This window comes from Streptosporangium sp. NPDC002607 (assembly GCF_053592655.1).
Genome location: NZ_JBSFWD010000031.1, coordinates 1 through 57,671 on the forward strand (window position 1 = coordinate 1; position 57,671 = coordinate 57,671).

Genomic DNA, 57,671 nt, shown 5'->3' on the forward strand with positions numbered 1-57,671 from the left:
TGGTTCACCGTCACACACCGTTCGTCATCCGTCTCAAGGACCGCGACGCGGCGACCTCGACCGTCGAAGGCGTGCACGTGGGCATCGACCCCGGCTCCAGGCACACCGGCCTGGGGGTGTTCACCGGCCAGGCCGGGAGCCGGGCCGGACGGTATGCGATCCGGCTCGACCACCGGGGCGTGCTGATCCGCGACAGGCTCGCCTCGCGGGCTGCGTACCGGCGAGGGAGGCGGTCGCGGAACCTGCGCTACCGTTCCCCCCGGTTCCTCAACCGCACCAAGCCGCAGGGGTGGCTCGCGCCGTCGCTGCGACACCACCATGTCGTGGGTGGCGCGGCTGACCCGGTGGGCGCCCGTGGCCGCCGTCCACGTGGAGAAGGTCTCCTTCGACACCCACGCCCTGTCGGCCGGGCGGCCGCTCGAAGGAGCGGATTACCAGCGGGGCACCCTCGCCGGGTACGAGGTCCGCGAATACCTGCTGGCCAAGTGGGGGCGCACCTGCGCCTACTGCGGCGCGAGCGGCGTACCGCTCAACCTCGACCACATCCACCCCCGCAGCCGGGGCGGCTCTGAGCGCGTCAGCAACCTCACCCTGGCCTGCATCGGCTGTAACCAGACCAAGAACGCCACCCCCGTGCAGGAGTTCCTCAAGGACAAGCCCACCCTCCTGACGAAGATCCTCAAGCAGGCGAAAGCACCGCTGCGCGACGCCGCCGCCGTCAACACCACCCGCTGGGCACTGTGGCAGGCGCTGAAGGCCACCGGCCTGCCCGTGGCAGGCGCCTCCGGCGGGCGCACCAAATGGAACCGCTCCCGCACCGGCGCTCCGAAGTCCCACACGTTGGACGCGTTGCACGTCGGCGAACTGGAGAGCGTGACTGCCTGGCCGTCCACGGTCCTGGTGGTCACGGCGACCGGGCGCGGCACCTACGCCCGCACCGTCCCCGACCGATACGGGTTCCCCCGTCTTGCCCGGCCACGGAGCAAACTGCACCACGGCTTCCAAACCGGCGACCTGGTCCGGGCAAACGTCCCGGCAGGCAAGAAGGCCGGGGTTCACACCGGCCGGGTCGCCGTCCGCACCACCGGAAGCTTCAACATCACCACCCGGCACGGCACCGTGCAGGGCATCGGCCACCGCCACGTTCGCATGCTCCAGAGAGCGGACGGCTACGGCTACGCAACCCATTCAGAAACGCGGCACCGTGCCGCGTTTCCTCCCCCGTCTGAAGGCGGGGGTCTCCACGCTGGAGGTAACCGATGAAATCGCGGGCCTGACCGCCGAGCAGCTCGGAGAAAAGACCGCACCCCCTCGGAGCCGTCCCTGCTCGGGCTGGTCCGGCACATGGGCGTGGTCGAGCGAAGCCGGTTCCGGAACGTGCTGAACGGAGAGAACCGCCGGAACCTCTGGCGGCCCCCGGAATCCGGCGAGCACCCCGAATCCGACGTCGATGGAGCCGGTGTCGATGAGGCGTTCAGGGCCTGGGATGAGGAGTGCGCACACTCTCGCGGCATCGTGGATGCCACCGGGGCGCTGGACGTCACCGCGAAAGGGGCACCACGGTGGGACGATCGATGCGAAGGAGTCGCGAAGGCGGCCGGGGGAACGCCGTCAGGGGCGCCGCTCGAGCGAGCGGCGCCCCTGGGCGAGTGCGGATCGGCCCGCGTTCACCGGCGGGGTGCCGGGTGCCCGCCCCATGGGGGATGGCGCGGGCGGCGGGTGTGGATCAGTTGGCGTAGACGGGGTAGCCGTAGCCGACGACCTGGGAGACAGGCCGGATGCGCTGCTCGACGTTGCCGTTGCCGGTGTTGCCCTCGATCGTGGTGATCGTGCCGTCTCCGTTGTCCTTCTTCACGAAGCCGACGTGGTCGATGCCGTCGAGGCTCTTGCCGCCGGCCCAGTCGAAGTAGACGACGGCGCCGGGAGTGGGGGTGGTGCCCCAGTGGTGGTTGTTCTTGAACCACTTGGCGTGGGTGACGGTGTAGGCGTCCCAGCCCATCGTGGGCCGGATGCCGGCCATCTCGCCGACCCAGGAGACGAACATCGCGCACCAGGGGGCGTTGGCGTAGCCCTGGATGGTGCCGCCGTCACGGGCGACGGTCTCCTTGGCGCGCGGGGAGGACATGTACCACGAGTGGAACTTGGTCCCGCCGCCCTGGGAGTTCTCGCGGACGCCGATCTGCTTGGAGGCGAGGTCCAGGACCTGCGCGGCGGAGACCTTGGGCAGCCTCTGGGCCGCGATCTCGAGCGGGGTGCTCGCGGGCTTGTGCTGCGAGACCTCGGAGATCTTCGCGTCGGCGGGCGGGTTAAGAGCGGTGTGGCTGTCGGCCAGGGCTGCGGAGCCCACGGAGCCGGTCGCCAGGACGACACAGGCGCCCAGGAGGGCGCTCGCCACGCGGGGGGCGCTGAAGGTGGGGGTGAGGCGGTGCTTGGTCATAGCGGGGTTCGACTCCTTGCTTCGCTTCCATGCCGCCTACCGGGTTAGCTGACGGGTTCGGGCTGGGAAGTGCCCTACGGCGCGAGAACGCGCTGATTCACCCCAGGAACGTGGTTCCCCGGTTCCGCAGACTTCGCGGATTCGGCGGCCGTGCTCACCGCGGGCGGAGGGGTTCCGCCCAGGTGGAACACGGTCGGGCAATGTGACGGCAATGCTTAGATCTATACAGACCCAGACATTTGCCATGAACAGGACGAACGTACGTCACTCGGACAGACGATTACAAGTAGGACACATTGCCCTGACTTGGTGATACGTCCAAGTCGCAGGGGTACGACGGGGGGTCGCTTGGCCTGGGAAGGAGGCGGGTCACCCTCGTCCTCCGGCCGGTCGCGGTGGACGGGGTCGCGGCCCCGTCGCGGGCGGGATCCCCTGTTTCCTCGGCGATCCAGCCGTGTGGTACCCGCCGGTGGATCGCCTGACCCGGGATGGTATGGCATGATCGGGAGGCTCGCCGGTAAGGGTGTCAGGCCTTAACTTTTTGCAACAAATATTCGATGGTAAAAAGTGCGGAGCGGATGCGTCCCGCTCCCCCGGAAGGCCCGAACGAGGTTCGGCGGCTCAGGGGCCCGCCGGCGGCAGGGCGGGCCTCAGCTCTCTTGGCCGGACCAGGATCGGAACAGCGGGAGCAGGAACCGGTCGACCGTGTCCTCGACGAACTCCCGATCCAGTGGCTTACCGGTGAAGAGCAGCCGGTACCACACCAGCGCCTCGGTGGCCTTCCTGAGTTCCGCGGGGTCCACCGGCCCTGGCAGCTCGCCGCGCTCCCTGGCGCGTTCCAGCAGCGGGACGGTGCCGGTGATGTCGGGGCGGGGCACGTTGTCGCGCAGGGCGGAGGCCAGCTCGGGGGAGGTGAGGAACGCCGGAAACAGGCCGAAGATCATCGCCTGTTTCCGTTCCAGTATCCGGCAGAACCCGTCCACGACCCCGATCAGGTCCCCGCGCATCGACCCGGTGTCGGGCGGCGGCACGACGTCGATCTCAAGGTGGTTGCAGATCAGATCCACGACCAGCGCCTCCTTGCCCGCCCAGCGACGGTAGATCGTGGCCTTGCTCGCGCTGGCCCGCCTGGCGATCTGGTCGATGGACATCCGGTCGTATCCGACCTCGGACAGCAGACCGGCCGTCGCGTCGAGGATCGCCCGCTCCCGAGTGGGGTCGAGACGCAAGGTGCCTCCGGTGGTTCGCTAGTGCTGGCGGATCTCCCCGAATCGTACGCCGGTCAGCGCCTCGGACCTCTCCCAGAGCCTCGCCGCCACCGCCTCGTCCAGTGCCTTCGGCGAGGGGCGCAGCACTTTCGGCCCCGGGCCGATGTACTGCCCGCCTCTCGCCTCGGGAGAGGTGGCCGCGTACAGGGACGGCCTGGCGCCCTTGGCGACCGGCTGTGCCACCAGGCGCATCAGCGCGTTGAAGGGGCGGGTGAGGGCGCCCGGCTTCAGAATGCCGGTGGCGGTCATGCCCGGGTGGGTCGCCAGGCTCAGCAGCGCCGCCCCCGAGGCGTCGGCGCGGCGCTGCAACTCCACGGCGAACAGCAGGTTGGCCAGCTTGGAACGGCTGTACGCGGAGAACATGCCGTACCCGCGTTCCAGCCCCAGGTTCTCGAAGTCGATCGCGCCGAGGGAGTGCGCGTCGCTGGAGACCGTGACCACCCGGGCCGCGGAGGCGGCCAGCAGGCGTGGCATCAGCAGGCCGGTCAGGGCGAAGTGCCCCAGGTGGTTGACGCCGAACTGGGTCTCGAAGCCGTCGGCGGTGGTCCGCCGGGACATCGGGCCCACCCCGGCGTTGTTGACCAGCAGCTCCAGCGGCCCGTCGACGGTGTCCGCGAAGGCGCGTACCGAGCGGAGGTCGGCCAGGTCGAGCGCTCTCACCTCGGCCGTCGCCCCCGGCGCCGCCGCCCTGACCGCCTCCAGCGCGGCCCGGCCCCTGTCCGGGTCGCGTGCCGTCATGACGACCCTGGCACCGTGCCTGGCCAGCTCCAGTGCCGTCGGTACGCCGATGCCGCCGCTCGCCCCGGTGACCACGGCGGTGGAGCCGGTCAGGTCGGGAATCTCATCGGCTGTCCACATGCTCACTCCTCCGTGGTGTACGAAACGGTTCCGTACACCACGATAAAGATCGAAAAGACCGCGCGCAAGCACGCGTGGGCGGCTGTTCATCCGTGGTTCCCCGGCGCTTAAGGCCACCGGGTTAGCTTGGGTCAGTCGTGAACGGGTCATCACCCGGCGTGGAGGACGGTCGAGACCACGCGCGGGATCAGGGTTCGGCCATCGCCTGGGTGGAATCCCCGCTGCAGATGCTCTGCGCCGTGGAGGCCCACCACGCGGGGCTGCTCGGTGCCCGCAGCCACCTCGTGCCCAGGGCGAGGCTCCGCCCCCTGGCCGCCACCGGGCGCGAGCTCGGGCGCCTCACCCTGCCGCCGGGCCTGGAGCTCACCGCCGCGCGGCCGGACATGCCCAGGCCGCACCGGGGCGTGACCTGGGCGGTGGGCGACGCCTTCTCCGGCAAGGTCCAGTTCCGCTGGCTCACCGGGCGCCCCGGCCGTATCGTGATCGTCGACGACGGGCTGGCCACCATCAGGCTCCTGGAGCTGCTCGTCGGCCACGCGGGTACGCCCCTGCTGAGGGCCCGGGGGAAGGCGGGACGGCTCAGAACCGCCCTCGGCGCGGCGGCCGGACTCAGGTTGCGCGCCGCGGCCCGCTCGGGGCGGCTGTCGATCTTCACAGCGCTGCCCGTTCCCGCGGACCTGGCGAAGGCCGTACGGGCGAGAGGGGCCGAGCTGATCACCCACGACTTCGCCTGGCTGCGGTCGCAGCCGCTGCGCGTGCCCCGTCCCAAGGAGCTCACGGTCGTTCTCGGCACCTCGCTGGTCCGCAACGGCCTGATCCACCGCGACCACTACCTCGGCTGGCTGGCCGCTCTCGGCTCGGCCGGGCCGGTGGCCTACTTCCCGCACCGCAGGGAGGACCCCCACGATCTCGCCAGGGTCGGGGAGCAGCCCGGGATCACCGTCTACGGCGGCGGGATCCCCGCCGAGATGACCCTGCGCGGGCTGGCCGCCGGGCAGCGGGTACTGAGCCTGCCGTCCACCGCGGTCACCTCCCTGCGGGTCCTGCTCTCGGCCAGGGGCGTCCCGGTCGAGACGGTGGACGTCCCGGACGAGTGGTGGACGGTGGAGGCGGCCCCCTCGCTCCGCTCCCACCTGTCGATGTTCGCCCATCACGACACGGGAGCCACCGGGGCATGACCTCGTGACCTCGTGACCCCGCGGCCGGAGGCCGGTGGCGTGCCGCCCCGGGATGCGAGCCGCGCCGGGTCCGCCCATGTGAAATCGGATATGAAGCGGGGGATCCCCGTTGGAGGTTCTCGTTGAAGGTCCTGGCCGTGGCCGACTCTGACTCCTACCTGAAGTGGGCGGCCTGCCTGCTGCGGGACCTGCCCTCGGGATGCACGAGGGAGCTGGCGGTCATCCGCACCCCCATCACCCCGTCCCCGGCGCAGATCAGTGCCGCGGTCGCGGGCTCGGCGGCGGATCCGCCGGTGCTCTCGGCCCGCGCGCTGCGCCGGGCCGCCGAGCGGCTCGGGCCCGACGTGGTGCTCGCCGCCTGCACGGGGCCCGTGGTGGACGTGCTGGTCGGCGAGGTGCTGGCCGGGTTGCGGCCACGGCCGGTGTTCGTCTCGGGCCTGCCTGGCATCTCCGTCCCCGCCACCGAGAAGGCCTGGCTGTTTCGCAGCGGATGCGAGCTGTTCGTGCTGCACAGCGGGCGGGAGGTCGAGGAGTTCTCGGCGATGGGCCGTGAGCTGGGCGGGGGCGGCCAGGTGGGGCTGGCCCGGCTGCCGTTTCTGCGAGGCCAGGAGGAGGTCGCCCGCATCGGGCCGCGGGACCGGGTGGTGTTCGCCACCCAGGCCAAGGTGCCCAAGCGGAGACAGGAGCGCGAGAGCATCCTGCTGGCCCTGGCCGAACTGGCCGGGCGACGGCCGGATCTGGACGTCGTCGTCAAGCTCCGTGCCCTGGACGGCGAGCGGCAGACCCACAATGAGCGCCACCACTACCAGCGCCTGTGGCAGTCGCTCGTGGAGGAGGGCAGGGTGCGCGCCGGGGCCGTGCGCTTCGCGGTGGGGCCCATGCACGAGCACCTGGCCCACGCGGCCGGGTTCGTCACCGTCAGCTCGACCGCCGCGCTGGAGGCGATCGCCCAGAAGGTGCCCCTGCTGGTGCTGTCGGACTTCGGGGTGGGCGCCGAGATGATCAACCTGGTCTTCGAGGACAGCGGCCTGCTCGGCACCCTCGACGATCTTTCCGCGGGGCGCTTCCTGGACCCGGACGACGGCTGGTGCAGGGACAACTACTTCCATCCCGGTGACGAGAGCGACTGGGTCTCGCGGATGGTCTCCCTGGTCGGGCAGGCACGCTCGGGACGCCTCGTCCCCGCCAAGTCCCTGCTCGACGGCCCCGAGTACGCCGCCGCCCGCCGTCGCGCCCGGATGCGCGTGGAGGTCCCGCCGAACGTGCTGCGCATCGGCTACCGCGCCAAGCGCCGGATGCGCCGCTACCTGAGCCGTCCGTAGTGCTCCGCCCCTCAGACCGGAGGGGAAACGGACTCTCCCGCGTGGCGGGGCAGGGAACGCTGATTCGCCGTTAACGGCGAATCAGCGCATGCCGGCGTGACCGCGTCAGGTACCGCTGGATGAGCGGGAACGGAACCGGAAGGGTTCGCAAGCCTGTGGAGACCCGACAAGGCCACCCCGGTGGCGCGGGTCGACGAGGCAGGAAGCCGCAGAGGTGCCGCACACGCGGTACTCATGCCCAAGAGCGCGTCGACTCAGGGCGCTGGGCCGGCGCTCGCGCCCCCCTCCGGACCGGAGGAGAGGGCGCGGCACGGGGGACGCGGGGCGATCCGCCGTTTCCCGCCCGTGCCGTGCCGCTGTGGCCGCGCGGCTCAGGGAAAGGTTCTCGACAGGCGGCTGCGGAGCCTGCCCAGGGGGCTCCGCTCCCGGGGGGCGGCGACCGGGGCGCCGGCCGATGCGGTGGTGGCCGGGGTGGCGATCAGGTCCAGGGCGGCGAGCCGCCGGTGCTTGAAGTAGCGGTCGGGGCCGCAGGCCTGGAGATAGGCCGCGGCCTGCTCGCGCAGCCCCGGATACGCCTCGCTCCGCATGCAGTAGCCGACCGCGCCCACCAGGGCGGAGACGTCCACCGGCGGGGGCTCCCACAGCGAACCGTCCGTCGACAGGCGGGGCAGCAGGGCGTCGGTGATGGTCGCCGGGATCCGGTTGCTGTTCTCGTACGGGGAGAGCCGCTCCAGGATCAGCTTGCCGCCCACCGTCGCCACCGGGAGCCCGAAGTACCGCCCGGCGGTGATCAGAGCGGTGGAGAAGCAGCCGACCACGAGCTCGGGCCCGAGGGTGGCGAAGCACGACTCCGCCGGGACGGTCTCCGCCACCACGTCCAGCTCGACGCCCAGCTCGGCGGCCGTCTCGCGCAGCCGCTGGGCATGCCGCCGCCCGGCGGCCGGGTGCGGTTTGAACAGCACGCGCGAAAACCCCCGGGCGACGAGGCCGCGCAGCATGTCGGCGTGGAGCTCCGCCTCCTCCTCGGAGGTGACGATGCCGAGGGCGGACAGGTACTGGCCGAGGATCATCGCCCGGCCCGAGGGTGGGTCAGCGGCCCGGTGGCCGACCACGTCAAGGAAGGCCCGGTCGGGAAGGGGCTCGGCGGGCACCCCGTACTCGGAGAGCAGCAGCGGCCGAAGACCGGGCACCAGGTCGAGGTGGAGCAGGCGGGTGATCCGCCCGTAGATCTCCTGCGGCAGCGGGTCGCGGGTCGGGCCGTAGCTCATCAGGCCGTCGGAGTAGACCGAGATCGGGCAGTCCCTGACCAGTCCGGCCAGCGTCCTGGCAGGGGGGACCGCGACGGATTCCAGAACCAGCTCGGCGGGCCCGGCTCCCAGGGACAGGCGCGAGCGGAGCAGGCGGCCCAGCATCGGCACCTCGACGACGCGTGCCTTCCAGTCCGATGGATGCAGCGGGGCCAGGATCTCGTTCCACGAGTGGATCTCGTCGAAGCGCGGGCGCAGCGTGGCGAAGCCCGGGGTCTCGTCCAGAGCCGGGGTGATCTCCGGGATGGCCGCGTTGTTGGAGACCAGCAGGATCCGGCGCCCCTGGCGGGGGCCGAAACGGCCGTCGTCGATCGCCGCCGCCAGCGTCATCGCGCCGAACAGGGTCGAGGCGTAGAACAGCTGCGTCATCGGCGCTCCAGGAGGTCGAGCAGGATCTGATCGCGTTCGGGGTCCAGGGCGGTCCCGGCGAGCAGGTCGGCGGGGAACCGCCTCAGTGTCGTGGCACCGCGCTCCTCGAAGCGGGCTCGAAGCTCGGGGGAGAGGCGCTCGCCCAGCTCCAGGTGATGGGCCAGCAACGCGCGGAAGGTGCGCACCGCCTTGGGCATGAACTCCTCCTCCAGGTCCGCGAAGACCAGGTCGAAGGCGTCGAAGAAGTGCAGTTGCCTGGCGTCGCCGGTCTGCGTCAGCGAGCCCGCCACCATCCGCCGGTAGAACAGCCCGGCCAGTGACACCACCGCGAACGAACCCGCGTCGCGGTGCAGCCGCCAGATCCACGGCCTGTCCTCGGCGGTGTGCAGGTGCCCCGGGAAGGTCAGCAGGTCGCCGAGGTCCCGGCGGTAGATCCCCGCCCAGGCGTACGGGTAGTCCACCATGGTCCTGGCGTGATCGGGCAGGATGTGGTCGCGCGGCTTCAGCACCACCTCGCGGGTGGCGAGCGGCGCCCGGTGGATCGTCCGCTTGCGGCCCTCCGCCTGTACGTGGTCGACCCGGACGAAGTCGCAGTCCAGCCGCTCGATCGCGCCGACCAGGTCCCCGAGATATCCCGGCGCGAGCCAGTCGTCGCCGTCCATGAACGTCAGGTAGCGGCCGGAGGCGAGGGAGATCCCGAGGTTACGCGCGTCGGCCAGTCCGACCGGCGCGTCGTTGCGGACCACCACCAGACCGGGCAGATCACGGCAGAAGTCCTCGACGATCTGCCCGGTCGCGTCCACCGACCCGTCGTCCACCACGATGAACTCGAAGTCCCGCCGCGCGTTCCTGGCCAGCGACGCCAAGGCGTCCCCGACGTAGCTCTCCGCGTCCCGCACCGGAACCACCACCGACAACTTGATCAACTTCGCCCTCCCATCCCCAGTTCAGACGACCCAACCAAGAACCCTCACGTCGACCACCCTCACCTTCCCCCCGATGGGACTACCCATGAGGCCGCGCCGGCGACTGGACCAAGAAGCGAAGGGTTCCCAACGCAGAAGCCCTGCGTCGCCCCCCTCACTTTCCCCTTGACGGGGACTACCCGTGAGGCCGCGCCGGCGACTGGACTGAGGAGAGCGGGGTCGTGAGGAACGAGCGACCCCGCTCGACGAGGGAAGGAGCCGGATAAGAGCAGCCTCACCGCGGCGCGCCGGCGTCGCCATCTACACAGTGATGCGGCGGAGGCGGGACTTGGGGGCCTGCTCGCCGGGGAAGACCCGCTTGACGCCGTCGCCCAGGGCGGTCTCGATGATGCGGATGTCGCGGACCAGGTGCTCAAGCCCGGAGGGCTCCAGCGAGGCGGCGTGGTCGGAGCCCCACATGGTGCGGTCGAGCGTGATGTGCCGTTCCACGGTCACCGCCCCCAGGGTCACCGCGGCGAGCGAGATCTGCAGGCCACGCTCGTGGCCCGAGTAGCCGACCGGTACGCCGTACCGCTCCTGGAGTGTGGTGATCGTGCGGAGGTTGGCCTCCTCGGGGGGGAGGGGGTAGGTGGAGGTGGCGTGCATCAGCACCAGCTTGGAGGTGCCGAGAAGCTCCACCGCCTGGTCGATCTCCTCCAGCGTGGACATGCCGGTGGACAGGATGATCGGCTTGCCGGTCGCGGCGAGCGCGCGGAGCAGTTCCAGGTCGGTCACGCTCGCCGAGGCGACCTTGTGGGTGACCACGCCCATGGACTCCAGGAACTCAACGGACGGCACGTCCCACGGCGAGGCGAACCAGTGCAGGCCCCGCTTCCGGCAGTGCTCGGCGATCTGGGAGTACTCCTCCAGGCCGAACTCGGTCCTGAGCTTGTACTCCATGTAGGTCATCTCGCCCCACGGCGTCTGCCGGATCTGGTCGCGCTGCTCCAGCGGCACGCAGATCTCCGGCGTGCGCTTCTGGAACTTGACGGCCTGACAGCCCGCCTCGGCCGCCACGTCGATGAGCCGGCGCGCGATGTCCAGGTCGCCGTTGTGGTTGATGCCGATCTCACCGATCACGTAGACCGGCTGTCCGGCGCCGATCAGCGCGTCGCCGATCTGGACGGGCCTGGCGACCGGGGCGAGCCTCAGCTCGGCGCGGGGCGCGGTCCCTCCGGCGACCTTCTCGTCCGCCGGGCGGGCCGCGAGGACCCGGTCGCACAGCTCCCGTACGGCCCCGGCCCCGCCGGGCCTGGTCAGCACGGTCCTGGCTGCGGCGCGGACCTTCGGGTGGGCGTCGGGGACGGTGACGGGCCAGCCGACGTCGCTCATCGGGCCCAGGTCGTTGACGTCGTTGCCGACGTAGGCGACGCGGGTCGGGTCGATTCCCTCGATGGCCAGCCAGTCGCGCAGCACGGTCCGCTTGTCGGTCAGGCCCTGCAGGACGGGCACGCCGAGCTTGCGGGCGCGGGCCGCGACCACCGGGTTGTGCTCGGTGGACATGATCATCAATTTGACGCCGGAGCGGCGCAGCAGTGAGATGCCCATGCCGTCGGAGCGGCTGACCGCGACCATCTCGCGGCCGTCCTGGTCGACGTAGGCGCGGTCGTCGGTGTGCACGCCGTCGAAGTCGGTGATCACCGCGTCCACGTCGATCGGCTCGGGCCGGTCCACGAACGGTGCCAGCGCCCGTACGATCTCCAGATCCTCGGGGGTGTCCACCTCGACGGCGTGGTGCGGGGAGACCCGCTGCACGGCGACGGCGCCGAAGAAGCGGTGGCCGTGCTCGCGCAGACCCTCGGCGCGCATCACGTAGAAGGCGCCGGTCTCGCGGAACTGCGGTTCGCGGTCCTGGCGGCGCGGCCGGTGGGAGGGGTCGTGGTTGACGCCCGCGCCGTTCACGCTCCACAGGAACTCGTGCGTCTCCAGCCCGGAGAACACCACGTCGGCGCTGCCGTCCAGGACCTTGGCAATGGCGCCGTCCAGATCGGCGGGGTCGATGAACGCGCTGGTGCACTGCACCAGGATGACCACGTCGGGGACGTCGGGGGTGTGGTCGAGCGCGTGGAGCACCGCGGACTCGCTGGAGGCGGTCCCGCCGCTCAGCTCTTCCGGCCGGTCGATCACGGTCGCGCCCGCGGCGCGGGCCACCTCGGCGATCCCGGCGTGGTCGGTGCTGACCACGACCTCGTCGACCAGCTTGGCCCGCACACAGGCCCGTACCGCGCGGGCGACCAGGGGACTGCCGCCCACCGGGGCCAGGTTCTTCAGGGGAACGCCCACCGAACCTCCGCGGGCGGGGACAACGGCCAGGACTCGCAAGGTGGCTCCTCGTGACATGCGACAAACGCCCCTGAACTGGGGTGTTTGACGAACGCTAGTCACGGGGGTGACCGGCGAGGGGTGCCTGAGTTGAACGCCCAGAGTCATCAGCCTTAACTTTCGGCGCCCCGACGCACGGGTGGGTACACCTTTCGAGGAGGTGTCCCAGGTCATCAGGGAGCGGCGTCGATGGAGTCCATGAGCATGGGGAGCGCGCGTTCGAGGCCGCGGCTCCAGTAGGGCCAGCTGTGGGTGCCGGGCCCGTAGAAGTCGACGGTCACGTCGACGCCGTTGGCCCTGGCCCGCTCGGCGAAGGTCACGGCTTGGCGGAGCAGGGCGGCCTCGCCCTCGTCCCGCGGCTCGGAGGTGCCGTCCAGCGGGCCGGGGGAGCCGTCGCCGCTGGAGACGAAGAGCCGTACCCCGCGCAGCGCGCCGGTGAGATCGGCCGGGTTGTGGGCGGCCCATTCGGGGTCTCGCGGGGGGCCCCAGAGCTTCGCGGAGTCCTCGCCGTTCCGGTTGAGCAGCCAGTCGACGCCGCCGTTGCCGTCGCGGGTGTGCAGCACCCCGGAGAAGGAGGCGGCCGCCTGGAACATGCCGGGATGGCGGGCCGCGTACGACATGGCCCCGAACCCGCCCATGGACAGTCCCGCCACCGCCCGCCGGTCCCCGGCGCCGTAGTCGCGCTCCAGGATCCGCCGTACCTCGGTGAGGTGGAAGGTCTCCCAGCCGGGGCCGTCGCGCCAGTCGGAGTAGAAGCCGACGGTGCCGCCCTCGGGGATGACCACGATCGCCCGGTAGCCGGAGGTGAGGCTCGCGGCCTCCCCCTTGGTGACCCAGGTGTCGTAGTCGGACTGGCAGCAGCCGTTCAGCAGGTACAGCACCGGCCACGGACCCGAGTCCGGCGTCCAGCCCTCGGGCAGCAGGACCCGGACCATGCCCTCGCGGCCGAGCGCGGTGGAGGTCACGGTGAGCTCGTGGTCGCGGCCGCCCAGCTTCTTCACCGCGACGGCGGGGGTTCGCGAGGCGCCACCGTCAAGCCTGCCGGGCGAGGACGGTGGCAGCAGTGCCATCAGTACCGCCACGACCGCCACGGCGGCCAGCAGGAACACTCCCAGACGTACAGCTGTGCGGTTCACGCCGCCAATACTCCCGCTTCCCGCCGATCGCGTGAAGCCTACTCGACGCGTCGAGGGCCGATGGGACGGACAAAGTGCCCCACGAACGGGGTCACAGCCGCTTTTGAGGCGGGTGCCGGAGGGTACGTCATGATCCACCGGGCCGCCCGGCGCCGGCTCAGAGAACCTGGTCCGGTGGAACGTTCCGGTCGTGGGAGGCCCATCGGGCCCGAGTGGACGCGCGGACCACGAGTTCGGGCTGGAAGAGATACTCGGCGGCCCTGGCGGGGCGCCCCTTGATCTCGTCGAGCAGGGCGCGTACGGCCGCGACCCCCATGGCCTGGACGGGCTGGCGGACCGTGGTGAGCGGCGGGTCGGTGAAGGACATGAGCGGGGAGTCGTCGGCGCCCACGACCGAGACGTCCTCGGGCACCCTCAGACCGTACCGCCGTACCGCACGTACCGCGCCCAGCGCCATCAGGTCGCTGCCGCAGACCAGAGCGGTGGCGCCCCGCTGCACCAGCAGGGACGCGGCGCTCTGGCCGCCCTCGACGTCAAAGGGCGACAGTTCGACCAGGTCGTCGGCGTCGTGCCCCAGGCCCAGTTCCCGCAGCGAGGCACGGAATCCGGCGAGCCGCCGCTGGACCGTGGAGTAGCGCAACGGGCCGCTGAGGAACCCGATGCGACGATGGCCCAGCTCGACGAGGTGGCGCGCGGCGATACGGCCCGCGGTGACGTCGTCGCAGGAGACACAGGGAACGCCGAGGCCCGGGACGTCACCGTTGACGAACACGATGGGCAGCCGCCGCCTGAGGCCGTGGTAGCGGGAGTGGTCGACGGTCGTGTCGGCGTGCAGCCCGGAGACGAAGAGAATGCCGGAGACGCCACGGTCCAGCAGCATCCCGACGTACTCGTCCTCACCTGCCCCCTCGGGGGTCTGCGTGCACAGAACCGCGGTGTATCCGTGGCGCGCCAGCCCCGTCTCGATCACCTGGGCGAAGAACGGGAAAACCGGATTCTGCAACTCGGCGGTGATCAGCCCGACCAGCCCCGAGCTTCGCGGGCGCAACCCGTTCGGACGCTCGTAACCGAGCACGTCCATGGCGGTGAGCACCGCGCTCCTGGCCCTCGGACTCACTCCGGGGCGCTCGTTGAGCACCCGGGAGACCGTCGCCTTGCTGACCCCGGCCTGCCGGGCGATCTCGTCGAGTCGTGCCGCCATGGTCAGTGATTGTGGATCAGCTTTGTCAACTTGACCCGGCCCTAAAGGACCGGGCTTGGAGGTAGGGCACCACTGGCTGTGGTGTGGCCTCCTCCGTCCAGACCACCTATGGGGTGGCCGGGACGCGTGACTCACGCCCCGCGATCCACGCAGCCTCGCCGCGTGCGGCGAGGTTGCGGGAGGCATTCCGGTCGGCGTGGGCAACGACCCCGCAGTTCCGGCAGATGAAGAGGGCCTGGCCGACCCGGTTGTCCTTCTCGATGTGGTGGCAGTCGGCGCATTCCTGACTGGTGTAGGCCGGATCGACGTACACCAGCGGGACGCCCGCCCGCCGCGCCTTGTACTCAAGGAAGGTCCCGAGCTGGGAGAAGGCCCAGGAGTGGAGCGTGACCCGTTGGGGCCTGCGGAGCCGTACCCTCTCCCGGATTCCGCCCAGGTCTTCCAGGGCGATACCGGAGGAGGTGCGTGCAGCCTCGGGCACGACACGCGACCTGCCGCCGTGGGCGATCCCCCGCAGCTGGGACGACCCCGTCGCGGGGAGCGGGCCCGACACCTCGCGGCAGATCTTCGGCGGCGACCTGGACGGCGTCCGCTCCAGGCTGGACCACATCACCGCCCTCGGCGCGGACACCCTCTACCTGACGCCGGTCTTTCTTGCGGCCTCCAACCACCGCTACAACGCCTCCTCCTTCGCCGAGGTCGACCCGCTGCTCGGAGGCGACGCGGCCTACCGCGCGCTGATCGACGAGGTGCATCGCAGGGGCATGCGCATCCTGGGCGACCTCACGACGAACCACTGCGGCGACACCCATGCCTGGTTCCAGGCGGCGCTGCGGGACAAGGGTGCCGCCGAGCGGGAGATGTTCTTCTTCACCGACGACGATCCGTGCCTTCTCCGGCCACCTGTCGTGGCGCTCGCTGGTCCACTCCTGGTCGATCCTCGGTTCCCACGACACCGCCAGGATCCGCACGATATGCGGAGGGGACCCCGCCCTGGTGGAGGTCGCCGCCGGGCTGATGCTCACCCTGCCCGGCACGCCCGTGGTGTTCGCGGGCGACGAGATCGGCCTGGAGGGCGCGTGGGGAGAGGACTCCCGCCGGACCATGCCCTGGGACCGGCCGGAGAGGTGGGACCAGGGCACCCTCGGTGTCTACCGCGACCTGATCGCGTTGCGCCGGGGCGAGGCCGCCCTGCGCCACGGAGGCCTGCGCTGGCTGCACGTCTCCGAGGACGCCGTGGTCTACGTCCGGGAGCGCGCGGGCGAACGCCTGCTGATCCTGGCCGCCCGCGCCGCCCACCGGCCGGTGCGGCTCCCGCTCGGCGCCCGGTGCCTGCCCGTGTACGGCGACGCGGAACTGTCCCCCGAGGCCGACGGCAGCGTCACGCTGCCCGCCGACGGCCTGGCCTTCCACATCTGGCGCCTGGCCCGGAGCTGAGGACCCGGGGACGGGCAAAGTTCTCATCAAACGGCGTTACAGGCCACGTGAGGCCGGGGACTTGCGACAGTACGTCGTGATTCACGGAGGCTGTCATGGTCAAGGGAACCGCCATCGCTCTGGATGGCAGAGCGGGCGACCAGGCGGGTGGGTCGGAGCGGCCGCACATCAGCCTGCCGGTGATCGGCACGCTGACCGTGCCACCGGCGGACCGACTGGTCTTCTACGGCGTGCTGGGTGCGCTGGGCGCGCTCGGAGTCGTCGAATGGCCCCTCGTGCTCATCGTCGGGATCGGTCACTATCTGACCGAACAGCGGTTCTCGCCCCTCTTGCGGGAAGCCGGGCAGGCCGCGGAGGTGGCGTAGCGAGGAAAGAGACACCGAGCGGCGGCCCGGCCCTTCCCGGCGGGCCGGGGCCGGGAGGGGCCTGCCGGCCCGACCTGGAGGTGGTGGCGCTGGCACCTCTCGGTGACCTGGCAGGACAGGGCTGGACGCAGATCGGTGAGCTGGCCCTGGCCTTCGTGCTCTCGGCCGCGATCGGCCTGGAGCGGGAGATCCGCCAGAAGAGCGCGGGACTGCGCACCCACGCCCTGGTCGGTTTCGCCGCCGCCCTGTTCATGCTGGTGTCGAAATACGGCTTCGCCGATGTGCTGGGAGAGCACGTCACCCTCGATCCGTCCCGGGTGGCCGCCCAGATCGTCTCCGGCATCGGCTTCATCGGCGCCGGCCTGATATTCGTCCGCGGCGACGCGGTCCGCGGTCTCACCACCGCCGCGGCGATCTGGCTCACCGCCGCGGTGGGCATGGCGGCGGGGGCGGGGCTGTGGCTGCTGGCGACGGCCGTGACCGTGGGCTATTTCATAACGGTACTCGTCCTCACCCCGCTGGCCGACCGGCTTCCCTGGTCCAGGTACGCCCCCTCACGGCTCCATCTGACCTATCTCGACAGGAGGGGCGTGCTCCGGCTGGTACTGGCCGAATGCACGCACCGGGGATTCGTCGTGGACGAGCTCTCCATCGACCAGCGCGGCGAGCGCCACGTCCCGGAGACCGTCTCGCTCTGGCTCACCGTGCACGGAGTCGGCCTGATAACCGAGCTGACCACCGCGCTCTCCGAGATCGACGGGGTGCTCGCGGTGGTGAGCCAGGACGCCAACGCGCCCACGGTCTGACGGCCGTCGCCACCGTGGCGCTCTCCCCTTTCCCGGTCAAGCAGCGAGGTGCGTTCGTGTGATCACGTCTTCGATCGCCTGGTCGAGCATCTCCAGGCCGAGGGTGATCTCGTCTTCGGTGCTGGTGAGAGTGGGGGCGATCCGGAACGTGCCGCCGATTCCCGGCAGCTGCACGATGTTCATGTGGAGGCCGAGTTCGAGGCAGCGGCGGGTGATGGCCGCTCCGAGCTCGTCCGAGCTCTCCTCGGCGCCGGTGCCGGGCGCGAGTTCGATTCCCTGGAGGAGTCCGCGGCCACGCACGTCGCCGACGATGGCGTGCCGGTGCTGGATGGACAGCAGACCGGCGCGCAGGAACGCCCCCAACTCGGTCGCTCGCGCATCGAGCGCGTCACGTTCGAGCACGTCGAGCACGGTGTTGCCGACGGCGGCGACCAAGGGGTCGGAGACGTGCGTGGTGAAGAAGAGGAACCCCCGCTCGGCGGCGGCCTGTTCGATCTCGGCCGAGGTGACGACTGCGGCAAGTGGCAGGCCGGCGCCGAGCGTCTTCGACAAGGTCAGGATGTCGGGAACGACACCGTCGCGCTGAAAGGCGTACCAGGTGCCGGTACGGCACAGCCCGGTCTGAGCCTCGTCGAGGATGAGGAGCATCCCGCGCTCCACACACTTGCGCTTGAGTGCCGCGAGGTAGCCGAGCGGCGGTTCGATGACTCCCCCGGAGCTCAAGATCGGTTCGATGATGCAGGCGGCGAGGTTTCCCGTGGACTGCGCGTCCACGAGCCCGAAGGCGACGTCGAGCTGGCGCCGCCAGTCAAGTCGCCCCTCTGCGTCGATGAAATCGGGCCGATACTCGTAGGGGACCGGGATCGGGATGTTGCCCGGGGCGGTCGGACCGTATCCCTTGCGTCCTGCGCTGTAGGTCGCCCCGGCTGCGGCCTGGGTCATGCCATGCCAGGACCGTGCGAACGACACGATCTCATGCTTTCCAGTCACAAGCTTCGCCATCCGGATAGCCGCCTCGTTCGACTCCGCACCCGTGCTCAGCAGCAAGGTCTTGGTGAGAGGGTCGGGCAGCGTCTCGGCCAGGCGTCGCGAGAGCTCGACGACCGGCCTGGAGAGCATGCCGCTGTAGAGGTGGTCGAGACCGGCGACCTGGCGCTGCACTGTCGCCACGATCTCCGGGTGCGAGTGGCCGAGGATGGAACTCATTTGCCCCGACGTGAAGTCGAGGATCTTCCGCCCCCTTTCGGTGTAGACGAAACTTCCCTCGGCGCGCGCGATTATCTCCGGAACGAACGGGGCGCCGTACCGGATGACGTGCTTGTCAACATCTGACCAGAACGCAACATCGGAGGCGAGTGGGGGTTCGGAGGCGATGGACGGCATGGTTCGACGGTACTGACGTCAGACTGTGCATGTCCATCACAGCATTTCCATCATTCTGTTCGGTTCCATCGAACAGTAGGCTGCGTGTCATGACTCTGAACCCGTGGCGACTTCGGCTTCTCGATGTGTTCGAGCGGGTCGGAACCGTGCGCGCCGTGGCGGCGGAACTGATGTTGAGCCCCTCGACGGTGTCGCAGCAGTTCACAGTGCTGGAGGCCGAGACGGGAGTGCAGCTCTTCGAACGGGTTGGCCGAACCCTCACCCTCACGCCGACCGGTGCGACGCTCGTGGAACGGGCGCGCGAGCTGCGCGACCACATGGATTCCATCGAGGCGGAGCTGGCCGAGGTCACAACCGAACCCGCGGGACAATTACGCGTGGGCGGGTTCGCCAGCTCGATCGCCCCGATCCTGATCGAGGCGGTGACGGCTGTGGCGCGCACGCACCCGCGGCTGAGGCTGGAGCTGCTCGAGATCGAGCCGCGCGAGAGCATGGTGGCGCTCCATCAGGGCCGCTGCGATCTCGTGGTCACCGTCGACGAAGCCGACGGCTCGCTGTTGAGCCCCATCATCACGGTGATCCCGCTCGCGACCGACCCGCTCCTGCTTGTCGCGCCCGCGGCTCATGCGGTGGGGGAGCTCGACGTCGTCTCGCTCACCGATCTCGCCGCGGAGCGGTGGGCGCTGGACCACTCGGGCACGTACCTGGGTGAGCTCGTTCCTCGTCACTGCCGGCTCGCCGGATTCGAGCCGATCGTCGCCGGTCGCTTCTCCAGCTACGGTGTGCTGCTCTCCCACGTCGCCGCAGGACTGTCCGTCGCGGTGCTCCCCGAGCTCGCGGTCGAGCCCAGGGCCGGCGTCGTCGCTCGCCCGATCATCGGTCTCTCCGATCGGAAGATCGTGGCTGCCGTTCGCTCCGGCAGCGCGCGACGGCCCGCGATCACGACCGTGATCGAAGCACTTCGGCAGGCCTCCACTCACGCCTCATAGCGCCCGCATGCGCTGTTGGGCGCGATGGACCTCGTTCTCGGGAGACGGCACTTCGTCACCACGCTCGCCCAGATGATGAACGAACGTACCGGACGGACGGATCTCTCGGATCACCCGGCTCCCAGCAGGGCGATGACGGACAGGGTCACCAGGGACAGGAGGCTGGAGACGAGGATGGCGTCGCGGGGCAGTTCGGTGGGACGGCCGTGCTCGGCGGCGTACACGAACGTGTTCTGGGCGGTCGGAAGTCCCGCGAACAGGACCGCCGCGAAGAGCGCGGGACCGTCGAGATCGAGGAGGAAACGTCCGGCCAGGAGAGCGACCAGCGGCTGGAGCAGTAGTTTGAGCACCACCACCGGTCCGATTCCGCGCCAGGCGACGGCCGAGCCGTTCAGGGACATGCCCAGTGAGAAGAGCGCCAGGGGCACCGCGGCGCCACCGAGGATCTCCAGGGGCCGCAGCGCGAGGTCGGGCAACCGCCAGCCGAGGGCGGACACGCCCAGGCCGAGGATCGAGGCCGCCACGATCGGCGTCCGCAGCGGGGCGAGGAAGGACGAGCCGCCGGCCCCGAGACCGAGGAAGAGCAGCGGGGAGACCACCAGGACCTGGAACATCAGGACCGACACCACGAACGTCGCGTCGTGCAGGACGTAGAGGCCGACGGGGATGCCGAGGTTGCCGGCGTTGACATAGGACGACGCCATCGCGCCGGTCACCCGGTCGGGCAGCTTGCCGCGGAACAGCGCCAGTGCCAGCAGGCCGACGGTGAAGGTGCTGATCGCGAAGGCGAGCAGCGGGCCGGGCTGGATCTGGCTGAGCGGGGTACGGCTGAGCGTGGTGAACAGCACCGAGGGCATCGCGATGGTGAACGCGAACCTCGTCAGCGCCTGCCGGACCTGAACGCTCGCCGACCCGGAACGGGCGGCCAGCCAGCCGAGGGCACCGATGCACCATATCGGGACGAACGCCGCAATAACCGCCTGCACCCGGCATACCGTAGCCGGGCCCCGCGCCGGAGAGCCGAGGGGGTACGCGTCTTGTTTAACGTTCTTGGAATGGTGTGGAGGTTCACGCTCACCGGCCAGGGGTATTCCCGTGCCGCCGGGTCATCTCACTCGTGGGCCGGGAAGGAGCGGGCGGGGGGACGGCGATGCGCGGGCTCGTGTGGCTGAAGGACGAGGGAGCCGAATACGCGGAGGTCGACCTCACCGGGGAGATGGTGGCGGTCGGTGTGGCGATCGGCACGGATCCGGTGCCCTACCGGCTGGAATACACGCTGCGCGTGCTGCCCGGATACATCACCGAGCTGCTGACGGTACGGGCTCACGGCGCGGGCTGGTCCCGGTCCCTCGATCTGCGCCGCTCCGTCCACGGAGCCTGGTCCTGTGAGACCTACGAGGAGGGGCACCTGGACGGGGCGTTGCCCGGCGGGGACATGAACGTCCTGAACGACGCGCTCGACTGCGATCTGGAGCTCTCGCCGCTGACGCACACCATGCCGGTCCTGCGGCACGGCCTCAACGGTTCCAAAGGGCACGTGGACATCGTCACGGCCTCGGTCCAGGTGCCCCACCTGCACGTGAGCCACCATCCCCAGCGCTACACCCACCTCGGTCCCAACCTGGTGCGCTGCGAGAGCGGGGGCCTGCACGCCGACCTCGTCTTCGACGACGACGGAATCGTGGTCGACTACCCGGGCTTCGCGAAGCTGATCGACTCCTGACGGCCCGCGCCCGCCGCGACACCCCGGTGGGGGAGCCGGAGCCGACCTACGTCGGGGGAGTGCGGCATCGCGCGCGGTGAAAGGCGCGACACCGCCCGGATCCGGCCTCCGAGCCGATCCGGGCGGTGCCTTCGGACGCGGTCACCTCAGGTACGGCCCCGCGACGCCGATCTTGCCGGGAGCGGGGTTGCCGGGCAGCGCGAGCACGTAGGCCCTCATGTTGCCCTTGCCGCTCAGGGAGATGGTGAGCGTTCCGCCGGTGACGGTCTTGCTGTCACCGGTGACGGCATCGACGTAGGTGCCGTTGGGGATGCCGGTGAAGGTGGCGTTTCCGGAGACCGAGACCAGCACGAAGCTGTCCACGGACCCCTGCGTGAAACGACGCTTGTAGGCGATGCCGCCCGAGACACCCTCGGTGGAGTACTGCCCCTTCTGCAGCGCCGGGACGGCCCTGCGGATCTGGTTGAGCCGCTGCACGTGCTTGACCAGCGGCTTGTCGAGGGTCTGCGCCACCGTGCCCGAGGCACTGGACACCGTGCCGAAGCCCGAGGCGGTGACCGATCCCGCCAGGTGGTCACCGAAATAGGCGCGCCCCGTCGTGGCCAGCGGGCAGGTCGGCCCGCAGTCGATCGGCTTGCCCGCCTGGAACTCGATCTCCGAGCCGTAGTAGAGCGTCGGAATGCCGCGGAAGGTCCACATCAGGCTCATGTTCTCCGCCCAGGCGTCGGTGCCGCCGTCGTAGCGGACCGAGGACTTGTTCGGGCCGTAGTCGTGGGAGTCGACGTAGACGGTGTTGTAGGTGGCGTCGTTGTAGCTGTCGTCGGAGTCCTTGCCGTTACCGAACGCGTTGGACGCCTCGCCGAAGTTCATGTGCATGCGCATGTCGATGACGTTCATGCCGGAGAACCTGCTGTGGTCGGGCGCGTGGTAGGTGTTGCCGTTCAGCGTGGCGTTGGTGCTGGTGGGCTGGTTGCCCGGACCCATCAGGTTCTCGTAGTCGTACTGCTCGATCGCCGCTCGGACGTCGTCGGCGCTGTACTCCTTGCGCTCCTTCCAGGTGAAGAACTGGGCGGAGTGGTTCACCGAGCCGCGGTTCCACTTGTCGTGCACGAACGCGGCGACCTCGCCGAAGACGTAGAAGTCCTTGGCCTTCTCCGCACCGAACCTCGCGGTCGCGTGCTCGCGGATCGCGGGCAGGAACCGGCGGTTCCAGGTGACCCTGGGGATGTGCACGGCGGTGTCGACGCGGAAACCGTCCACGCCCATGTCGATGTACTTGTTGTAGACGTCGATCAGGTAGTCCTGGACGACCTTGCTCTCCGTGTTGAAGTCGGCCAGGTCGTCGTGGAGCCAGCAGCTACGGGAGTCCTCGCCCTCCCAGTTGCCGATCCAGCACTGGTGGTAGTAGTTCGCGGGGAACATGCCGGAGGTCGGATTCGGCCACTGGCAGTTGTAGATGCGGTACCCCTCGGGGCTGCTCCACTGGGTGGGAGTGCCCCAGTTACGGCAGGTGTTGCCCGCCGGCTCGGTGGTGGACCACTGGTCGCCGTTGTACGGCCTGCCCTTGGCCATCGCGTTCTGCGCGGCCGTCAGGTCCGGGGCGTTCCCCTGATGCTCCTGCATCGGGTCGTACTCCCGGCCCGCCACCTTCTCGCTGTAGAGCCACTTCCACTGATCGTCGCGCGCGCCCCACACGGTGGGGGTGAACAGGCCCTTGGCGCCCCAGCGGGAACTGTGGTTGTAGACGACGTCCTGGTAGATCTTGATGCCCTTGGCGTGGGCGGCGTTGATCAGATCCTGGTATGACGTGCCCTCGGACTCCAGGCGGGGGTCGACCCGGTAGAAGTCCCAGCCGTGGTAGCCGTGGAAGTCGTAGTCGGAGCGGTTGAGCACGACCGGGGTGATCCACAGGGCGGAGAAGCCGAGGCCCTTGATGTAGTCGAGCTTGTCGACCAGGCCCTTGAAGTCACCGCGGAACATCGGGTCGTTGTTCGCGGCGTTGCCCGACTTCACGTGCTGGCTGCCCCCCCGGTTGTTGGAGGTGTCGCCGTCGGCGAACCGGGCGGTCATCACGAAGTAGATGGAGTCCTCGCGCGGGTCGCCGCCGAGCGGGGTGCCGCCCTTGGGCTCCTCGGGCTTCTTCCCGGTGGTGGCGGTGGCCTCCTCGCTCGCCCCGGAGAGGTTGCCGGCGGCGTCCCTGGCCTGGACGGTGTAGCGATAGAGGGTGTTCTCCGCCAGGCCGGTGTCGGAGTGCACGGTGGCCGTCACGTCGACGACCTTGGTTCCCCCGGTGCCGCCGGTGCGGGTGACCTTGTAGCCGGTCACCCCGACGTTGTCGGTGGCGGGGCTCCAGGCCAGCGCGATCGAGACACCGGTCGCGGCCGCTGTCACACCGGTCGGCGTGCTGGGCTTCTCGGTGTCCGGAACCTCGGGGGTGCACGGGTCGGCGGCGTTGCCGGTCACGACGCCGTTCTTGACGGTGCTGACGCCGGTGCCGATGGTGTAGTCGGCGCCGTTGTTGTTGTCCCAGGTGCCGGAGCCGTTGTTGAAGGCGGCCTTGAGCCCGGTGGCCGAGCCCAGGCTGACGGTCTTCTTGGCCCAGTCGGCGCAGGCGGTCTCGTTCATGGCGACGCCGGGGACGGCGGTCCAGGCGCCGCCGGTGGGCTGGTAGTGGATGTTGGCGGTCGTCCAGCCCCTGGTCTTCTTGTAGAAGTAGACGACGGCCTGGTTGCCCGGTGGTTCGCCTCCCGAGCACGGGTCACCCGACGTCACCTGGCCGCCGGAGACCTTCACGGTCCCGGTGCCGATGGTGTAGTCGGCGCCGTTGTTGTTGTCCCAGGTGCCGGAGCCGTTGTTGAAGGCGGCCTTGAGCCCGGTGGCCGAGCCCAGGTCGACGGTCTTCTTCTTCCAGCCGGTGCAGGCGGTCTCGTTCATGGCGACGCCGGGGACGGTGGTCCAGGCGCCGCCGGTGGGCTGGTAGTGGATGTTGGCGGTCGTCCAGCCGGTGGCGTAGTAGACGGTCACGCTGTTGGCGGCCAGGGCCGCGGACAGCGGGACGACGGCGGAGGTCAGGCCGAAGGCCGCGACGGTGAGCAGTCTGAGGGCGCGTTTGGGAGATGAGCGCATGGGGTTCCTCTGTGCGAGGCGGTGGGGGGTGGGCCGGGGCGCCGGTGGGCACCCGGGATGGTGGGCCGGGCCGAGGTCCGGCCCGAAGGTCAGCGCCAGCTGTCGTTGCGCGTCGCGGTGCCGCTCGCCGGGGTGGTGAAGGACCGGTTGGGGTCGCTCTCCCACGTCACCGAGCCGTCGGGGTTCTTCTTGATGTACTTGTAGGAGACCGCGGTGTTGGCCGGCAGGTTGGCCGTGACCTTCCAGACCGGGTAGTCGGCCGATGAGAGCGCCACCGCGTTGGCCGGGTTCCAACTGCCCAGTTCGGCGATGTCGCCGACCACGAAGACGTTCTGGCCGTAGGAGGTCGTCACGTTCGCGTTGAAGGAGGTGGCGACCTTACCGGGGTTCACCGTCGGGGTGGGGCTGGGTTCGGGGCCGCAGGGGGAGGTGGCGTTGGCGGTCACGACGCCGTTCTTGACCGTGCTCACCCCGCGGCCGATGGTGTAGTCGGAGCCGCCGTTGTTGTCCCAGGTGCCGGCGCCGTTGTTGAAGGCGGCCTTGAGCCCGGTGGCGGTGCCGAGGGCGACGGTCTTCTTCTTCCAGCCGGTGCAGGCGGTCTCGTTCATGGCGACGCCGGGGACGGTGGTCCAGGCGCCGCCGGTGGGCTGGTAGTGGATGTTGGCGGTCGTCCAGCCGGTGGCGTAGTAGACGGTCGCGTCACCGGGCGGCGGGTCGGTGGGCCTGACGCCGCCGGCGTGGATGGCGACCGCGCTCTTGCCGGGGACGGTCACCGAGGCGGAGCCGTTCGAGTCGACGGTCACCGTGCCGCCGCCCACGTCGTTGGAGTAGGTTCCGGCGGGCAGGCCGGTGGAGAAGGTACGGGTGACGCTGCCGCTCTCGTTGTTGATCGCGACCCAGCCCTTGTTGCCGCGGCTGAAGGCGATCACGTTGTTGCCGTTGTCGTACCAGTTGCCGACCGAGGTGCCGGCGACGGCGCGGTTGAAGCCGACCATCCCGCTCATCTGGCGGTGGAAGCAGGTCCACTGGCCGCTGCCGCAGTTGACGTCGGTGACGAAGCCGCCGTTGGCGGACGGCGGGCCGCCCTCGCTGTCGCCCCAGGTGAACCCGGAGTAAACGCGCTGGGTGCCGTACGGCCAGGCCAGCATGAAGACGTTGGCCAGCTTGTAAGCGTCGCCGTACTTGTAGTTCATGGTCGAGCCGTTACGCTCGGTGTCGTGGTTGTCGATGAAGACCACGGCCTTGTCGCTGGGCACCGACAGGCCCCAGCTCTGGCCGAAGCTCTGCAGGTTCTTGATCTGCCCGGCGAACTGCTCCTTGAGCTTGCGCCCGTACACGAACTCGTGCACGTCGCCGATCCCGGTGTACTGGCTCGGCGTGATCGCCTCGTTGTCGCCCTGGATGACCTCCTGGTGGATGTAGGGCGAGCCGGTCAGCTTGCCCTTGATCGCGGCCAGGTCGCCCGGGTTGATGTGCTTGGCGGCGTCGATGCGGAAGCCGTCCACGCCCAGGGAGGTCAGCTTGTTGAGGTAGCCGGCGATCTGGTTGCGGACGTACTCGGAGCCGGTGTTGAGGTCGGACAGACCGACCAGCTCGCAGTTCTGCACCCGCCAGCCGTCGTTCCTGTAGTCGGAGTTGTTGATCCCGCAGACGGGGGAGTGGAAGTCGGCGGAGGAGTAGAGCCCCGGGTAGTTGTACTTGCCGAAGCTGTAGCCGCCGTAGCTGGTGCTGCCCTGGCCGGTCATGTGGTTGATGACGGCGTCGGCGTGGACCTTGACGCCCGCCGCGTGGCAGGCGTTCACCATGTTCCTGAACGCGTTCTCGTCACCGAACTTGCTGGTGAGGGTGTAGCGGGCGGGCTGGTAGATGTCCCACCAGACCGAGCCGCCCTTGGACATCGAGTCACTCGGCGGCGAGACCTGCACGGCGGAGTATCCGGCCGGGCCGAGGACGTCGGTGCACTCCCTGGCGACGGAGTTCCAGTTCCAGTTCCACAGCTTGACGATCGGGCCGGGGGTGGGCGGTGCCGCCTGGGCGGGGGTGCTCAGCGCGACGGGCACCACGACCGCGGCGCCTGCCAGCGCGCTTAACGCCGTGGCAACGATGACTCTGTAGGGTTGCATGAGTGGGGGGCCTCCAGGATCGATGGACGGGTTCCCTGGCCGGGCCGGGTGCTGCAACACCTGGCCCGGCCGTCTTTCCGGGATATGCGGGGGTCAGGGCTGGACGAAGACGGCGACCGTGCGTGCCGGGACCGTCAGCGTGCCCGTGGCGGGGTCGAACGTCGACTGCTTCACGACGGCGTCGTCGCCGGCCGTCTGGACGGGGTGGAGCGTCACCTGGGTGCCCTTCAGCGCGGCGACGGTCTGCGGCCGTGTCTCGGGGGTCGCGTTGAAGACGACGGTGATCGACTTCCAGCGCGGGTCGATCCCCGAGGCGTCCAGGTGCATGGTCACGACACCCGGGGTCTCCGAGGTGCCGCTGGTCGGGAAGGTCAGGCGCCTCTGCACCTCGGCCAGGCTGCCGAGACCGAAGGCCGGGGAGGACGAGCGGATCTTCAACAGCTCGCCGTAGCGGGCGCGGGCCGCGCCGATCGCCGCGCAGTCCGGCTTCAGCGCCGGGTCGGCGAGCAGCGGCTTGGCGTACTGCCACTTGTCCTCGTTGTCGGCCTTCGGGGGGAGCCCGGCGCCGAAGCCGTTGCCCGCCGAGCAGTCCCAGAGCAGCCGGTTGAACCAGTCGCCGGAGTCGTAGGAGTTGCGGTCCAGCGACTTGGAGCGGAGCCGCTCGCTGCCGGCGTGCACGAACGAGGTGCCCTGCCCGAGCACGGCCGTGGCCAGCGAGAGCGACTGCATGCGCACCCGGTCGGCCATGGTGGTGGCCTGCGGCAGCTTGTAGGCCAGCGCGTCGAACAGCGTCTCGTTGTCGTGGGCGTCGACATAGGTGACGACCTCGCCCGGCGAGGCGGTGTATCCGGCGGGGGAGCCGTTGTAGTCGACCTGCGAGCCCTTGACCTGTCTGCCGTTCGAGGCGGTGAAGGTGTAGTCGCGGAGGTTGCCGGCCAGCCCGACCTTGATCAGGTCCTGGTAGCCGAGCAGCCGGGCCCGCTGCTGCGCCTCGTCGCCGTTGGCGGGCGACCCGTTGGGCGCCCCGGCCAGTCCCGAGCCGAAGCCCTGGACCCGCGGGTCGGGGTCGAACGGGCTGCCGCCGCGGACCGCGTCACGGAGCCGGTCGCTGAAGGTGCCGATCCCGGTGCCTGCCATGTTGGCCTGGGTGGCCTGCTCGAAGCGGGCGTTGTCGGCGACCTCGCCGAAGTTCCAGCCCTCCCCGTACAGGATGATCGACTTCCCGTCCACGCCGTCGCGGGCCACGGTCAGCCTGTCCAGGGCGGCGCGGACCGCGAGCATGTTCGCCTTGGGGTGGTGGCCCATCAGGTCGAACCTGAAGCCGTCCACCTTGTACTCGCGGGCCCAGGTGACGATGGAGTCGACGACGAGTTTGCCCATCATGGCGTGCTCGGGCGCGGTGTTGGCGCAGCAGGTGGAGGTGGCCACGGTGCCGTCGTCGAGCAGCCGATGGTAGTAGCCGGGCACGATCCGGTCGAGCACCGAGGTGGAGTCCTGGCCGGCGGCGTGGGTGTGGTTGTAGACCACGTCCATCACCACCCGCAGCCCCGCCCCGTTCAGCCCGCCGACCATGCTCCGGAACTCCTTGATCCGCGAGGACCCCTCGGGGTCGGCGGCGTAGGAGCCCTCGGGCACCGTGTAGTGCAGCGGGTCGTAGCCCCAGTTGAAGGAGTCTCCTGCCGCGGTGCGCGCGACGCAGGCCTGCTGCTCCTCGGAGTCGGGGGGCATCGAGGCCAGGTCGCAGTCGGGCTCGGTCCGCTCCGCCCTGCGCTCGGGGACCGTCGCGACGTCGAAGACGGGTAGCAGGTGCACGTGGGTCAGGCCGTCCTTGGCCAGCCCGCGCAGCTCCTTCATCCCCGCCGAGTCGCCGGTGAAGGCCGAGTAGGTGCCGCGGCTGGAGGTGGGGACCGTCGTGTCGGAGGCGGAGAAGTCGCGCACGTGCAGCTCGTAGATCGACGCCTTCTCCTGCGGCACCGCCTTGGGTTTGGCAAGTGACGACCAGCCGTCGGGCCGCAGGGAACGGTCGGACAGGTCGACGAGCTGGCTGCGGCCCGAGCCGGCGGCCAGCGACAGGCTGTAGGGGTCGGTCACCTCGTTGGTGACGATCTTGCCCTCGGCGGGCGCGTAGACCGTGACCAGGAAGGTGTAGTAGCGGTTCTTCCAGCCCTGCTGCCCGCGGACCGACCAGATGCCGGTGCCGTCGTCGCGCCGCATGGCGTGGACGGTGCGGGCCCCGCCGGAGGGGTCGCGGTAGAGCGCCAACTCGACCTTGCGCGCCGTCGGCGCCCAGACCGACAGGCCGGGCGTGCCACCGCTCCATGAGGGGCCGAGGCCGGCGGTCGCCGCCTTGGCGTGCAGGTCGTCGAGTACGCCGGGCAACTGCACGCCGGTGGCGGCCAGCAGCGCGCCCGAGGCGTCGCGCTCGACGGCCACGACCTGGCCGCGCAGTGCCTTCCCGACGAGGTCGGCGTCACGCGGGTCGATGGTGAACGCGGCGTGCCCGGCCAGGTGCGGCCACTTCGCCTGCTGCGCCTCGGTGAGCGCTCCGGGAAGGAGGCGGATGATCCGGATGTCGCCGGTCAGGTCGCCCTTGGCATAGGTGATGTCGCCCTTCTCGGAGAAGGCCAGGGAGTGCCGGAGCGAGGACGACGGCTCGACCTTCCACACCACGGTGCCGCGGTCGATCCAGTGCGCCGAGGACTTCGACAGGTCGGCGTCCGCGCCGCGTGCCGCCGGCTGTGGCAGCAGGTAGCCCTCGGTGGCCGCGATCCGCCAGGCTTCGTGGCCGGTCGCCGTGAGGTCCAGCGCCTGGTTGTCGGGAAGGTCTTTCTCGTCACCCTTGTGGAAGATGTAGCTCACGTTCTTGGCCCCCTCGGTCAGGGGGACGCGGAAGTAGACGCCGAAGGCGTCTTCGCCCGTGGGCTGGAGCGGGGTGGCCCACTCGGTGGGCTGGGCCACGTCACCCCACAGGTGCAGTCCCCAGCCTTCATATTTCCCGTCGGGACGGTGGTAGTGCAGGATCGCCACGTTCTCGGCCGAGGCCCGGGTCGGGTGGATCTTCGCCACGCCCGAGACGACGACGGCCTCCGGCTGGAGTGCCGGGGTGAACGACTGGTCGGGGCCGGGGTCCTTGGTGTCGCCCTTGTGGATGATGAAGTTCACCGGCGTCGAGGCGTTCTTCAGCGGGACCTTCCAGAACGCGCCGTAGGAGTCGGTGCCGTCCGGCGGGCGCGGGGTGGCCCACTCGGTGGGCACCCCGTCGGCGAGCCCGTCGCCCCACAGGTGCAGTCCCCAGCCGTCGTAGTTCTTGTCCGGCCGGCTGTAGCGGATCGTCGTGTAGCCCTGGGCGGCCGCGCGGGACAGGTGCGTCTCCGCGTTCCCCTCCGCGAGCCAGACCTCGCCGTTCCTGGCGGGGTTGACGACCCGGTCGCCGCCGTCCTTCTCGTCACCCTTGTGGGCGATGATTCCGACATTGGACGCGCCGGGCTTGAGCTTGATCCAGGCGAAACGGCCATAGGCGTCCTCGCCGGTGAGCTTGAGCGGCTCGGCCCATTCCGTGGGGTTCTCGACGTCGCCCCAGACGTGCAGGCCCCAGCCGTCGTAGTTCTCGCGCTGGTAGTGCACGACCAGCCAGTCGCGCTTGACCGCGCCCGGCTCCTCGGGGGCGGGCTCGGCGCCGACGGTCGCCGCCGCGCTCGCCGAGGCGAAGCGGCCCGCGGAGTCCTTCACCACCGCCTTGTAGGAGATCTTCGTGCCCGCCGCGATGCCGCGCAGGTCGTGGAAGACCCGGAAGGTACGGCCCGCGGGGGAGGCGTTCGGCGCGTCGTCGGTGCCGATCACCCGCCAGGCGTCCCCGCCGACCTTGGCGGCGAAGGTGACCTGGTCGAAGCCACCTCCCGGTACGGTCGCGGTGACCGGGATCCGGCCGTCCTCGGCGGTGCCCCTGATCTCGGCTCCCGGCAGGGCGATGGAGACGGCCGGGGCCGCGGACGGGGCGGTGAGCTTCGCGGACGCCTTGTAGACCACCGCCGACAGGGCGGGGACGGTGAGCGCGAGCTTGGTGTCCGAGCCGGTGGTGAGCGCGGCGGTGCCCTCCCCGTACACCCTGGTGAAGGCGGCGCCCGCGGAGAAGGTGGGCACGCTCGCGTTCGCCGGCTGCTCGGCGTTGTTGACCGCCACGACGTACTCGACCTGCCGCGCGGCGTCGATCCTGGAGAAGGCGTAGACGCCGCCTGAGGCGAGCCGCTCGATCTGGGCGCCGTCGGCCAGGGCCGGGTGGGCGTCGCGCAGCGCGGCCAGGGCGGAGATGCCCCGGTACAGCGGGTGGGAGGGGACGAAGTTGTCGCGCGCGTGGGTCGCGTCGGTACCGATCAGGTCGTCGCTCAGGTAGCTCTCGGTCTTCGAGGCGAACATGGACGCGCGGGCGTCCTGGTCGCCGCCCTTGCCGGTGAAGCCCTGCTCGTCTCCGTAGTAGACGACCGGCTGGCCCCGGGTGAGGTACATCAGCTCGTGGGCGAGCAGGTCCCTGCGGAGCAGCTCGGAGTCGGGCGCGCCGGGGTTGTCCTGGGAGATGAAACGGCCGATGCGGCCCATGTCGTGGTTGCCGAGGAAGGTCGGCAGCGACGCGGCGTTGCTGTCGGCGTCGGTGTGGTAGTCGTCGCCGGCGTACAGCTGGGCCAGCCGCGCCGCGCCCGCGGTGCCGCCGCTGAAGGAGCGGGCGGCCTCCTGGAAGGGGAAGTCCAGGGTGGCGTTCATCTGGCCCCGGGTGGAGTAGCGGCTGGTGAAGGCGGGCTCGCTGGAGTAGACCTCGCCGAACATGAAGAACCGCTTGTTGCCGTGCTGGGCCGCGTAGCCGCGCAGCGCCGGGGAGAACTTCTCCCAGAACTCCATGTTCACGTGCTTGGCGGTGTCGATGCGGAAGCCGTCGAGGCCGGTCTCGCGCACCCACGTCTGGTAGATGTCCGTCATGCCCTTGACGACCTCGGGACGCTCGGTCCACAGGTCGTCGAGGCCGAAGAAGTCGCCGTACTGGTCGTTCTCACCGCTGAAGGTGGAGTCGCCCCGGTTGTGGTACATCGTCGGGTCGTTCAGCCAGGAGGGGGTCTTGGCCTTCTCGGGAGCGACCGGGGTGTACGGGAACGAGCCGGTGTCCACCTTGGGGAAGGTGTTCTTGCCCGCGTAGGCCCGGTCGTCGAACGGCACGCCGTCGGTGTCGACGTAGGGATAGGCGCCCTTGGACCGGTAGGAGTAGGTCTTCTCCGCGTAGTCGATCACATCGGCCGTGTGGTTGGTGATGATGTCGAAGAAGACCTTCATCCCGCGCCGGTGCGCCTCGCGCACCAGCTCCTTCATCTGGGCGTTGGTGCCCAGGTGCGGGTCGATCCTGGTGAAGTCGGTGATCCAGTAGCCGTGGTAGCCGGCCGAGACGTTCGCGCCGGTGCCCTGCACGGGGCGGTTGACGAACGCCGGAGTGATCCAGATCGCGGTGCTGCCCAGGTTCTTGATGTAGTCGAGCTTGCCGAGCAGCCCCTTGAGGTCGCCGCCCTGGTAGAAGCCCTTGTGGGTCGGGTCGAAGCCGGTGGTGAGCCGGTCGCCGGACAGGCCGCCCCGGTCGTTGCCGGTGTCGCCGTTGGCGAACCTGTCGGTCATCGCGAAGTAGAAGCGCTCGCGGCTCAGGTCGGCGCGGAGCGCGTCGCGGGCCAGGTCACTGTCCGAGGGCTCGGCGGTGCGGCTCAGCGCGGAGACCACGGGCTCGGCGGGGCGTTCCGAAACGGGGGCCGAGACGGAGGCCGAGACGGAGGCCGAGACGGAGGCCGGGGCGGACACCGCGGACCCGGAGGTACCGGTGGCGGAGGCGGCGGCGGGGAGAGGGGTGGCGGCGAGGGGGGTGACGATCAGGGCTGCCGCGAGCGCGGCGCCCCTCAGGAAGGTGGTTCTCGCGCGCCGTGGGGGGAGTGGCCAGACCACGGGGCCTCCACGGTAGTTGTTTCGAGGGTGTTGCCCGGAAGTTACTCACTGGGATTGCTCTATGCAATCCCTTGCGGCAATTTTCTGAATTCGGGAAAACCTGGAGGAGGCCGTAGCGGGTCAATGAAGGAGCAAAAGTGTATAAATAGTACTTTTTGCCATCCGGGGGATGGCGCCGCCTCCGTCGCGCTCTCCGGCCCGAGGTCTCTTGCCTCCCGGTTTTGGAGTACTTTGTAACGACTTTGCAGACTCTTGCAGAAAGTTCTTCCAATGGGGTTCACGTCGGCGTAACGTCCGGCGTACTCCAGACCCGGCCGGGCGGCTTCCCCCGCCCCTGGCCGGTCCCCTTGAACCTGAGGAGAAACACATGCGGCGAGCCTTCTCGGCTGCGACGATCGTCGCGGCCCTCGCCCTGGCGGTCTCCGCCTGCGGTGGCGGTGACGCCGGCACGGCGGCCCCCGCCCAGTCCGCGGCGACGGACCCGTCGAAGATCAGCGGCGAGATCACCTGGTGGGACACCGTCCGGCCGGACAGCGAGGGTCCGACGTTCCAGGCGCTCATCAACGAGTTCCAGGCGAAATATCCGAACATCAAGGTCAAGTACGTCAACGTCCCCTCGGACCAGGCGCAGAACCAGTTCCAGACCGCGGCGCAGGCGGGTACGGGGGCCCCGGACGTCATCCGCTCGGAGGTCGCCTGGACCTCCCAGTTCGCCTCCCTGGGCTACCTGCAGCCGCTGGACGGCAGCCGCGCCGTGGAGAACGAGTCCGACTTCCTGGCCGGTCCGCTGAGCAGCACCAAGTTCAACGGCAAGACGTACGCCGTCCCGCAGGTCACCGACACCCTCGCGCTCATCTACAACAAGCGGCTCCTGGCGGAGGCCGGCCACGAGAAGGCTCCCGCCACTGTCGAGGAGCTCAAGCAGGCCGCGCTCGACGTCAAGGAGAAGACCGGGGCCAACGGCCTCGCGCTCAACGTCGACTCCTACTTCCTGCTGCCCTTCATGTACGGCGAGGGCGGTGACCTCCTCGACGTGCAGAACAAGAAGATCACCGTCAACTCCCCGGCGAACGTGAAGGCGATGGCCTCGGTGGCCGATCTGGTCGCCTCCGGAGCCGCGCCCAAGCCCGCGATCCAGGACAGCTACGCCAACGCGATGACCGCCCTCAAGGACGGCAAGGCCGCGATGATCTACAACGGCCCGTGGGCGCTGTCGGAGATCTACCAGGGCAAGGAGTTCAAGGACAAGGAGAACCTGGGCATCGCCCCCGTCCCGGCGGGCTCGGTCAAGGCCGGCGCCCCCACCGGCGGCTGGAACCTGGCGATCTACGCCGGTTCCAAGAACATCGACGCCTCCTACGAGTTCGTCCGCTTCATGAGCACCCCGGAGGCCCAGGCAAAGGTCGCCAAGGAGATCAGCCTCCTGCCGACCCGCGTCTCCGCCTACGACAACCCCGACGTTCAGGCCAACAAGGACGTCGCCGTCTTCAAGCCCATCATGGAGACCGCGACCGCACGGCCGTGGATCCCCGAGGGCGGTCAGCTCTTCCAGCCGCTCCTTGAGGGCTACCAGTCGCTGGTCGGCGGCAAGACGACCCCCGAGGACATGCTCAAGAAGGTGGACGACCAGTACCGAGGCATCTTCAAGGACTGGAGCTGATCCGTGGCGCTCTCGACTGGACGTGTGAACAGCACGGCCAGGGACCGGGCCGCGGGCGCCGACGGCGCCCGCGGCCAGGGCCGCCACCAGGGCACCGGCCCGTTCCGGCGAGCGGTGGGCAGGCACTGGTACGCCTGGGCCATGGTCGCCCCGGTGATCCTGGTCACCGGCCTGCTGATCGGCTGGCCGCTGGCCCGAGGCGTCTACCTGTCCCTGACCGACGCGACCGAGGCCAACATCGGCCGCACGATCGGCGTCAACGTCATCCCCTCGACCTACGAGTTCGTCGGGCTTGACAACTACATCGCGATCCTGACCAGCGGCCTGTTCTGGGAGAAGCTGATCTGGACCGTCGTGTGGACCGTCGCCTGCGTCTCGCTCCACTACGGCCTGGGTCTGGGCCTGGCGCTGCTGCTCAACCGCAGGCTCAAATTCCGCTCGGCCTACCGGCTGCTGCTCATCCTGCCGTGGGCGATCCCCGGATTCGTCTCCGCGTTCATCTGGCGCTACCTCTACAACAGCGACTTCGGCGTGATCAACGCGATGCTCAAGGCCGCCGGCCTCGGCGCGGTCGGCTGGCTCGACGACCCGACCACGGCGAAGATCGCGGTCATCGCGGTCAACGTCTGGATGGGCGTGCCGTTCATGATGGTCGCCGTGCTGGGCGGGCTCCAGTCGATCCCCGGTGAGCTCTACGAGGCGGCGGAGGTGGACGGTGCCACCCCCTGGCAGCGCTTCCGCTTCATCACCGTCCCCGGCCTGCGCACCGTGTCGAGCACCGTCGTCCTGCTGGGCACGATCTGGACCTTCAACATGTTCCCGGTGATCTACCTGATCAGCGGGGGAGGGCCGGGCAGCTCCACCGAGATCCTGGTCACCTACGCCTTCCGCGAGGCGTTCACCGGGGTCCGCAACTACTCCAACTCCGCGGCCTGGGGAGTCATCGTCCTGCTGCTCCTCGTCGTGCTGGCCGTGGTCTACCGGCGCTCGCTGCGCAAGCAAGGGGAGGTCTGGTGAGCACCGTCACCACCACCGCCGGGCGCGCCCGGAGGCGCGGGGAACGCGGTGTGGGGAAGTCGATCCTGCTGCACGGAACCCTGCTCGCCGCGGTCGCCGTCTCGCTGTTCCCGATCGTCTGGCTGTTCCTGACCTCGCTCAAGCCGCGCGACGGCTGGCTCTCCAGCGAACTGGAGATCTTCAACCAGCCCTCGCTGGACAACTACGTCCGGGTGCTGACCGAGACGCAGTTCCCGACCTGGCTGCTCAACTCGGTGATCGTCGCCGGGCTGACCACGGTCATCGGCGTCTTCCTGGCCTCCACGACCGGGTACGCGATCAGCCGCTTCCGCTTCCCCGGCCACCGCGGGGTGATGTGGACGCTGCTGGTCACCCAGATGTTCCCGGTGGCGATCCTGATCGTCCCCCTCTACAACCTGATGGCGGGCCTCGGGCTGCTCAACCAGATCGCCGGGCTGGTCATCGCCTACATGACCGTGGCGGTGCCGTTCTGCGCGTGGATGATGAAGAGCTACTTCGACTCCATCCCGCGCGAGATCGACCAGGCCGGAATGGTCGACGGCCTGACCCCGTTCGGCACGTTCTGGCGGGTCATCCTGCCGCTGGCCAGGCCCAGCCTGGCGGTCACCGCCTTCTACTCCTTCATGACCGCCTGGGGCGAGGTGGCCTACGCCACCGTGTTCATGTCGCAGGAGGAGAAGCGCACGCTCGGCATCGGCCTCCAGCAGTTCGTCGGCCAGCACTGGTCCGACTGGGGCCTGCTCACCGCCTCGGCGGTGCTGATCGCGGTGCCCGCGGCGATCGTCTTCCTGCTCGTCCAGCGGCACCTGGTCGCCGGACTTACCGCCGGTGCCACGAAGTCGTAACACCACCGTGCTATCACGTCCTGACATGTCACCTGATCGGGGGATTTAACATGACCGAGCTTGTCTACGCGGACCGTGCTGCCGGGACCGCCACCCGATGGTGGCGCGACGCGGTGATCTACCAGGTCTACGTGCGCAGCTTCGCCGACGGCAACGGCGACGGTGTGGGTGACCTGCTCGGCGCGCGCGGCAGGCTGCCGTACCTGGCGGACCTCGGGGTCGACGCGATCTGGTTCACCCCGTTCTTCACCTCGCCGATGGCCGACTTCGGCTACGACGTGGCCGACTACCGGGACGTGGACCCGATCTTCGGCTCGCTGGACGACGCCAGGGCGCTGATCGACGACGCGCACGGCCACGGCCTGCGGGTCATCGTGGACGTGGTGCCCAACCACACCTCCGACCAGCACGTCTGGTTCGCGGAGGCGGTGGCGGCGGGTCCGGGAGCCCCCGCGCGCGAGCGTTACATCTTCCGCCAGGGCCGGGGCGCGGCCGGAGAGCTGCCGCCCAACGACTGGGAGTCGGTCTTCGGTGGCTCCGCGTGGACCCGGCTGCCGGACGGCGAGTGGTACCTCCACCTGTTCGCACCCGAGCAGCCCGACCTGAACTGGGAGAACCCCGAGGTTCACGCGGAGTTCGAGTCGATCCTGCGGTTCTGGCTCGACCTGGGGGTCGACGGCTTCCGCATCGACGTCGCCCACGGCATGGTCAAGGCCGAGGGGCTGCCCGACATCGGGCACAGCGACCAGATCCGGATGATCGGCACCGACGTGGTGCCGTTCTTCGACCAGGACGGCGTGCACGAGATCCACCGCGCCTGGCGCAGGCTGCTCGACTCCTACCCCGGAGAGCGGATCGGCGTCGCCGAGGCGTGGGCGCCGTCCCCGCAGCGGCTGGCCAACTACGTCCGTCCCGATGAGCTGCACCAGGCGTTCAACTTCCACTTCCTCAACACCCCCTGGGAGGCGGAGGGGTTCCGCGCGGTCATCGAGGAGTCGCTGGCGACCGCCGGGCTGGTCGGCGCGCCCAGCACCTGGGTGCTTTCCAACCATGACGTCAAGCGCCACCTCACCCGGTACGGCGGCGGCGAGGTCGGTCTGCGCCGCTCCCGCGCCGCGGCCCTGCTGACGCTCTCCCTGCCCGGCTCGGCCTACGTCTACCAGGGCGAGGAGCTCGGCCTGCCCGAGGTTCTCGACCTTCCCGAGGAGTTCCTGCGCGACCCGCAGCGGCTCCGCAACCCCGACGACGGCCGTGACGGCTGCCGGGTGCCGCTCCCCTGGTCCGACGGCGAGCCGCACTTCGGCTTCAGCCGGCCGGGCGTCAACAGGACCTGGCTCCCCATACCGTCCTCCTGGGGCCCGCTCAGCGTCGAGTCCCAGCTGGAGGAGCCGCTCTCCACGCTGAACCTGTACCGCGACGCGCTCCGGATCAGGCGCGAGCGGAGGGCCTTCGGTGAGACCCCGCTGGCCTGGCTCGACTCCCCGGAGGGAACGCTGGCCTTCACCCGCGACGCCGGCTTCACCTGCACCGTCAACCTCACCGGCGACCCCGTGGAACTGCCCGCCCCCGGGCGGGTCCTGCTGGCCAGCGCCGAGCCGGTCGTCCAAGGCGGCGTCGCGCGGCTCGCGTCCGACTCCGCCGTCTGGTGGCAACGCGATGACGCCTCCTAGTGCCGTCGGCCCGCTCGGCAACGGCACCGCCCGGCTGACCGACATCGCCGCGCAGGCCGGGGTCAGCGAGGCCACGGTCAGCCGGGTGCTCAACGGCAAGCCGGGGGTCTCCGTCGTCACCCGGCGCTCGGTGCTGGCCGCGCTGGACGTCATGGGGTACGAGCGCCCGCAGCGGTTGCGCCAGCGCAGCAACGGGCTGATCGGCCTGGTCACCCCGGAACTGGACAACCCGATCTTCCCGGCGTTCGCCCAGGCGTTCGAGAAGACGCTGACCCAGTACGGCTACACCCCGGTGCTCTGCACCCAGCTGCCCGGCGGCGCGGTCGAGGACGAGTTCACCGAACTGCTCGTGGAGCGCGGGGTCAGCGGCATCATCTTCGTCTCCGGACTGCACGCCGACGTCACCGCGCGCTCGGACCGCTACACCCAGCTGATCGGGCAGGGCGTGCCCATCGTCCTGCTCAACGGGCACGCCGCCGACGTCCCCGCCCCCTTCATCTCACCCGACGACCGGGCCGCGGCGCGGCTGGCCGTTCAGCACCTGGTCGACCTGGGACACGAGCGGATCGGCCTGGCCGTCGGTCCCAGCCGGTTCGTGCCGGTGATCAGGAAGATCGAGGGGTACCGGCGGGCGATGGCGCAGTTGCTGGGGGCGACGGAGGTCGATGAGCTGATCTCGCATTCGCTGTTCTCGGTGGAGGGCGGGCAGGCGGCGGCGGCGCAGCTGCTGATGCGCGGCTGTACGGGGATCGTGTGCGCGTCGGATCTGATGGCGCTGGGGGCGATCCGGGCCTGCCGTGACCGGGGGCTCTCGGTGCCGGGGGAGGTGTCGGTGGTGGGGTTCGACGACTCGCCGCTGATCGCGTTCACCGACCCGCCGCTGACCACCGTGCGCCAGCCGGTCCAGTCGATGGTGACCGCCGCCGTCCACACCCTGCTGGAGGCCATCGCCGGCACACTGGGACAGCACTCCGAACTGATCTTCCAGCCCGAGTTCATCGTCAGGGGATCGACGGGATCCGGCCCCAAGGTGCTCCGGTGACGACTTTTCTCCCCTGACCCCCTCCCGTCGCCCGAATCCATTCCCGCCCTTCTCCTCAAGGGGACCGGCATCACCGCCGGTCCCTCTCCCCGGCATGTGCACCATCCGGGCCGCCCACGGTCCGGCATCTCACTCTCGTTCGATCCACCGATCTCGCGCGCCCGCCCAGGAGGCCGGCATGAGTGTGCACGACCCGGCTCCGCCCACCGTTCCCCGGCTGCTCGCAGCACGGGCGGAGACCGATCCCGACCGCCCCGCCCTCGTCGCCGGTGAGTCCGCCGACGGATCGGGCGACCTGACCTTCGGCCAGTGGGAACGGCGTTCCAACGCCGCCGCCCGCGGCCTGTTCGCGCGCGGGCTCCGTCCCGGAGACCGCGTCGGCCTGCTGTTCGGCGGGGACGAGTGGCCCGCCTTCGCCGTCGCCTTCTGCGCCGTGCTCAAGGCCGGCGGCGTGGCGGTGCCGCTCTCCGCCCGCCTCGGCGACCATGAGATACGCGACACCCTGCGGCGTTGCGCCGCCACGGGCGTGCTGCACGGGCGGCAGGCCCCCGCGCCCGCCGAGGAGGACCCCGGGCGGTGGTGGTCACCGGTGCCGGACAGCGGTGACGGCTCGCCGATCGGCGGCGTCGAGGTACGGCCGGGCGACCTCGCCCAGATCATCTACACCTCCGGCACGACCGGCACCCCCAAGGGCGTCGGCGCCACCCACGCCAACCTGACCCACGGCCGCCCGCTACGTCCTCGCCGCCGGGCCTACGCCCACTCCGAGCGCTTCCTGCACGCCTTCCCCATCGGGACGAACGCCGCGCAGATGATGCTGATGGACGCCCTCACCGCCCACCCGGCCGCGCTCACCCTCCCCGGATTCGAGCCCGAGGAGTTCTGCCGCCTCATCGAGGCCCACCGCGTGGGCACCGTCTTCCTCGTCCCGTCCATGGCCATCGAACTGCTCGGCTCCGGTGCCCATCGCAGACACGACCTGTCCGGGGTACTGCTGCTCAGTTCCTCGGCCGCCGCGCTGCCCCCGTCCGTCGCCCAGGACCTGGCCGTCGCCTTCCCGGGGGCGACGCTGGTCAACTACTACACCTCGACCGAGGCGGTCCCCGCCCAGACCACCATGATCGTCGATCCCGCCAGGCCCACCTCCCTGGGCCGCGCCACCGACCCCGGTGACCTGCGCATCCTCGGTGAGGACGGGGAGCGGCTGGCTCCGGGCGAGACCGGCGAGGTCTGGCTGCGCTCCCCGGCGCCGCCGCGCTCCTACGTGGGCGACCCCGAGGGCAGCGCGCTGGTCTTCCGCGACGGCTGGGTTCGGATGGGCGACGTCGGCCACCTCGACGCCGACGGCTACCTCTACCTGTCCGACAGGGAGACGGACGTCATCAAGTCGGGGGCCCTGAAGGTCTCGACCGTGCGGATCGAGGCGGTACTGCACGAGCACCCGGCGGTGGCGGAGGCCGCCGTCGTCGGCGTTCCCCACCCCGTGATGGGCGCGATGCCCGCCGCCGCCGTACGGCTGGCGTACCCGGTGCCGATGGACGAGATCCGCGACTTCCTGTCCGGGCGGCTGGCCCGCCACGAGCTGCCGACCAGGATCGTGCCGGTCGAGGAGTTCCCCCGCAACGACCTCGGGAAGATCCTGAAGTCCGGGGTCCGCGAGCTGTTCGCCGCGCGGGGCCGCCGGGTCCCGCTGACCGCGGGGCAGGCCGGACCGCTGACCCGCGGGGAGACAATCCGGGTGGCGATGCGGGTGCGCGACACCGTCGACCCGGGGATCCTGCGCAGGGCGCTCCGCGAGGTCGCCGCCGCCCACGAGGCGCTGAGGCTCACCTTCCCCGTGCTGGACGGTGTCCGCGTCGCCGAGATCGTGCCGGAGGCGGAGCCCGAACTCGTCCGCGTTCCGGTGGAGGCCGCCGTCGAGTACGAGCTGTCCCGGGGCTTCGACCTCGAACGGGGGCCGCTGCTCAGGACGATCCTGACCGACCCCGCCTCCGGCGGGTCCCTGCTGGTGCTCTGCGCCTCCGCGCCGGCCTGTGACGACTGGTCACTCGAGACGGTCCTGTACGAGCTCGGCACCGCCTACGCCGCCGCTCTCGCGGGGCGTACGGCACCGGCCCCGCCGGCCACCGCGAGCTACTCCGGCTGGGCCGCCACCCGCCCCCCGGCCCCAGGTGTCTCCCGGTCCCCGTCACCGCTCCCGCGCTTCCCGGCCGGTGTCGCCGCGGCATACGGCTTCAGCCTGCCGCCCGAGACGGCCGGGCGGCTGCGGCAGGTGGCGCGGGCCCGCCGGGTGGCACCCGCCGAGGTGGCCCTGGCCTGCTGGGCGGCCGCGCTGTCGCGGGCCGGGGGCCTGCCTGAGCCGACGGTGCTCGTGCGCGAGCCGGGGCGCTCGGAACCCGCCCACGCCACCCTGGTCGGCCCGCTCGCGCTGGACGTGCCCGTCCGGATCGCGATCCCCGGCGATCTCGTCGATCCCGCCGCGCTGATCGGCCTCGCCGAAGCGGTGCCGGAAGCGGCGGGGCATGCCGGCCGGTTCCGTTTCGAGGGCTTCCGTCCTGAGCCGTACCTGCCCGGCCTGAAGTCCGAACCGTACCCGCTGCCCGCGGCTCCGCCCGGCGACGGCGGGCCGTCCCTCACCCTCACCGAACAGCCGGACGGATCCATGTCCGGCGTCTGCGCGGGCCCCGCCGCCGATGACCTCGGCCGGGGGTTCCAGCGTCTGTGCGACCTCCTCGCTCCCTGATCGACCCCCTGACTCCTCCCCTGATGAGCTCTCTCCCCCGAGCCCTCATCTGAGATCGGAAGTGATGCCAGTGACGTCCGAGATCGTCTCCGCACCCGTTCGGGCCTCGCTCGCCCAGCAGGGAATATGGTTCAACGAACGGCTGGGCGGCATCGGGACCGTCTACACGATGCCGTTCTCCGTCACCTTCGACGGCCCCCTCGACGCGGGTGCCCTGGCCGCCGCCTGGGAGGCGCTCGTCGCCCGCCATCCCGTGCTGGCCCGCGCGGTCGAGGAGCGGCAGGGCGTGCCCTACCTGGTACCCGCCGTCCCACCCGAGTTACGCGTGCTGGACACCCCGCGGGAACGGCTCGCGGAACTGGTGCGGGCCGAGATCCTGCGCCCCTTCGACCTGGCCGCCGGACCCCTGGTGCGGACGGTCCTGTACCGGGAGGACGCCGGGCGGGCGACGCTGCTGGTCGTGGCACACCACATCGTCTTCGACGGCGAGTCCACCTCGGTGCTCCTGCGCGACCTCGCCGAGCTCTACCGGGCCGAGGTCACCGGAACCTCCGCGGACCTGCCCGAGCTGCGCCACGAGGAGCCGGGCGCCGGGCGCGTCGAGGCCGGGCTCTCCTTCGCCAGGGAGTTCTGGAACTCGCGGTGGCGCCAACCGGCGGAGGTGACCCTGCCGGGACCGGCGGGGGAGGTGGCCACCATGGTCGAGGGCGCGGTCGAGGGCGCGGTCGAGGGCGCGGCCGTGGAGTTCGCGCTGGCGGACGAGGCGCGGGAGGCACTGGGCCGGCTGTCGGAGGAGATCGGTGCCAGCAGGTTCGAGATCGTGCTCGCCTCGCTGCACGTGCTCCTGTACCGGTACGGCAACGCCGAGCCGACCGTCGCGGTCGATCTGGGCACCCGATCGCCGGAGACCCGCCACCACCTCGGTGCCTTCGTCAACGAGTTGCCCGTCACGGCCAGGCTCCAGCCGGACTGGAGCTTCCGCCGGTTCGTCGCCGACCAGCGGTTCGGCTACGGGCTCCGCTCCGACCTGCGTGGCCTCTACCGGGTCAGGGAGGTGCCGCTGTCGAGGGCGGTCAGCGGCGTACGGCCCGGCGTCTCGCTCGCGCCGGTCTCGCTCGGCTACCGCAGGCGCGAGGCCGCGCCCGCCTTCTTCGGCGTGGACGCCCACGTGGAGTGGGCGCTCTTCAACCACACGGTCCGCGGCGCCATGCGCGTGCACATCGTGGACGGGCAGGACCGGTTCGGCGTCGTCCTCCAGTACAACCCGGAGGCCATGGGCCGCGACGACGCCGAGCGGATCGCCGCCCACTGGCGGACGCTGCTCGCCGCGGCGGCGGCCGAACCGGACGCGCCCCTGGCCGGGCTGCCGCTGCTCGGCGCGGAGGAGACCGAGCAGCTGCTGTCGGGCTGGAACGACACCACAACCGACTACCCCGAGCTCACCCTGCCCGAGCTGGTGGCCGTGCAAGCGGCCCGTACTCCGGACGCCACGGCCGCCGAGTGCGGCACGGACTCGATGACCTACGCGGAGCTCCGCGCGGCTGTGGACCGCCTGGCCGGGCGGCTGCGCGCCGAGGGGGTGGGCCCGGGGACGCTGGTCGCGATCTGCGCGGGGCGCTCGCCGGCGACGCTGGTCGGGCTGCTGGCCGTGGCGCGAGCCGGGGGAGCCTACCTGCCGCTCGACCCCGGACACCCCGAGGAGCGGCTCCGTTTCGTGCTGGAGGACTCCGGCGCCGGGCTGCTCCTGACCGATCTCGCGACACGGGACCGCCTGGCCGGATTCGAGATCCCCACCCTCGTCCTCGAAGACCCGGCCGAGCCGGCCGTCCGCTCCGCTCCGGCCGGCTCGGAAGAGCCGGCGGGTCTCGGCTGGCCGTCGCCGGAGGATCTCGCCTACGTCATCTACACCTCCGGCTCCACCGGGCGTCCGAAGGGCGTGGAGATCCCGCACCGAGCCCTGACCAACCTGCTGCTCGCCATGCGCGACCGGCTCGGCTCCCGCCGGGGGGACGGCTGGCTCGCCCTGACCTCGCTGTCGTTCGACATCTCCGCGCTGGAGCTCTACCTGCCGCTGGTCACCGGCGGCCGGGTCGTCATCGTCCCCGGCGACGCCGTCAGGGACGGGCGCGAACTCGTCAGGATCGCCGGGTGCGGCGTGACCCACGTGCAGGCCACCCCGTCCGGCTGGCGGATGCTGCTCGACTCCGGGCTCGACCTGCCGCATGTGACGGCGCTGGCCGGGGGGGAGGCACTGCCCGCCCCGCTGGCCCGCGAGATCCTGCGCAGGACCGGCCGTCTGATCAACGTCTACGGGCCCACCGAGACGACGATCTGGTCGATGAGCGCGGAGATCACCGAACCCGTCACGGCGGTGCCGATCGGCGAGCCGCTCGCCAACACCCGGGTCCATGTGCTCGACGAACGGCTCGGCCTGCTCCCGATCGGGGTGCCGGGTGAGCTCTGCGTCGCGGGCGACGGCATCGCCGACGGCTACCGGAACCGGCCCGGGCTGACCGCCGAGCGGTTCGCGGACGACCCGTTCGGCCCCGGGCGGCTCTACCGCACCGGCGACCGGGTGCTCAGGCGGGCCGACGGCCTGATCGAGTTCATCGGCCGGCTGGACGACCAGATCAAGCTCCGCGGCCACCGCATCGAGCCGGGTGAGATCGAGGCCCGGCTGCTCGAACACGCTCAGATCCGCCGCGCGGCCGTGCTCGCCGGGGAGGACGGCAAGGGCGAGCGGCGGCTGATCGCCTACCTGGAGGCCGAGGCCGTCCCCGGTGACCTGCGGGAGCACTGCGCGAGGACGCTCCCGCCGTACATGGTCCCGAGCGACTTCGTGTGCCTGTCCCCGCTGCCGCTCACCGCGAACGGCAAGCTCGACCGGGCCGCGCTGCCCGCCCTCGACACGGGAGGAGAGCGGGAGGCGGGAGCGGGCCCGGCGGTGCCGGTCACCTACAGCGGCGTGGCCGCCGAGCTCCACGAGATCTGGTGCGAGGTGCTGGGGGCGGCGGAGGTCGGTCCGGAGGAGGACCTGTTCGAGCTGGGCGGGCACTCGCTCACCATCACCCAGATCGCCTCCCGGGTCCGCCTGCGCCTGGGCGCCGACCTGCCGCTCCACGTCTACTACGACGATCCCACGATCCAGGCGGTCGCCGCCGCGGTCGAGCGCCTGCGCGGGGAGGGTTGAGCACGTGCTGACCCACCTGCGGGACGCCGCCCGCGCCGACGGCGTCCCGCTCTCGCCCGGCCAGGAACGGCTCTGGTTCCTGGATCAGCTCAACCCCGGTGACGCCGCCTACAACGTCTACGTCTCGGAACGGCTGCGCGGACCGCTGGACGACGCGGCGCTGGCCCGCGCGTTCGGTGAGGTCGTGGCCAGGCACGAGGTGCTGCGCACCCGTTACCCGAGCGTGGACGGCCGGCCGGTCCAGGTCGCCGAGGAGTCCGGCCCCGGCCTGGAGCAGGTCGACCTGTCCGGTGAGACCATGCCGGATCCGGTCGTGCGGGCGCGGGAGCTGGTGGCCGAGCTGACCAACCGGGGGTTCGACCTGGCGGCAGGGCCGGTGCTGCGCGCCGCCCTCATCCGGCTGGCCGCCGACGACCACGTGCTCTGCCTCGTCGTCCACCACATCGCGGTGGACGGCTGGTCGCTGGGCGTGCTCCGCGGCGAGCTGACCGCCCTGTACGAGGCGTTCGCCGCGGGGCTGCCCTCGCCGCTCCCGCCGCCCGCACTGCAGTACGCCGAGTACGCCGTGGCCCGCCGCGAGGCCCCCGCCGAGGAGGACCTGAAGTACTGGCGGGCCAAGCTCGCCGATCCGCCGGTTCTCGCGCTGCCCACCGACCGCCCGCGCCCCCGGATCAGGACCGCGCGCGGTGCCTACGTCTCGCGGATCATCCCCGGGCCGCTGGCGGCCGAGGTGGCCAGGCTGGCCAGGAGCGAGCGCTGCACGCTGTTCATGACGCTCACCGCCGCCTTCCAGGCCCTGCTGGCCCGCCACACCGGGCAGGAGGACATCTGCCTGGGCACCCCGGTCGCGGCCAGGGACCGGCCCGAGCTGGAGGGAATGATCGGTTTCGTCGTCAACACGCTCGTGCTGCGGGGCGACCTGTCGGGCGACCCGACCTTCCGCGACCTGCTGCGCCGTACCCGCGCGACCGCGCTGGAGGCGTACCAGCGCCAGGACACGCCCTTCGACGTCCTGGTCAACGAGCTCGGGGTGGACCGGGATCTGTCGCGCACCCCGGTCTTCCAGGCCCAGCTGGTCCTGCACGGCCGGGACCAGGAGGGGCCACCGCTGCCCGGGATCACCACCGAGCTGTTCGAGGGCGGCTTCGCCCTGTCCAAGTTCGACCTCTCCCTGGAGATCGGGCACGACGGCGACGGGCTGCGGGCGCACCTCTCCTACAACGCGGACCTGTTCGAACCCGGCACCGCCGAACGGCTCGCCGCCCACTTCGAGAACCTCCTGCGCTGCGCGACCGGTGCCCCGGACACCCGGCTGTCGGAGCTGGAACTGCTCGGCGAGGACGAGCGCGAGCTCGTCCTGGAACGATGGAACGGCAGGGCGTCACGTCCGGGCGCCGCCGGGGAGGTCACCACCCTGCACGGGCTCGTGGAGCGTGCCGCGGCCCGCTCGCCGGAGGCCGTCGCGGTCGTCTTCGGCGCCACCGAGCTGACCTACGGTGAACTCGACTCCCGAGCCGACCGGCTCGCCCGGGTGCTGCGCGGTCACGGGGTCGGCAGGGACGACCGCGTCGCCGTCTGCCTGGAACACTCGCCCGACCTGGCGGTGGCCGTGCTGGCCGTGCTCAAGGCGGGGGGCGCCTACCTGCCGCTCGACCCGGAGCAGCCCGCGGACCGGCTCGCCCACCTGGTCTCCGACTCGGGGACGACGGTGCTGGTGACCGCTCCGGCGCTGGCGGATCTGCTCCGCGCCCGGGTCACGGTACTGCTCGACGGGGGCGAGGTCGTGGACCCGGGAGACCTCGCGGATCCCCAGGGCCCCGTGGGAGCGGGACCGGACGACCTGGCCTACGTGATCTACACCTCGGGCTCCACCGGCCTGCCCAAGGGGGTCGCCGTGCAGCACAGGCAGGTCCTCAACTACCTCGCCGACGTGCGCGAGCGATTCGAGATCGTGGACGGCGCCCGGTACGCCCTGCTGCAGTCGCTCTCCTTCGACTTCGGAGTCACGATCTTCTACCTGGCCCTGGCCACGGGTGGATGCCTGCACCTCGTCCCGTCGCGGATCTCCGGCCCGGACCTCGCCGACTACGCGGACCGGGTGGGGATCGACTACCTGAAGATCACCCCCTCACACCTGGGAGCGCTCACCGCCGAGGTCGACCCGCGCCGGATCCTGCCCCGCCGCATGCTCATCCTCGGCGGCGAGGGCTCGGCCTGGGAGTGGACCCGCGAGCTGGCCGCCCTCGGCGTCTGCCGCGTGGTCAACCACTACGGCCCCACCGAGGCGACCGTCGGCGCGACCACGTACGAGGTGAGGGCCAAGGACGACGTCCGGGGGCCGATCACCCCGATCGGGCGGCCGCTCGGCCATGTCCGGGCCTACGTCCTGGACGCCGGCCTCGGGCCGGTGCCGATCGGCGTGGTCGGTGAGCTCTGCCTCGGCGGCGACCGGCTGGCACGCGGGTATCTCGGCCGCCCGGACCTGACCGCCGCCGCCTTCGTCCCCGACCCTTACGGCGGGCCGGGGGACAGGCTCTACCGCACCGGCGACCTGGCCCGCCGACTGCCCAGCGGTGACCTGGAGTTCCTGGGCCGCCGCGACCTCCAGGTCAAGATCCGCGGGTACCGGGTCGAGCTGGGCGAGGTCGACGAGGCGCTCCGCGCCCTCCCCGGCGTCGCCCACGCGGTGGTGGACGCCCGCGGGCGGCCCGGGGCACTGGAACTGGTCGCCTACCTGGTCGCGGCGGGGACATCCGGGGAACCCGAGGCCGGCGGCACCGGCCAGGCCCCCGCCGGATCGGGCGTGGCCGAGCTGCGCGGGCGGCTGCGGGCCGTGCTGCCCGACTACATGGTGCCGACCCGCTACGTCTGGCTGGAGCGGCTGCCGCTGAAGTCGCACGGCAAGGTCGACAGGGCCGCGCTTCCCGATCCCGGGGCGGCCGGACCGGATCGGACCGGGGAGTTCGAGCAGCCCTCCGGGAGGGTCGAGGAGGCCGTCGCGGCGGCGTTCGCGCAGGTGCTCGGGGTGGAACGGGTCGGTGCCGGGGACGACTTCTTCGACCTGGGCGGGCACTCGCTGCTCGCCGTGCGGGTGGTCGCCAGGCTCCGCCGGAGCCTGGACGGCATGCGGCCGGTCAGTGTGATGGACCTGTTCGGCCACCCGAGCCCGCGAACGCTGGCCGCCCTCGTCGAGTCGGACGACGGTGGGTCGCGCGGCCTGCTGTACGAGCTGACGCCCAAGATCGCCACACCCGAGCTGTCCCTGGTGTGCGTGCCGTACGGCGGCGGCAGCGCGGTGGTCTACCAGCCGCTCGCCGACGCCCTGCCCGCCGGGTGCGCGCTGCACGCGGTGGCGGTGCCCGGCCACGACCTGGGGCTGGCCGAGGAGCCACGCCCGCTGGCCGAGGTCGCCGCCGAGTGCGTGACCGAGATCCTGGCCAAGGTGTCCGGGCCGCTGGTGCTCTACGGCCACTGCGGGGTGGGCGGTGCGCTGACCGTCGAGATCGCCCGCAGGGTGGAGGCCGCGGGGCGCCCGCTCGAGGCGGTCTACCTCGGCGGGCTGTTCCCGTTCGCCCGGCCCACCCGCGGCGTCCTCGGCCGCTGGGCCCGTCTCACCCGGCTGGAACGGCTGCGCGCCGACCGGGGCCAGGTGAACTGGCTGACCGGAATGGGCGCCGACCTGTCCGGGCTGACCGAGGAGCAGCTGGCGTTCGTCGTGCGCAACATGCGGCACGACTCCCGCGAGGCGGAGGACTACTTCACCCGGCTGGTCGAGGAGGAGGCGGAACCGCTGAGGGCCCCGATCATCTCGGTGGTCGGCGAGCGCGATCCCAGCACCGAGTTCCACCGCGAGCGCTACACCGAGTGGGGGTTCCTGTCGTCCCGTACCGCCCTCGCTGTGCTCGACGAGGGCGGCCACTACTTCCTCAAGTACCGGGCCGGGGAACTGGCCGAGATCGTCACCACGGTCCACCCGGCCCTCGCGGAACCTCCGGTACCGGGGGCGGGGCCGCCGGAGCCCGTCGGCGGCACCTGGCGCCTCGCCGCCAGTTCCGGCACTCCCGGCGTTCCGGACGCTCCGGGTGGCCCAGGCCGCTCCGGCGGGCCGGACGGCCGGGAGGCGCGGCGAAGGAAGGCGCCCGAACCGAGCCTGGCGCGCTTCCTGACGATCGCGGTCGGGCAGCTGGTCACCATCGTGGGTGCCACGCTCACCGAGTTCGCGATCCCCATCTCCACCTACCTGGACGGCGGATCGCTCACCCGGTTCGCCGTGCTCCAGGTGCTCGCGCTGATCCCCGGAATCCTGGTCGCCCCGCTGGCCGGAGCGATCGTGGACCGGTCGAGCAGGCGGGCCGTCATGCTCGGCGGCAACGTCGCGGCGCTCGTCGTACAGCTGATCACCGGCATCCTGGTGTGGAGCGGCGAGCTGGCGGTCTGGCACCTGTACCCGTTGCTCACCGCCCTGTCCGTCGCGCTGACCTTCCAGCGGCTGGCCTATGTCTCGGCCATCCCGCAACTGGTCCCCAAACGCTATCTCGGGCACGCCAACGGGGTGGTCCAGGCGACCACCGGCGTGGCACAGTTCATCGCGCCGCTCGGTGCGGTGGGGCTGCTCGCGCTCACCGGGCTGGGAGGCATCCTGGTGATCGACGTCGCCGGGTACGTCGCGGGTGTGATCGTGCTGCTCTGCGTCGCCTTCCCCGCGACGCTGGCCGGCGAGCGCCACGAGTCCGTCGCGGCGGAGATCGCCGGGGGCTTCCGGCTGCAGGTGAGCCGGCCCGGCTTCCGGGCCATGCTGGTCTTCTTCGCGCTCTTCAACCTGGTGCTCTCCCCGGTGTTCCTGCTCTTCTCGCCGCTGGTGCTCTCCTTCGGGACGCTCGGCGACGCGGGGTTCGTCGCGCTGCTCGGCGGCGCGGGCGCGGTGACCGGCGGCCTGGTCATGAGCGTGTGGGGTGGCCCGGCACGCCGCCGGATGTTCGGCGTGCTCATGGGGACGCTGGCGCTGGCGGCCTGCTGTCTGGTTACCGGCGCGCACGAGTCGCTGCTGTTCGTCGGGGCCGGTGCGTTCGGGGTGTCCTGCTCGCTCGCGCTCGTCAACGGCGTCTACGCCACCATCGTCCAGGTCAAGGTGCCCCAGCGGTTCCACGGCCGGGTCTTCGCGCTCAACCAGATGGTCGCGCTGTCGACGATCCCGCTCGGCGTGGCCCTGATCGCGCCGTTCGGCGAGCGCCTGCTGGAGCCGATGTTCCAGCCGGGCGGCCTGCTGGCCGATACGGCGGGCGCGGTCATCGGGGTGGGGCCGGGCCGCGGCATCGCGTTCATGTACATCGTGTGCGGCCTGCTGGTCGCGCTGATCGCGGTCGGCGCGCTGCGCAGCCGGGCGCTGTCCCGTTTCGACGACGAGGTGCCGGACGCCGTGGCCGACGACCTCGTCGGTATCGAGGCCCTGAGCCGAAGGACCGGGCCGGACGGAAGAACAACGAGAAAGGAGCCGGTCCAGTGTCCCTGACCGTCCCCGCAGTCCACGTCAACTGGACCGGCCCGTACCGGGCCGGCCTCCGCCGCCACCGGGACCGGGCGCTGGAGAACGGTCCCTACGGCCTGCCGGTCGAGGAGATCCTCACCTGCGTGCACAGCGTCCACGCCTGGCGCTCCTTCCACGGAGGCGTCGAGCTGGTGACCGACGAACTGGGAGCCTCCTACGCCGCCGCGCAGGGGCTCGACGCGCTCTACGACCGGGTCGACACCCGCCTGGACGAGCTGGACGCCCTCGACGTCGACCCGCTCCTGTACTTCGCGGCGGGCAAGAGTCATGCGGCCCTGTCGCGGACCGCGCCGTTCGCCGTGGTCGACACCGACCTCTACCTGCGCCGCCCCATCGACCACCTGGAGCGCGGCGGGTTCGTCTTCGCGCACTGGGAGTCGGTCGGCAACTCCGTCTACCCGCCGATCGAGGAGATCCCCAATCCCGCGGGCCTGGACCTGTCCCGCTGGACGTTCGACACCCCGGCCGCGAACATGGCCGTCTCGGTCTTTCTCGACGACCGGCACCGCGCCGAGTACGCCGAGGCGGCGATGGCGTTCATGACCGGCAACGCGGGCCCTTCGAGCACCGCCCCGATCGTCCGCCAGACCTTCGCCGAGCAGCGCATCGCCCCCGCGGTCGCCCGCTCCCTCGGCGTGGACCCGCGCCCGGTCACCGAGCGCTTCTGGATCGTGGAGACCGAGGAGTGGGACGGGCCCTCCTACGCCGACCGGTTCCACCACACCTGGAACCAGAAGCGCCAGCTGCGCCAGTTCCCCGAGCTGCGCCCGGCCTACTGGCGCTACCTGCTGGAGGACCTGCTCTGGAACCACCCTTCCGCCGCCGACCTGCTCTTGTCGGTGCCCGCGCTCGAAGAGTGCGCCGACCTCATCCGGGCCGTCCGGCGCGACCTGGCCGCACACGGCCCCAGCATCCTCGGCTGGAGGAGGCCGTGACCCCGTACCGAGACCGAACCCGGCTGGAGGAAAAGGTGACCGCGCAGAGCACCGAGACGGAGCTGGGCGCCCTGTGGCGTCAGGTGCTCCGTGTCCCCGAGGTCGCCCCGGGCGACAACTTCTTCGAGCTGGGCGGCGACTCCTTCAGGGCCGCCCAGCTGGCCTCCCTGATCGGCGACCGCCTGGGCGTGCCCGTCACCCCGGCCCTGGCCTTCGACCGGCCCGAGCTGGGGGGACAGGCCCGCTGGATCGACGACGCCCGCGCCTCGGCCGCCCCGGCCGCCGCCGCTCCGGCGACGGGCGGGGGAGCGGTGCTCAGCACCCAGCAGGAGGAGTTCCTGCACTGGATGTTCGAGGGCGAGCCGGTCCGCGACATAGGATCCTGCGCCACCGCGATCCGTATCCGGGACGCCCTCGACGTGTCGCTCCTCACCCGGGCGCTGGAGGCGGTGATCGCCCGGCACGAGCCGCTGCGCACCGTCGTCACCGCGTCGGGGCGGGTCCTGGTCGCGGACGAGCTGCCTCCCGAGGTCGCCGAGGTCGTGGCCTCCGGTGACACGCCGCCGGAGCGCGAGCGCGACGCCGAGCGGATCGTCTGGCACGAGCGCATGCGCCTGGACAGCGTGCTGCGCGGCCCGCTCGTCCGGGCGCTGGTGGTGCGCGTCGACGAGGACGACCACGTGCTGGTCCTCGCCGTGCACCACTTCGCCTTCGACGGGTTCTCGCTGGGCGTCATGCTCAGGGAACTGGGCATCGTCTACTCGGCGTTGCGCACCGGCCACCCCAGCCCGCTGCGCCCGCTGCCCATGACCTACGCCGACTACTGCGCCTTCGCCCGAGAGCAGTGGCCGCGCAACCGGGCCTACTGGGACCGGGTCCTGGAGGGCGCCCCCCGCGACCTCACGCCGTTCCCCGGCCGCCGGGACACCACCCTGTTCTCCCGGCGCAGGCACGCCTTCGAGATCGACGCGGGGCTGGCCCGCGGGTTGCGGGAGGCCGCCCAGGCGCGGGGCGCGACCACGTTCATGGCGGTGGCGGCGTGCTGGACCTGGCTGCTCCACCAGTGGACGGGGATGACGGATCTGGTGGTGATGTCACCCGTGCCGGGCCGCACCGCGCCCGAGCACGAGGCACTGATCGGCTGCCTGGTGCAGTCGCTCGTCCTGCGCTTCGACGCCTCGGGAGAGCCCGCCTACTCCGAGCTGCTCGACCGGGTCAGGGAGGTGTCGGTGGGGGCGGTGACGCACCAGTTCCACTCCTACCTGGAGACCAGGCTGCGGGTGCCGTTCCCCTCGCGGATCCACTACGAGAGCTTCGGCGCCCCGCACTTCCCCGGCCTGATGTCGGAGGCGTTTCCCTTCCCGCGCGAACAGGAGGGGCTCGACTGGGCGGCGAACCCGGGCGAACTCGACCTCAGCGCTCCCGAGCTGATCGTCGAGGAGCAGCGGGACGGTTCCATGCTCGCCGCCGTGGTCTACAACCACTACGGGTACGCCCCCGAGACGGCCGCCGAGCTCGCCGGGGCCTTCCAGCGCTACGCCCGCATCGCGGTCGAGCACCCGGACAGGCCCCTCCCCGGGCTGGACGCGGGCTAGGGGTGTTGCCCCGGCGGGTCGGTGACACGCCGGGGCGCTGCCTGATCACCGGGAAGGCCTCCGGGGGTGGCGGCGGCAGCCGTCTTCGTCGTCCGCCCGGCCGCGCACGGTGGCGGCTCCCGTCGGCGGCTGGAGCCGCCACGGGGCCCGCGGGTGAAGCGGAGGTAACGGCTGGCTGTGGGTCCGTCCTTGCGGATCGCTGACCAAACCCCGGGTGTGCGAAGATCTGCGCCTGACACACCTGTGGTGACGGCGATGGAGCGTACCAGAATGAAATCGACGAGACGGTGGGCCACTCCGGTGGCAGGGGCTTTCCTGGCGGGAGGCATACTCGTCGCACTACCCGAGGCCACCGTGGCGGCGGCGGGCACCGTGTACTACGTCGATTCCAGGGCGGGGGACGACGCCGCGGCGGGCACCTCGGCCGCGGCACCCTGGCGCAGCCTGGACAACGTCAACGCCGCCACCCTGCGTCCCGGTGACATCGTGCGTCTCAAGCGCGGCAGCGGCTGGCCGGGGGCGCTGAGGTTGTCCGGCCGGGGCACCGCCGCCGGCCCCATCCTGGTCGAGCCGTACGGCAAGGGTGCGGCCCCGAAGATCAGCGGCAGGGGCGAGGACTGCGTGGTGATCTCGGGCTCCTACGTGCGGGTGGTGGGGGTGCGGGCCAGCAACTGCCGGTGGGCCGGCTTCGAGGTCGGCGGCAGCCGCAACGAGCTCGACCGGATCATCGCCGACCGTAACGTCACCGGGGTCCAGTTCTTCGGCGCGTACAACGTGGTCAGGAACAGCGTCCTGAGCGACAACAACCGCATGAGCGTCAACGACGAGGGCGGTGACAACGACTCCGGAGCCTTCGGCGTGCTGCTCAACGGCGACGATAACCTCGTCACCGGGAATCTGATCACCGGCAGCTACGCGAGCAGCAAGGACTACGGCACCGACGGCGCCGCGGTCGAGGTGTTCAACGGTGACCGCAACCGGATCACCCACAACGTGGCCAGGGAGAACAAGACCTTCGTCGAGCTGGGCGCGCAGAAGGGCAAGACCGCCGAGGGCAACATCTTCGCCCACAACGTGGTGACCGCCTCGCGCAAGAGCACCTCCTTCCTCGTCACGCGCGGCGCCCGCCACGCGGTCGGGCCGGTGAAGGGCACCATCGCGGTGCACAACTCGGTCTACCTGTCCGCCCGCAGCACCCTCGGCTGGGCCTGCCACGACGGTTGCTCGCCGAACATCCTGAAGCTGCGCAACAACATCATCGTGGTCGGCGGGCAGGTGGGCTTCGAGGACGGCAAGGGAGCCGATGAGGACGCCGGTGTCTACAAGGGCCGTTCCCTCAAGTTCAAGCTCGGCCCCAGGTCGATCGTGGCCGATCCCCGTTTCAGAAGCCGGAAGGACCTGCGCCTGAGCCCCGGCTCCCCGGCGCTCGGCCGTGGTGTCAAGCTCGACCCCGCCTGGTACGGGGGCGCGAGCCTGGCCCGGGACCTTTCCGGCGCCGCACTGCCCGTAGCCCCAGCCGCCGGAGCATATCAATCCTGATTTTTACCTGTTTTAGGTCTTAGTCTGGACATCTCTCCGGAACCTTCGTGAAACCTGGCTAGGACAGTCTGGTGCGCAGAGCGAGGTGATCGGTGATGATGTTGCGGCTCCGTGTTTCCTTCCCCGACAGGCCGGGTGCTCTGGGCCAGGCGGCCCGGGTGCTCGGCACGCTGGGCGCGGACATCCTCCAGGTGACGGTCCTGGAACGTGAGGTCGGCCGGGCGGTGGACGACTTCACGGTCTCCTGGCCCGGCAGCGTGGACGCCGAGACGGTCAGGGACCGTCTCTCCGGCGTCCCCGGGATGAGGGTGGAGGGCGTCTGGCCCACCCGTGAGATCCCCGGCGCGGCACCGGACTACGACCTGCTCAAGTACGTCGCCGCCGATCCGGGCAGGGCGCTGGCCACCCTCGTGGACGCCATGCCGGATCTGGTGAGCGCCGAGTGGGCGGTGACCATGTCCTCGGAGAGCGGAGAGTTCGTCCACCGCAGCTGGCAGGCGCCGGCCGGCCTCGACGGGACGGGCGGTCTCGCCGGTGTCAAGAGGGCGGACCTCGCCCCGCTGCGACCGGCCGTCCTCGGAACGGGCGATCACCAGCTGATGAGCATTCCGGTGCCGGAGATGAGCCTGCACCTGGTCCTCGCCCGCACCGACGGCCCGCCCTTCCACCGTGTCGAGCTGGACCGTGCCATCCGCGTCCTGGAGATCGTCTCCATCATGGGGCGTGCCTCCCGGGCCTGAGTGTTTCCGATATGTCGGCTATTGGGTAGAAAGCGAGAAGTGGTGTGCTGCCACTTCCCGCGACCGTGCCTTGCCGCCCGTCGCGACCGGCTCCGTCGGGGCCGTCCGGCCACGGCCTGGCAGGCGGGTAACCACCGCGCACGTCCGCGTCAGCTCTCCCCCCGATAGACAGCGCAGGTCATATCGGTACCGGGCCCTCGCGGGTCCGCGAGGAGGGCAGCCTGATGCCTAACCGCCACCACACCGTGGCCATGAGCCTGCTGGGGCTCTGCCTGGGAACGAGCACGGCCTGCGGGAGCGGGGGCTGGACCGCCGGGGTAGGGGTTCCCGCCGACCTCGTGCGAAACTCCAGCCCCGGGCAGAGCGCCGGACCCACCACGAGCCCCGGCTCCGCGACCCCCACTCCCGGACGGAGCACCGGTGCGGCACCCGTTCCCAAAGGTTTCAAACCGATCGGCGGTCCCGCCAACGGCGTCAGCGTCGCGGTCCCGAAGGAGTGGGTCACGATCGACCTGACCAAGGATGATCTCAACAAGGGGCTGAAGAGCAGCGGGCTGTCCGGCCCCACTCTGGAGCAGGCCAAGAAGAGCTTGCAGACCCTGGTCGACAACAAGGGAATCTGGGCGGCGGACCCCGAGTCGGCCAAGACCTCCCCGAACGGGTTCCCGACCAACCTCAACGGCTTCTGCCAGGCCGGGCGGCAGATCTCGACGGAACAGCTGATCAAGGAGACCAGATCCCAGTTGGAGCAGCTCAAGGCCAAGGTCGTCGCGGCGGGGAAGGTGACGATCGGCTCCAGGGAGGCGGCACGGATCGTCTACACCTTCCCGACCAACGGCGTCGACGTCAAGGGCGCCCAGTACTACGTGCCGACCGAGAACAAGACCTGCATCGTCACGCTCAGCACCGACGCCGACGGCAAGCAGGAACTGTTCGACCGGATCGCTCAGACGATCCGGCCGGTCTGACGGCCGCCCCGGACCCTCAGCAGCGGCCGCCACAGCGTTGCCGGGCCCACGGTCGCCCTTCCGGCGGCGCTCCGGATCAGCGCTGCGGAGGGTCGATGCGGGTGCCGTCCATGGTGAAGAGCATCAGGCGGGTGACGTCGACCCCCACCCTGGCGGACTCGCCGGCCCGCCAGACCGGGCGGGAGCCGAGGCGGACGATGAGGTCGGCGCGGCGGTGGTGGCCGCTGACCTGCTCCTGCTCCTGCTGCGGCTCGGCGTCCCCGTCGAAGAGGTTGCCGGGGATCAGGCGGCGCAGGACCGACCGGACACGGCTGCCGGCGAGGGGGGAGGCGCCCAGGCCGTTCGTCCCGCGGCGGGGGTCCGGCGGCTCGGGCACGGCCACGGAGGTCAGGCCACTCTCGACGTAGGCGAGCCATTCGTGGCCGTGGTACTCCAGGGCGCGGACGCGGCCGAGGAAGGTCGGACCCTCGAAGGTGTCGGGAACCGGGGCCAGGCAGTCGGGGCGCAGGCCGACGATGATCTGGTGGCCGACGTGCTGGGAGATGACGTACGCCCTGGGATCGGTCCAGGGGATCATGATCTGGTGCGGGCCGAAGTCCAGCAGGATGAACTGGTTCTGCGGGGTGCGGACGGTGGCCGCGAGCAGGTTGAGCTGCTGGGAACTGAGGAAGGCCGCGGTGAAGGCGGTCGCGGGGTCGTTGTACACCTGGCCGGGGGTGCCGACGTCCTGCAGGACGCCGCGGTTCATGATGGCGATCCGGTCGGCCAGGGTCAGCGCCTCGACCTGGTCGTGCGTCACGTAGATGGTGGTCACCCCGAGGGAACGGACCAGCGACGAGATCTCCATCCGGAGCTCGGTGCGCATGCCCGCGTCCAGGTTGGAGAGCGGCTCGTCCATCAGGAAGAGCGAGGGCTGGCGGACGATCGCGCGGCCCATCGCGACGCGCTGGCGCTGGCCGCCGGAGAGCGTTCCAGGGCGCCGCTCCAGGGTCTCGTCGATGTGCAGCGCCTTGGACAACTCCGTCACGCGTTCCCTGACCATCACGGGGTCGGCCTTGGCGATCTCCAGCGGGAAGGCGATGTTGCCGCGCACGGTCCGGTGCGGGTAGAGCGCGCCGTTCTGGAAGACCATCGCCACGTCACGGTCGCGGGGAGCGAGATCGTTGGCGAGCGTACCGCCCAGCCACAGGTCCCCTTCGGTGACCTCCTCCAAGCCCGCGATCATCCGCAGCAACGTGGACTTGCCGCAACCGGAGGGCCCTAGCAGAACGAGCAGCTCCCCGTTTTCCGCGCGCAGGCTCATGCGGTCGACCGCAAGGTAACCACCCGGGTATACCTTGCTCACATTGTCGAGGACGACGGTACTCATGCTCGCTCGTTCCTCCCGGGCGCGCCCGCCCGGATCCAGCCGTGTGATTGATGAGGTAGTACATCGCGACACTTGCCCGTGTGTCCATAGATGTCGTTAGAAATTGCTCATCTGATGGTTACTTCTACGTTCCCTGATGTGACGGTCAGTCGTGACCGGAGAGCTTTACCGGAATGCCGCTGCGGGGGTTGGGATGTTACAGTTTGCGAAAAGTTGCAGAAACGAATTTCACGGCGGGTGTCGGACGCCGATCGGCTTGCGCCTGATTCGGCCGCATGGTGGGGTGGCTCATTGATGGACGGTGAACTCACGCAGACCTCACGCTCCCGCTCCGACGGGACGGCGATTCGGCTGGCCGACATCGCCGCGCAGGCCGGGGTCAGCGAGGCCACGGTCAGCCGGGTGCTCAACGGCAAGCCCAGCGTGTCGCAGGCGACCAGGCAGGCGGTGCTGACCGCGCTCGACCTGATGGGGTACGAGCGCCCGCAGCGGTTGCGCCAGCGCAGCAAC

Annotated in this window: 36 protein-coding genes, 3 pseudogenes and 1 riboswitch (1 of these 40 running past the window's edge); of the genes and pseudogenes, 24 read left to right on the top strand and 15 right to left on the bottom strand. The window is 70.8% G+C overall.

The features are described 5' to 3' along the window. The first annotated feature begins 26 nt into the window (after nucleotides 1-26). Together iscB and ACWD3H_RS29860 are read left to right on the top strand one after the other, a co-directional pair. A pseudogene (gene iscB / locus ACWD3H_RS29855) lies at nucleotides 27-1,263 on the top strand (RNA-guided endonuclease IscB). 30 nt (nucleotides 1,264-1,293) lie between these two features. Beyond that, nucleotides 1,294-1,827 (top strand): annotated as a pseudogene (locus ACWD3H_RS29860) (mycothiol transferase); the annotation flags it as partial. Here ACWD3H_RS29860 and ACWD3H_RS29865 read toward each other — a convergent pair. The 3 genes from ACWD3H_RS29865 to ACWD3H_RS29875 all read right to left on the bottom strand — a co-directional run bounded on the left by ACWD3H_RS29865 (nucleotide 1,727) and on the right by ACWD3H_RS29875 (nucleotide 4,563). Beyond that, nucleotides 1,727-2,437, bottom strand: coding sequence for a CHAP domain-containing protein (locus ACWD3H_RS29865; protein WP_451957364.1), 711 nt, complete (start codon nucleotides 2,435-2,437; stop codon nucleotides 1,727-1,729). The pseudogene ACWD3H_RS29860 and the gene ACWD3H_RS29865 sit on opposite strands and share 101 nt — an antisense overlap. An 18-nt stretch (nucleotides 2,438-2,455) precedes the next feature. Further along, nucleotides 2,456-2,594: riboswitch (cyclic di-AMP (ydaO/yuaA leader) on the bottom strand. 493 nt (nucleotides 2,595-3,087) lie between these two features. Further along, nucleotides 3,088-3,666: a TetR/AcrR family transcriptional regulator gene (locus tag ACWD3H_RS29870; protein ID WP_355559844.1), complete on the bottom strand. Its 579-nt coding sequence runs from the start codon at nucleotides 3,664-3,666 to the stop codon at nucleotides 3,088-3,090. A gap of 18 nt (nucleotides 3,667-3,684) precedes the next feature. Further along, entirely contained in the window at nucleotides 3,685-4,563 is an 879-nt protein-coding gene (locus ACWD3H_RS29875; protein ID WP_451957365.1) for an oxidoreductase, read from the bottom strand. A gap of 158 nt (nucleotides 4,564-4,721) precedes the next feature. Between ACWD3H_RS29875 and ACWD3H_RS29880 the strand changes: the two genes are divergently transcribed. Both ACWD3H_RS29880 and ACWD3H_RS29885 read left to right on the top strand, forming a co-directional pair. Continuing rightward, complete coding sequence (locus ACWD3H_RS29880; RefSeq protein ID WP_451957366.1) at nucleotides 4,722-5,741, top strand: hypothetical protein; 1,020 nt, start codon at nucleotides 4,722-4,724, stop codon at nucleotides 5,739-5,741. Between the two features lie 137 nt (nucleotides 5,742-5,878). Continuing rightward, the gene (locus ACWD3H_RS29885) at nucleotides 5,879-7,063 is read left to right on the top strand and encodes a DUF6716 putative glycosyltransferase (RefSeq protein ID WP_355559836.1); all 1,185 of its coding nucleotides are present in this window, start codon (nucleotides 5,879-5,881) and stop codon (nucleotides 7,061-7,063) included. Between the two features lie 371 nt (nucleotides 7,064-7,434). Here the strand turns inward: ACWD3H_RS29885 and ACWD3H_RS29890 are convergent, their stop codons facing one another. The 6 genes from ACWD3H_RS29890 to ACWD3H_RS29915 all read right to left on the bottom strand — a co-directional run bounded on the left by ACWD3H_RS29890 (nucleotide 7,435) and on the right by ACWD3H_RS29915 (nucleotide 14,994). Next, nucleotides 7,435-8,739 carry a polysialyltransferase family glycosyltransferase gene (locus tag ACWD3H_RS29890; RefSeq protein WP_451957367.1) on the bottom strand — a complete coding sequence of 435 codons (1,305 nt, stop codon included), beginning with the start codon at nucleotides 8,737-8,739 and terminating at the stop codon, nucleotides 7,435-7,437. After that, entirely contained in the window at nucleotides 8,736-9,665 is a 930-nt protein-coding gene (locus ACWD3H_RS29895) for a glycosyltransferase family 2 protein (RefSeq protein ID WP_355559830.1), read from the bottom strand. The genes ACWD3H_RS29890 and ACWD3H_RS29895 overlap by 4 nt, the downstream gene beginning before the upstream one ends. A 300-nt stretch (nucleotides 9,666-9,965) precedes the next feature. After that, the gene (locus ACWD3H_RS29900) at nucleotides 9,966-12,200 is read right to left on the bottom strand and encodes an N-acetylneuraminate synthase family protein (protein ID WP_451957368.1); all 2,235 of its coding nucleotides are present in this window, start codon (nucleotides 12,198-12,200) and stop codon (nucleotides 9,966-9,968) included. Next, entirely contained in the window at nucleotides 12,200-13,162 is a 963-nt protein-coding gene (locus tag ACWD3H_RS29905) for an alpha/beta hydrolase (protein WP_451957369.1), read from the bottom strand. Before ACWD3H_RS29905 ends, ACWD3H_RS29900 begins: the two co-directional genes overlap by 1 nt. A gap of 157 nt (nucleotides 13,163-13,319) precedes the next feature. Next, nucleotides 13,320-14,363 (bottom strand): LacI family DNA-binding transcriptional regulator, encoded by a 1,044-nt coding sequence (locus ACWD3H_RS29910; RefSeq protein ID WP_451957370.1) that lies wholly within the window; start codon nucleotides 14,361-14,363, stop codon nucleotides 13,320-13,322. Nucleotides 14,364-14,469: 106 nt separating this feature from the next. Beyond that, complete coding sequence (locus tag ACWD3H_RS29915) at nucleotides 14,470-14,994, bottom strand: RNA-guided endonuclease InsQ/TnpB family protein (RefSeq protein ID WP_451957371.1); 525 nt, start codon at nucleotides 14,992-14,994, stop codon at nucleotides 14,470-14,472. On the opposite strand from ACWD3H_RS29915, the pseudogene ACWD3H_RS29920 reads away from it, so the two are divergent. The 4 genes and pseudogenes from ACWD3H_RS29920 to ACWD3H_RS29935 form a co-directional block, all read left to right on the top strand. After that, nucleotides 14,972-15,184: pseudogene (locus ACWD3H_RS29920) on the top strand (alpha-amylase family glycosyl hydrolase); the annotation flags it as partial. The gene ACWD3H_RS29915 and the pseudogene ACWD3H_RS29920 sit on opposite strands and share 23 nt — an antisense overlap. Beyond that, nucleotides 15,174-15,800, top strand: coding sequence for an alpha-amylase family glycosyl hydrolase (locus ACWD3H_RS29925; RefSeq protein ID WP_451957372.1), 627 nt, complete (start codon nucleotides 15,174-15,176; stop codon nucleotides 15,798-15,800). The pseudogene ACWD3H_RS29920 and the gene ACWD3H_RS29925, both read left to right, overlap by 11 nt. A gap of 95 nt (nucleotides 15,801-15,895) precedes the next feature. Then, nucleotides 15,896-16,165 carry a hypothetical protein gene (locus ACWD3H_RS29930; RefSeq protein ID WP_451957373.1) on the top strand — a complete coding sequence of 90 codons (270 nt, stop codon included), beginning with the start codon at nucleotides 15,896-15,898 and terminating at the stop codon, nucleotides 16,163-16,165. 83 nt (nucleotides 16,166-16,248) lie between these two features. Then, complete coding sequence (locus ACWD3H_RS29935) at nucleotides 16,249-16,971, top strand: MgtC/SapB family protein (RefSeq protein WP_451957374.1); 723 nt, start codon at nucleotides 16,249-16,251, stop codon at nucleotides 16,969-16,971. Between the two features lie 36 nt (nucleotides 16,972-17,007). Here ACWD3H_RS29935 and ACWD3H_RS29940 read toward each other — a convergent pair whose 3' ends face one another. Beyond that, entirely contained in the window at nucleotides 17,008-18,354 is a 1,347-nt protein-coding gene (locus ACWD3H_RS29940) for an aspartate aminotransferase family protein (RefSeq protein WP_451957375.1), read from the bottom strand. Between the two features lie 89 nt (nucleotides 18,355-18,443). On the opposite strand from ACWD3H_RS29940, the gene ACWD3H_RS29945 reads away from it, so the two are divergent. Then, nucleotides 18,444-19,343 carry a LysR substrate-binding domain-containing protein gene (locus tag ACWD3H_RS29945; protein ID WP_451957420.1) on the top strand — a complete coding sequence of 300 codons (900 nt, stop codon included), beginning with the start codon at nucleotides 18,444-18,446 and terminating at the stop codon, nucleotides 19,341-19,343. A 110-nt stretch (nucleotides 19,344-19,453) separates the two neighbouring features. Here ACWD3H_RS29945 and ACWD3H_RS29950 read toward each other — a convergent pair whose 3' ends face one another. After that, complete coding sequence (locus tag ACWD3H_RS29950) at nucleotides 19,454-20,329, bottom strand: AEC family transporter (protein WP_355559797.1); 876 nt, start codon at nucleotides 20,327-20,329, stop codon at nucleotides 19,454-19,456. A gap of 164 nt (nucleotides 20,330-20,493) precedes the next feature. Between ACWD3H_RS29950 and ACWD3H_RS29955 the strand changes: the two genes are divergently transcribed. Beyond that, the gene (locus ACWD3H_RS29955; RefSeq protein WP_451957376.1) at nucleotides 20,494-21,066 is read left to right on the top strand and encodes a putative glycolipid-binding domain-containing protein; all 573 of its coding nucleotides are present in this window, start codon (nucleotides 20,494-20,496) and stop codon (nucleotides 21,064-21,066) included. A gap of 141 nt (nucleotides 21,067-21,207) precedes the next feature. Here the strand turns inward: ACWD3H_RS29955 and ACWD3H_RS29960 are convergent, their stop codons facing one another. The 3 genes from ACWD3H_RS29960 to pulA all read right to left on the bottom strand — a co-directional run bounded on the left by ACWD3H_RS29960 (nucleotide 21,208) and on the right by pulA (nucleotide 32,282). Next, nucleotides 21,208-24,192: a carbohydrate binding domain-containing protein gene (locus tag ACWD3H_RS29960; RefSeq protein WP_355559791.1), complete on the bottom strand. Its 2,985-nt coding sequence runs from the start codon at nucleotides 24,190-24,192 to the stop codon at nucleotides 21,208-21,210. Nucleotides 24,193-24,281: 89 nt separating this feature from the next. Further along, nucleotides 24,282-26,315, bottom strand: coding sequence for a carbohydrate-binding module family 20 domain-containing protein (locus ACWD3H_RS29965; protein WP_451957377.1), 2,034 nt, complete (start codon nucleotides 26,313-26,315; stop codon nucleotides 24,282-24,284). 93 nt (nucleotides 26,316-26,408) lie between these two features. After that, on the bottom strand, nucleotides 26,409-32,282 hold the full coding sequence (gene pulA / locus ACWD3H_RS29970) for a pullulanase-type alpha-1,6-glucosidase (protein WP_451957378.1): 5,874 nt from the start codon (nucleotides 32,280-32,282) through the stop codon (nucleotides 26,409-26,411). 367 nt (nucleotides 32,283-32,649) lie between these two features. Here pulA and ACWD3H_RS29975 point away from each other — a divergent pair, with 367 nt between their 5' ends. From ACWD3H_RS29975 to ACWD3H_RS30035, 13 genes are all read left to right on the top strand, one after another. Then, nucleotides 32,650-33,942 (top strand): extracellular solute-binding protein, encoded by a 1,293-nt coding sequence (locus tag ACWD3H_RS29975; RefSeq protein WP_355559783.1) that lies wholly within the window; start codon nucleotides 32,650-32,652, stop codon nucleotides 33,940-33,942. 24 nt (nucleotides 33,943-33,966) lie between these two features. Beyond that, the gene (locus tag ACWD3H_RS29980) at nucleotides 33,967-34,959 is read left to right on the top strand and encodes a carbohydrate ABC transporter permease (RefSeq protein WP_451957379.1); all 993 of its coding nucleotides are present in this window, start codon (nucleotides 33,967-33,969) and stop codon (nucleotides 34,957-34,959) included. Beyond that, entirely contained in the window at nucleotides 34,956-35,825 is an 870-nt protein-coding gene (locus ACWD3H_RS29985) for a sugar ABC transporter permease (protein ID WP_451957380.1), read from the top strand. The genes ACWD3H_RS29980 and ACWD3H_RS29985 overlap by 4 nt, the downstream gene beginning before the upstream one ends. Before the next feature lie 50 nt (nucleotides 35,826-35,875). Then, nucleotides 35,876-37,495 carry a glycoside hydrolase family 13 protein gene (locus ACWD3H_RS29990; RefSeq protein WP_451957381.1) on the top strand — a complete coding sequence of 540 codons (1,620 nt, stop codon included), beginning with the start codon at nucleotides 35,876-35,878 and terminating at the stop codon, nucleotides 37,493-37,495. Continuing rightward, nucleotides 37,482-38,537: a LacI family DNA-binding transcriptional regulator gene (locus ACWD3H_RS29995; RefSeq protein WP_451957382.1), complete on the top strand. Its 1,056-nt coding sequence runs from the start codon at nucleotides 37,482-37,484 to the stop codon at nucleotides 38,535-38,537. The genes ACWD3H_RS29990 and ACWD3H_RS29995 overlap by 14 nt, the downstream gene beginning before the upstream one ends. 178 nt (nucleotides 38,538-38,715) lie before the next feature. Next, nucleotides 38,716-41,280: an AMP-binding protein gene (locus ACWD3H_RS30000; RefSeq protein WP_451957383.1), complete on the top strand. Its 2,565-nt coding sequence runs from the start codon at nucleotides 38,716-38,718 to the stop codon at nucleotides 41,278-41,280. 64 nt (nucleotides 41,281-41,344) lie between these two features. After that, nucleotides 41,345-44,470 (top strand): non-ribosomal peptide synthetase, encoded by a 3,126-nt coding sequence (locus ACWD3H_RS30005; RefSeq protein WP_451957384.1) that lies wholly within the window; start codon nucleotides 41,345-41,347, stop codon nucleotides 44,468-44,470. A gap of 4 nt (nucleotides 44,471-44,474) precedes the next feature. Beyond that, nucleotides 44,475-49,979, top strand: coding sequence for an amino acid adenylation domain-containing protein (locus ACWD3H_RS30010; RefSeq protein ID WP_451957385.1), 5,505 nt, complete (start codon nucleotides 44,475-44,477; stop codon nucleotides 49,977-49,979). Further along, nucleotides 49,970-50,950 (top strand): hypothetical protein, encoded by a 981-nt coding sequence (locus tag ACWD3H_RS30015; RefSeq protein ID WP_451957386.1) that lies wholly within the window; start codon nucleotides 49,970-49,972, stop codon nucleotides 50,948-50,950. The genes ACWD3H_RS30010 and ACWD3H_RS30015 overlap by 10 nt, the downstream gene beginning before the upstream one ends. Next, nucleotides 50,947-52,545 carry a condensation domain-containing protein gene (locus ACWD3H_RS30020; protein ID WP_451957387.1) on the top strand — a complete coding sequence of 533 codons (1,599 nt, stop codon included), beginning with the start codon at nucleotides 50,947-50,949 and terminating at the stop codon, nucleotides 52,543-52,545. The genes ACWD3H_RS30015 and ACWD3H_RS30020 overlap by 4 nt, the downstream gene beginning before the upstream one ends. A 270-nt stretch (nucleotides 52,546-52,815) precedes the next feature. Next, the gene (locus ACWD3H_RS30025) at nucleotides 52,816-54,084 is read left to right on the top strand and encodes a hypothetical protein (protein ID WP_451957388.1); all 1,269 of its coding nucleotides are present in this window, start codon (nucleotides 52,816-52,818) and stop codon (nucleotides 54,082-54,084) included. Between the two features lie 95 nt (nucleotides 54,085-54,179). Beyond that, nucleotides 54,180-54,824: an ACT domain-containing protein gene (locus tag ACWD3H_RS30030; protein ID WP_355565326.1), complete on the top strand. Its 645-nt coding sequence runs from the start codon at nucleotides 54,180-54,182 to the stop codon at nucleotides 54,822-54,824. 224 nt (nucleotides 54,825-55,048) lie between these two features. After that, a complete protein-coding gene (locus ACWD3H_RS30035) occupies nucleotides 55,049-55,792 on the top strand; it encodes a hypothetical protein (RefSeq protein WP_451957389.1) in 744 nt (247 codons plus the stop codon). 76 nt (nucleotides 55,793-55,868) lie between these two features. Here the strand turns inward: ACWD3H_RS30035 and ACWD3H_RS30040 are convergent, their stop codons facing one another. After that, nucleotides 55,869-57,161, bottom strand: coding sequence for an ABC transporter ATP-binding protein (locus tag ACWD3H_RS30040; protein WP_355624802.1), 1,293 nt, complete (start codon nucleotides 57,159-57,161; stop codon nucleotides 55,869-55,871). 294 nt (nucleotides 57,162-57,455) lie between these two features. On the opposite strand from ACWD3H_RS30040, the gene ACWD3H_RS30045 reads away from it, so the two are divergent. Next, on the top strand, nucleotides 57,456-57,671 hold the 5' portion of the coding sequence (locus ACWD3H_RS30045) for a LacI family DNA-binding transcriptional regulator (RefSeq protein ID WP_451957390.1). Its footprint extends 849 nt past the window's final position; only the first 216 of its 1,065 coding nucleotides appear in the window; it begins with the start codon at nucleotides 57,456-57,458; the stop codon falls past the right edge of the window.

Excerpts from the sequence above, each read along its gene's own strand:
- ACWD3H_RS29865 (WP_451957364.1), bottom strand. The coding sequence starts at position 2,437 with ATGACCAAGCACCGCCTCACCCCCACCTTCAGCGCCCCCCGCGTGGCG.
- ACWD3H_RS29875 (WP_451957365.1), bottom strand. The coding sequence starts at position 4,563 with ATGTGGACAGCCGATGAGATTCCCGACCTGACCGGCTCCACCGCCGTG.
- ACWD3H_RS29890 (WP_451957367.1), bottom strand. The coding sequence starts at position 8,739 with ATGACGCAGCTGTTCTACGCCTCGACCCTGTTCGGCGCGATGACGCTG.
- ACWD3H_RS29900 (WP_451957368.1), bottom strand. The coding sequence starts at position 12,200 with ATGACCTGGGACACCTCCTCGAAAGGTGTACCCACCCGTGCGTCGGGG.
- ACWD3H_RS29910 (WP_451957370.1), bottom strand. The coding sequence starts at position 14,363 with ATGGCGGCACGACTCGACGAGATCGCCCGGCAGGCCGGGGTCAGCAAG.
- ACWD3H_RS29925 (WP_451957372.1), top strand. The coding sequence starts at position 15,174 with ATGCCTGGTTCCAGGCGGCGCTGCGGGACAAGGGTGCCGCCGAGCGGG.
- ACWD3H_RS29930 (WP_451957373.1), top strand. The coding sequence starts at position 15,896 with ATGGTCAAGGGAACCGCCATCGCTCTGGATGGCAGAGCGGGCGACCAG.
- ACWD3H_RS29940 (WP_451957375.1), bottom strand. The coding sequence starts at position 18,354 with ATGCCGTCCATCGCCTCCGAACCCCCACTCGCCTCCGATGTTGCGTTC.
- ACWD3H_RS29945 (WP_451957420.1), top strand. The coding sequence starts at position 18,444 with ATGACTCTGAACCCGTGGCGACTTCGGCTTCTCGATGTGTTCGAGCGG.
- ACWD3H_RS29955 (WP_451957376.1), top strand. The coding sequence starts at position 20,494 with ATGCGCGGGCTCGTGTGGCTGAAGGACGAGGGAGCCGAATACGCGGAG.
- ACWD3H_RS29960 (WP_355559791.1), bottom strand. The coding sequence starts at position 24,192 with ATGCGCTCATCTCCCAAACGCGCCCTCAGACTGCTCACCGTCGCGGCC.
- ACWD3H_RS29965 (WP_451957377.1), bottom strand. The coding sequence starts at position 26,315 with ATGCAACCCTACAGAGTCATCGTTGCCACGGCGTTAAGCGCGCTGGCA.
- ACWD3H_RS29975 (WP_355559783.1), top strand. The coding sequence starts at position 32,650 with ATGCGGCGAGCCTTCTCGGCTGCGACGATCGTCGCGGCCCTCGCCCTG.
- ACWD3H_RS29990 (WP_451957381.1), top strand. The coding sequence starts at position 35,876 with ATGACCGAGCTTGTCTACGCGGACCGTGCTGCCGGGACCGCCACCCGA.
- ACWD3H_RS29995 (WP_451957382.1), top strand. The coding sequence starts at position 37,482 with ATGACGCCTCCTAGTGCCGTCGGCCCGCTCGGCAACGGCACCGCCCGG.
- ACWD3H_RS30000 (WP_451957383.1), top strand. The coding sequence starts at position 38,716 with ATGAGTGTGCACGACCCGGCTCCGCCCACCGTTCCCCGGCTGCTCGCA.
- ACWD3H_RS30005 (WP_451957384.1), top strand. The coding sequence starts at position 41,345 with ATGCCAGTGACGTCCGAGATCGTCTCCGCACCCGTTCGGGCCTCGCTC.
- ACWD3H_RS30025 (WP_451957388.1), top strand. The coding sequence starts at position 52,816 with ATGAAATCGACGAGACGGTGGGCCACTCCGGTGGCAGGGGCTTTCCTG.
- ACWD3H_RS30030 (WP_355565326.1), top strand. The coding sequence starts at position 54,180 with ATGATGTTGCGGCTCCGTGTTTCCTTCCCCGACAGGCCGGGTGCTCTG.
- ACWD3H_RS30035 (WP_451957389.1), top strand. The coding sequence starts at position 55,049 with ATGCCTAACCGCCACCACACCGTGGCCATGAGCCTGCTGGGGCTCTGC.
- ACWD3H_RS30040 (WP_355624802.1), bottom strand. The coding sequence starts at position 57,161 with ATGAGTACCGTCGTCCTCGACAATGTGAGCAAGGTATACCCGGGTGGT.